Annotated in this window: 56 protein-coding genes, 2 tRNA genes and 1 pseudogene (1 of these 59 running past the window's edge); 25 read left to right on the forward strand and 34 right to left on the reverse strand. The window is 67.9% G+C overall.

Going from position 1 to position 55,135, the window contains the following annotated elements; translation table 11 throughout:
• Nucleotides 1-61: 61 nt before the first annotated feature.
• Nucleotides 62-466: pseudogene (locus M1L36_RS00140) on the forward strand (eIF2B alpha/beta/delta subunit family protein); the annotation flags it as partial.
• A 149-nt stretch (nt 467-615) separates the two neighbouring features.
• Here M1L36_RS00140 and M1L36_RS00145 read toward each other — a convergent pair.
• Both M1L36_RS00145 and M1L36_RS00150 read right to left on the reverse strand, forming a co-directional pair.
• A complete protein-coding gene (locus tag M1L36_RS00145; protein WP_250871674.1) occupies nt 616-1,032 on the reverse strand; it encodes a Rieske (2Fe-2S) protein in 417 nt (138 codons plus the stop codon).
• Nucleotides 1,033-1,355: 323 nt separating this feature from the next.
• The gene (locus M1L36_RS00150) at nt 1,356-1,811 is read right to left on the reverse strand and encodes a DUF488 family protein, N3 subclade (RefSeq protein ID WP_250871675.1); all 456 of its coding nucleotides are present in this window, start codon (nt 1,809-1,811) and stop codon (nt 1,356-1,358) included.
• 80 nt (nt 1,812-1,891) lie between these two features.
• On the opposite strand from M1L36_RS00150, the gene ddh reads away from it, so the two are divergent.
• Nucleotides 1,892-2,797 (forward strand): D-2-hydroxyacid dehydrogenase, encoded by a 906-nt coding sequence (gene ddh, locus M1L36_RS00155; RefSeq protein WP_250871676.1) that lies wholly within the window; start codon nt 1,892-1,894, stop codon nt 2,795-2,797.
• Between the two features lie 70 nt (nt 2,798-2,867).
• Here the strand turns inward: ddh and M1L36_RS00160 are convergent, their stop codons facing one another.
• Both M1L36_RS00160 and M1L36_RS00165 read right to left on the reverse strand, forming a co-directional pair.
• Complete coding sequence (locus M1L36_RS00160) at nt 2,868-3,056, reverse strand: hypothetical protein (RefSeq protein WP_250871677.1); 189 nt, start codon at nt 3,054-3,056, stop codon at nt 2,868-2,870.
• A gap of 119 nt (nt 3,057-3,175) precedes the next feature.
• Complete coding sequence (locus tag M1L36_RS00165) at nt 3,176-4,357, reverse strand: threonine synthase (RefSeq protein WP_250871876.1); 1,182 nt, start codon at nt 4,355-4,357, stop codon at nt 3,176-3,178.
• 96 nt (nt 4,358-4,453) lie between these two features.
• Between M1L36_RS00165 and M1L36_RS00170 the strand changes: the two genes are divergently transcribed.
• Nucleotides 4,454-4,849 carry a RidA family protein gene (locus tag M1L36_RS00170; protein WP_250871678.1) on the forward strand — a complete coding sequence of 132 codons (396 nt, stop codon included), beginning with the start codon at nt 4,454-4,456 and terminating at the stop codon, nt 4,847-4,849.
• Nucleotides 4,850-4,867: 18 nt separating this feature from the next.
• Here M1L36_RS00170 and M1L36_RS00175 read toward each other — a convergent pair whose 3' ends face one another.
• Nucleotides 4,868-5,731 carry a winged helix-turn-helix domain-containing protein gene (locus tag M1L36_RS00175; RefSeq protein ID WP_250871679.1) on the reverse strand — a complete coding sequence of 288 codons (864 nt, stop codon included), beginning with the start codon at nt 5,729-5,731 and terminating at the stop codon, nt 4,868-4,870.
• Nucleotides 5,732-5,845: 114 nt separating this feature from the next.
• Here M1L36_RS00175 and M1L36_RS00180 point away from each other — a divergent pair, with 114 nt between their 5' ends.
• From M1L36_RS00180 to katG, 3 genes are all read left to right on the forward strand, one after another.
• Nucleotides 5,846-6,493: an HAD family hydrolase gene (locus M1L36_RS00180; RefSeq protein WP_250871680.1), complete on the forward strand. Its 648-nt coding sequence runs from the start codon at nt 5,846-5,848 to the stop codon at nt 6,491-6,493.
• Nucleotides 6,490-7,095, forward strand: coding sequence for a GNAT family N-acetyltransferase (locus tag M1L36_RS00185; RefSeq protein ID WP_250871681.1), 606 nt, complete (start codon nt 6,490-6,492; stop codon nt 7,093-7,095). Before M1L36_RS00180 ends, M1L36_RS00185 begins: the two co-directional genes overlap by 4 nt.
• A gap of 255 nt (nt 7,096-7,350) precedes the next feature.
• A complete protein-coding gene (gene katG, locus M1L36_RS00190; RefSeq protein ID WP_250871682.1) occupies nt 7,351-9,498 on the forward strand; it encodes a catalase/peroxidase HPI in 2,148 nt (715 codons plus the stop codon).
• Nucleotides 9,499-9,563: 65 nt separating this feature from the next.
• On the opposite strand, the gene M1L36_RS00195 is transcribed toward katG, so the two are convergent.
• Nucleotides 9,564-9,812: a hypothetical protein gene (locus M1L36_RS00195; RefSeq protein ID WP_250871683.1), complete on the reverse strand. Its 249-nt coding sequence runs from the start codon at nt 9,810-9,812 to the stop codon at nt 9,564-9,566.
• A 216-nt stretch (nt 9,813-10,028) separates the two neighbouring features.
• Here M1L36_RS00195 and M1L36_RS00200 point away from each other — a divergent pair, with 216 nt between their 5' ends.
• The gene (locus tag M1L36_RS00200) at nt 10,029-10,181 is read left to right on the forward strand and encodes a hypothetical protein (RefSeq protein ID WP_250871684.1); all 153 of its coding nucleotides are present in this window, start codon (nt 10,029-10,031) and stop codon (nt 10,179-10,181) included.
• Nucleotides 10,182-10,521: 340 nt separating this feature from the next.
• Here the strand turns inward: M1L36_RS00200 and M1L36_RS00205 are convergent, their stop codons facing one another.
• From M1L36_RS00205 to M1L36_RS00215, 3 genes are all read right to left on the reverse strand, one after another.
• Nucleotides 10,522-12,030, reverse strand: a complete 1,509-nt coding sequence (locus tag M1L36_RS00205) for a carboxypeptidase M32 (protein ID WP_250871685.1) — start codon at nt 12,028-12,030, stop codon at nt 10,522-10,524.
• 160 nt (nt 12,031-12,190) lie between these two features.
• Nucleotides 12,191-13,162, reverse strand: a complete 972-nt coding sequence (locus M1L36_RS00210; protein ID WP_250871686.1) for a hypothetical protein — start codon at nt 13,160-13,162, stop codon at nt 12,191-12,193.
• A gap of 338 nt (nt 13,163-13,500) precedes the next feature.
• Entirely contained in the window at nt 13,501-14,994 is a 1,494-nt protein-coding gene (locus M1L36_RS00215; RefSeq protein ID WP_250871687.1) for a carboxypeptidase M32, read from the reverse strand.
• 143 nt (nt 14,995-15,137) lie between these two features.
• Here M1L36_RS00215 and M1L36_RS00220 point away from each other — a divergent pair, with 143 nt between their 5' ends.
• The 5 genes from M1L36_RS00220 to M1L36_RS00240 all read left to right on the forward strand — a co-directional run bounded on the left by M1L36_RS00220 (nt 15,138) and on the right by M1L36_RS00240 (nt 21,095).
• Nucleotides 15,138-16,199, forward strand: a complete 1,062-nt coding sequence (locus M1L36_RS00220) for a succinylglutamate desuccinylase/aspartoacylase family protein (RefSeq protein WP_250871688.1) — start codon at nt 15,138-15,140, stop codon at nt 16,197-16,199.
• Between the two features lie 123 nt (nt 16,200-16,322).
• On the forward strand, nt 16,323-18,959 hold the full coding sequence (locus tag M1L36_RS00225) for a valine--tRNA ligase (RefSeq protein ID WP_250871689.1): 2,637 nt from the start codon (nt 16,323-16,325) through the stop codon (nt 18,957-18,959).
• A gap of 96 nt (nt 18,960-19,055) precedes the next feature.
• Nucleotides 19,056-19,469, forward strand: a complete 414-nt coding sequence (locus M1L36_RS00230; RefSeq protein ID WP_250871690.1) for a CBS domain-containing protein — start codon at nt 19,056-19,058, stop codon at nt 19,467-19,469.
• Nucleotides 19,470-19,512: 43 nt separating this feature from the next.
• Nucleotides 19,513-20,607 carry an aminopeptidase gene (locus tag M1L36_RS00235; RefSeq protein WP_250871691.1) on the forward strand — a complete coding sequence of 365 codons (1,095 nt, stop codon included), beginning with the start codon at nt 19,513-19,515 and terminating at the stop codon, nt 20,605-20,607.
• 59 nt (nt 20,608-20,666) lie between these two features.
• Entirely contained in the window at nt 20,667-21,095 is a 429-nt protein-coding gene (locus M1L36_RS00240) for a dCTP deaminase/dUTPase family protein (RefSeq protein WP_250871692.1), read from the forward strand.
• A 285-nt stretch (nt 21,096-21,380) separates the two neighbouring features.
• Here M1L36_RS00240 and M1L36_RS00245 read toward each other — a convergent pair whose 3' ends face one another.
• Nucleotides 21,381-23,567 carry an elongation factor EF-2 gene (locus tag M1L36_RS00245; protein ID WP_250871693.1) on the reverse strand — a complete coding sequence of 729 codons (2,187 nt, stop codon included), beginning with the start codon at nt 23,565-23,567 and terminating at the stop codon, nt 21,381-21,383.
• 190 nt (nt 23,568-23,757) lie between these two features.
• Complete coding sequence (locus M1L36_RS21520; protein WP_250871694.1) at nt 23,758-24,603, reverse strand: J domain-containing protein; 846 nt, start codon at nt 24,601-24,603, stop codon at nt 23,758-23,760.
• A gap of 132 nt (nt 24,604-24,735) precedes the next feature.
• On the opposite strand from M1L36_RS21520, the gene M1L36_RS00255 reads away from it, so the two are divergent.
• Nucleotides 24,736-25,488 carry a DUF5781 family protein gene (locus M1L36_RS00255; RefSeq protein ID WP_250871695.1) on the forward strand — a complete coding sequence of 251 codons (753 nt, stop codon included), beginning with the start codon at nt 24,736-24,738 and terminating at the stop codon, nt 25,486-25,488.
• A gap of 30 nt (nt 25,489-25,518) precedes the next feature.
• Here M1L36_RS00255 and M1L36_RS00260 read toward each other — a convergent pair whose 3' ends face one another.
• From M1L36_RS00260 to M1L36_RS00275, 4 genes are all read right to left on the reverse strand, one after another.
• On the reverse strand, nt 25,519-26,805 hold the full coding sequence (locus tag M1L36_RS00260) for an MFS transporter (RefSeq protein WP_250871696.1): 1,287 nt from the start codon (nt 26,803-26,805) through the stop codon (nt 25,519-25,521).
• An 86-nt stretch (nt 26,806-26,891) separates the two neighbouring features.
• On the reverse strand, nt 26,892-27,452 hold the full coding sequence (locus M1L36_RS00265; RefSeq protein ID WP_250871697.1) for a hypothetical protein: 561 nt from the start codon (nt 27,450-27,452) through the stop codon (nt 26,892-26,894).
• 201 nt (nt 27,453-27,653) lie between these two features.
• Nucleotides 27,654-28,274: a 30S ribosomal protein S7 gene (locus tag M1L36_RS00270; RefSeq protein ID WP_250871698.1), complete on the reverse strand. Its 621-nt coding sequence runs from the start codon at nt 28,272-28,274 to the stop codon at nt 27,654-27,656.
• Nucleotides 28,274-28,702, reverse strand: a complete 429-nt coding sequence (locus M1L36_RS00275; protein WP_158205265.1) for a 30S ribosomal protein S12 — start codon at nt 28,700-28,702, stop codon at nt 28,274-28,276. The genes M1L36_RS00270 and M1L36_RS00275 overlap by 1 nt, the downstream gene beginning before the upstream one ends.
• A 178-nt stretch (nt 28,703-28,880) precedes the next feature.
• Here M1L36_RS00275 and M1L36_RS00280 point away from each other — a divergent pair, with 178 nt between their 5' ends.
• Nucleotides 28,881-29,168 carry a hypothetical protein gene (locus M1L36_RS00280; RefSeq protein ID WP_250871699.1) on the forward strand — a complete coding sequence of 96 codons (288 nt, stop codon included), beginning with the start codon at nt 28,881-28,883 and terminating at the stop codon, nt 29,166-29,168.
• Nucleotides 29,169-29,238: 70 nt separating this feature from the next.
• Here the strand turns inward: M1L36_RS00280 and M1L36_RS00285 are convergent, their stop codons facing one another.
• Genes M1L36_RS00285 through M1L36_RS00310 form a run of 6 tightly spaced genes read right to left on the reverse strand, consistent with a single transcriptional unit; the run spans nt 29,239 to nt 37,448 of the window.
• Nucleotides 29,239-29,658, reverse strand: a complete 420-nt coding sequence (locus tag M1L36_RS00285; RefSeq protein ID WP_250871700.1) for a NusA-like transcription termination signal-binding factor — start codon at nt 29,656-29,658, stop codon at nt 29,239-29,241.
• 1 nt (nt 29,659) lies between these two features.
• A complete protein-coding gene (rpoA2, locus tag M1L36_RS00290; protein WP_250871701.1) occupies nt 29,660-30,910 on the reverse strand; it encodes a DNA-directed RNA polymerase subunit A'' in 1,251 nt (416 codons plus the stop codon).
• Nucleotides 30,910-33,831: a DNA-directed RNA polymerase subunit A' gene (locus M1L36_RS00295; protein ID WP_250871702.1), complete on the reverse strand. Its 2,922-nt coding sequence runs from the start codon at nt 33,829-33,831 to the stop codon at nt 30,910-30,912. The genes rpoA2 and M1L36_RS00295 overlap by 1 nt, the downstream gene beginning before the upstream one ends.
• Nucleotides 33,828-35,654: a DNA-directed RNA polymerase subunit B gene (gene rpoB / locus M1L36_RS00300; protein WP_250871703.1), complete on the reverse strand. Its 1,827-nt coding sequence runs from the start codon at nt 35,652-35,654 to the stop codon at nt 33,828-33,830. Before rpoB ends, M1L36_RS00295 begins: the two co-directional genes overlap by 4 nt.
• Before the next feature lies 1 nt (nt 35,655).
• Nucleotides 35,656-37,221, reverse strand: coding sequence for a DNA-directed RNA polymerase subunit B'' (locus M1L36_RS00305; RefSeq protein WP_250871704.1), 1,566 nt, complete (start codon nt 37,219-37,221; stop codon nt 35,656-35,658).
• A complete protein-coding gene (locus tag M1L36_RS00310; protein ID WP_250871705.1) occupies nt 37,218-37,448 on the reverse strand; it encodes a DNA-directed RNA polymerase subunit H in 231 nt (76 codons plus the stop codon). The genes M1L36_RS00305 and M1L36_RS00310 overlap by 4 nt, the downstream gene beginning before the upstream one ends.
• Before the next feature lie 235 nt (nt 37,449-37,683).
• On the opposite strand from M1L36_RS00310, the gene M1L36_RS00315 reads away from it, so the two are divergent.
• Nucleotides 37,684-37,756: transfer RNA gene (locus M1L36_RS00315), tRNA-Asp, on the forward strand.
• Between the two features lie 200 nt (nt 37,757-37,956).
• Here the strand turns inward: M1L36_RS00315 and M1L36_RS00320 are convergent.
• The 5 genes from M1L36_RS00320 to M1L36_RS00340 all read right to left on the reverse strand — a co-directional run bounded on the left by M1L36_RS00320 (nt 37,957) and on the right by M1L36_RS00340 (nt 41,462).
• Nucleotides 37,957-38,418: a nucleoside deaminase gene (locus M1L36_RS00320; protein ID WP_250871706.1), complete on the reverse strand. Its 462-nt coding sequence runs from the start codon at nt 38,416-38,418 to the stop codon at nt 37,957-37,959.
• Between the two features lie 90 nt (nt 38,419-38,508).
• Nucleotides 38,509-39,522 (reverse strand): Gfo/Idh/MocA family protein, encoded by a 1,014-nt coding sequence (locus M1L36_RS21525; protein WP_250871707.1) that lies wholly within the window; start codon nt 39,520-39,522, stop codon nt 38,509-38,511.
• Between the two features lie 63 nt (nt 39,523-39,585).
• Nucleotides 39,586-39,930 carry a fluoride efflux transporter FluC gene (locus M1L36_RS00330; protein ID WP_250871708.1) on the reverse strand — a complete coding sequence of 115 codons (345 nt, stop codon included), beginning with the start codon at nt 39,928-39,930 and terminating at the stop codon, nt 39,586-39,588.
• Nucleotides 39,927-40,310 carry a fluoride efflux transporter FluC gene (locus M1L36_RS00335; RefSeq protein WP_250871709.1) on the reverse strand — a complete coding sequence of 128 codons (384 nt, stop codon included), beginning with the start codon at nt 40,308-40,310 and terminating at the stop codon, nt 39,927-39,929. Before M1L36_RS00335 ends, M1L36_RS00330 begins: the two co-directional genes overlap by 4 nt.
• Nucleotides 40,311-40,337: 27 nt before the next feature.
• Nucleotides 40,338-41,462: an ATP-binding protein gene (locus tag M1L36_RS00340; RefSeq protein WP_250871710.1), complete on the reverse strand. Its 1,125-nt coding sequence runs from the start codon at nt 41,460-41,462 to the stop codon at nt 40,338-40,340.
• Nucleotides 41,463-41,537: 75 nt separating this feature from the next.
• Here M1L36_RS00340 and M1L36_RS00345 point away from each other — a divergent pair, with 75 nt between their 5' ends.
• Complete coding sequence (locus tag M1L36_RS00345; RefSeq protein ID WP_250871711.1) at nt 41,538-42,026, forward strand: DUF7382 domain-containing protein; 489 nt, start codon at nt 41,538-41,540, stop codon at nt 42,024-42,026.
• 36 nt (nt 42,027-42,062) lie between these two features.
• Here the strand turns inward: M1L36_RS00345 and M1L36_RS00350 are convergent, their stop codons facing one another.
• The 5 genes from M1L36_RS00350 to M1L36_RS00370 form a co-directional block, all read right to left on the reverse strand.
• Nucleotides 42,063-42,818, reverse strand: a complete 756-nt coding sequence (locus M1L36_RS00350; RefSeq protein WP_250871712.1) for a protein-L-isoaspartate O-methyltransferase family protein — start codon at nt 42,816-42,818, stop codon at nt 42,063-42,065.
• Between the two features lie 25 nt (nt 42,819-42,843).
• Complete coding sequence (locus M1L36_RS00355; protein WP_250871713.1) at nt 42,844-43,779, reverse strand: methyltransferase; 936 nt, start codon at nt 43,777-43,779, stop codon at nt 42,844-42,846.
• 62 nt (nt 43,780-43,841) lie between these two features.
• Nucleotides 43,842-44,498 carry a protein-L-isoaspartate(D-aspartate) O-methyltransferase gene (locus M1L36_RS00360; RefSeq protein ID WP_250871714.1) on the reverse strand — a complete coding sequence of 219 codons (657 nt, stop codon included), beginning with the start codon at nt 44,496-44,498 and terminating at the stop codon, nt 43,842-43,844.
• Nucleotides 44,499-44,504: 6 nt separating this feature from the next.
• Nucleotides 44,505-45,161 carry an HVO_0476 family zinc finger protein gene (locus M1L36_RS00365; RefSeq protein WP_250871715.1) on the reverse strand — a complete coding sequence of 219 codons (657 nt, stop codon included), beginning with the start codon at nt 45,159-45,161 and terminating at the stop codon, nt 44,505-44,507.
• Between the two features lie 88 nt (nt 45,162-45,249).
• Nucleotides 45,250-46,197, reverse strand: coding sequence for an aminopeptidase (locus M1L36_RS00370; RefSeq protein WP_250871716.1), 948 nt, complete (start codon nt 46,195-46,197; stop codon nt 45,250-45,252).
• A gap of 199 nt (nt 46,198-46,396) precedes the next feature.
• Between M1L36_RS00370 and M1L36_RS00375 the strand changes: the two genes are divergently transcribed.
• The 9 genes from M1L36_RS00375 (at nt 46,397) to M1L36_RS00415 (ending at nt 52,388) form a co-directional block, all read left to right on the forward strand.
• A complete protein-coding gene (locus M1L36_RS00375; RefSeq protein WP_250871717.1) occupies nt 46,397-47,410 on the forward strand; it encodes a type II glyceraldehyde-3-phosphate dehydrogenase in 1,014 nt (337 codons plus the stop codon).
• Between the two features lie 114 nt (nt 47,411-47,524).
• Nucleotides 47,525-47,923: an Hsp20/alpha crystallin family protein gene (locus M1L36_RS00380; RefSeq protein WP_250871718.1), complete on the forward strand. Its 399-nt coding sequence runs from the start codon at nt 47,525-47,527 to the stop codon at nt 47,921-47,923.
• Between the two features lie 97 nt (nt 47,924-48,020).
• A complete protein-coding gene (locus M1L36_RS00385; RefSeq protein WP_250871719.1) occupies nt 48,021-48,242 on the forward strand; it encodes a hypothetical protein in 222 nt (73 codons plus the stop codon).
• A gap of 155 nt (nt 48,243-48,397) precedes the next feature.
• Entirely contained in the window at nt 48,398-48,949 is a 552-nt protein-coding gene (locus tag M1L36_RS00390) for an amino acid-binding protein (RefSeq protein WP_250871720.1), read from the forward strand.
• On the forward strand, nt 48,946-49,911 hold the full coding sequence (locus tag M1L36_RS00395; protein ID WP_250871721.1) for a homoserine dehydrogenase: 966 nt from the start codon (nt 48,946-48,948) through the stop codon (nt 49,909-49,911). The genes M1L36_RS00390 and M1L36_RS00395 overlap by 4 nt, the downstream gene beginning before the upstream one ends.
• A 235-nt stretch (nt 49,912-50,146) precedes the next feature.
• Nucleotides 50,147-51,412, forward strand: a complete 1,266-nt coding sequence (gene tuf, locus M1L36_RS00400) for a translation elongation factor EF-1 subunit alpha (RefSeq protein WP_250871722.1) — start codon at nt 50,147-50,149, stop codon at nt 51,410-51,412.
• A gap of 1 nt (nt 51,413) precedes the next feature.
• A complete protein-coding gene (rpsJ, locus tag M1L36_RS00405; protein WP_250871723.1) occupies nt 51,414-51,722 on the forward strand; it encodes a 30S ribosomal protein S10 in 309 nt (102 codons plus the stop codon).
• A gap of 101 nt (nt 51,723-51,823) precedes the next feature.
• Complete coding sequence (locus M1L36_RS00410; protein WP_250871724.1) at nt 51,824-52,261, forward strand: hypothetical protein; 438 nt, start codon at nt 51,824-51,826, stop codon at nt 52,259-52,261.
• 55 nt (nt 52,262-52,316) lie between these two features.
• Nucleotides 52,317-52,388, forward strand: a tRNA-Ala gene (locus M1L36_RS00415).
• 198 nt (nt 52,389-52,586) lie between these two features.
• On the opposite strand, the gene M1L36_RS00420 is transcribed toward M1L36_RS00415, so the two are convergent.
• The 3 genes from M1L36_RS00420 to M1L36_RS00430 all read right to left on the reverse strand — a co-directional run.
• Entirely contained in the window at nt 52,587-53,387 is an 801-nt protein-coding gene (locus tag M1L36_RS00420; RefSeq protein WP_250871725.1) for a hypothetical protein, read from the reverse strand.
• 288 nt (nt 53,388-53,675) lie between these two features.
• A complete protein-coding gene (locus tag M1L36_RS00425; protein ID WP_250871726.1) occupies nt 53,676-54,386 on the reverse strand; it encodes an ABC transporter ATP-binding protein in 711 nt (236 codons plus the stop codon).
• Nucleotides 54,383-55,135: the 3' portion of an ABC transporter ATP-binding protein gene (locus M1L36_RS00430; RefSeq protein ID WP_250871727.1), read on the reverse strand. It continues 45 nt past the right edge of the window; only the last 753 of its 798 coding nucleotides appear in the window; its start codon lies beyond the right edge, outside the window — the gene reads right to left on this strand; it ends in the stop codon at nt 54,383-54,385. Before M1L36_RS00430 ends, M1L36_RS00425 begins: the two co-directional genes overlap by 4 nt.

Consider the following 55,135-nt stretch of genomic DNA (forward strand, 5'->3'; position numbering starts at 1 on the left):
GCCGCCCAACGCCACCGCCGCCACGAACGCCGCCCGCGAACTCGACGGGGCGAGCCACGTCCTGACGCTCTCGCGGTCGGGCACCGTCCGGAAGGCGCTGGCCGACCTCTCTCCCGAGCGAGTCACCGTCGCCGAGTCGCGCCCCGGTGGCGAGGGCGTCGGCGTCGCGGAAGCGCTCGCCGGCGACCACGACGTGACGCTCGTCCCCGACAGCGCCGTCGCGCACGCGCTGGCCACCACGGCGGTCGACGCCGTCCTCGTCGGAGCCGACACGGTGCTCCCCGACGGGCGCGTCGTGAACAAGGTCGGGACCCGCGCCGTGCTGGTGGCGGCCGCCCACGAGGGCGTCCCGGCGGTCGTCGTCGCCGCACGCGACAAAGTGAGCCCCCGTGAGACGACCGCCCTCGAACCACGTCCGTCGGAAGCGGTGTACGACGGTGACGCCCCGCTCGACGTGTTCGCGCCGACGTTCGACGTGAGTCCCGCCGGACTGGCGACCGTCGTCACCGAGGCGGGCGTGCTCGACGCCGCGGCCGTCGCGGCGACCGCTCGCGAGGCCGCGAGCGTGCTCGGTGGGACGAGTGAGACGGGTCGGTACCGGCGAGCGACGGCCGCTCAGAGCCCGATGTGTGAGGTCGAACTCGGCGTGTCATCGTCGTCGATGCCCCCCTCGTGGAGGTACGTGTATCCGTCGTCGCTGAGGAACACCGCGCCGTCCTCGACCGTGACCGCGACCGACGGCAGGGTCGTCCCGGCGGCCTCGCCGTTGTCGCAGTGGCCAGAACAGGCGTCGAACAGCGAGCCGTGGCGTGGGCAGATGAGTTGCCCATCGCGCATCGGCGCGCCGTCGCCCCGGTCGAAGCGCTGGTCCTCGTGCGTGCAGTTGTTGACCCACGCCTCGACGCCCGGCTCTGCCGCACAGCGGACCAGGATGACCTCTCGCTCGTTCGTGAACGGGTCCTCGGCGGTGAACAGGACCGACCCGTTCTCCGGGACGTCCTCGACGCTCGCGACTCGGGTTCCGTCTGCCATCGTGCGTCTCTCGGAGGCACGGCCGCTTGGCTGTTGCCGTCGGCGCACCTCCGGCACCCCGTCGACACCTCGTCGACCGTCGTCCTCGACGGCCGTCACAGCGCCACCGAACCGAAGCGCGGGATTCTTGGGTAGCAGCACCGAACCACCCGTAGGCGGCGATGATGACTGTTACCCCCACCGAGCCCCTTGTGACGACGGTTTTCACCTGAGCCGCCATCTCTCACGTTCACGACGCTACCGACGAAGGTCACGCCAGTCGTCTGTCTCCCCTCGTAGCCCCGCGTGACGCGGTTCTCTCGGTCCCGCTTAACCTCCGCCGGTCACTCGTCCGCCCGCAGGTGCTCGGCGAGTCGCTCCCGGAGTAGCGTGCGGTGACAGCGTTTCTTCTCGGTGTTCTCGAAACAGACGAGCGCGAGTCGCTCCCCGGAGCGGAGGCGTTCGAGGAGGTCGGCCACCGCCGCCCGTGCCTCGGCCGACTCGTCGATGTGGTCGCGGTAGCGGCGGTCGAACGACGCCTCCGTCCACGCGGCGTTGTGGGCCTCTTCGTCGCACACGCCACGCTGTGCGAGGTCCTCCCGCCGTCGTTGGACCTCGTCGAGCAGGTCCGGTGGCGGGCCGAGAGCGGGGTGGTTCTCGTCGACGGTCGACTGGAACCACCCGGTCGGGCGGCGGACGACGCCCACGAGCGTCGTGTCCGCCGGGAGGTCGACGAGGTCGTGTTGCAGCGCCGCGACGTACGTGTCGAACAGCGTGTCTGCGGGGTCGACGGCGGTCACGGTGGGTGTTCGTCCGCGAGCGCACTGAAGGTTCGGGGTCCGCACGGAGCAGTTTTGCCGGTCGCCACACCAGGTCCGGTATGCACGTTCTCGTCCACGAGTCGGTCGCGCCCGTCTTCGACCCCGCCCTGCTGGTCGAGTTCCTCACCAGCGAGGGCGTCACCGCGACGACCGGCGCGCTCGACGACTGCGACGGCGTCGTCGCGTTCGACCACGACGAGGCGCTGTTCGACGTCCCGTGGGTCCACGCCATCACCGCCGGCTACGACGACTACCCGGTCGAGCGCTACCGCGAGGCCGGCGTGACGTTCACCAACTCGACGGGCATCCACGGCGCGAGCGTCGGCGAGAGCGTCGCCGGCCACTGTCTCACGTTCGCCCGACGGCTCCACCGCTACCGCGACCGCCAGCACGACCGCGTCTGGGAACACGAACCGTACGACCGAGCGTTCACGCTCCGCGACGAACGGGCCTGCGTCGTCGGCCTGGGCACGCTCGGGCAGGGCGTCGCCGTCCGACTGGACGCGCTGGGAATGGACGTCGTCGGCGTCCGGCGGACGCCCGCACTGGTCCCCGGCGTCTCGGAGGTGTTCACGCCCGACGCCCTCGCCGAGGCGGTCGCCGACGCACGGTTCGTCGTCCTCACGGTCCCGCTCACCGAGGCGACGACCGGTCTGGTCGACGCCGCCGTCCTCGACGCGATGCGAGAGGACGCCTACCTCGTCAACGTCGCGCGCGGCGAGGTGGTCGAGCAGGACGCGCTGGTCGCGGCGCTCGACGAGGGGGCCATCGCCGGCGCGGCGCTGGACGCGCTGGACCCCGAACCGCTCCCGGAGGAGTCGCCGCTGTGGGGGTTCGAGGAGGTGCTCGTCACGCCCCACTGCGCGGCGCTGACGAACGACTACCACGAGGCGGTCGGGGCGCTCGTCGCGACGAACGCCCGGCGCATCGAGCAGGGCGACGCGCCGGTCAACCGGGTGGTGTGAGCCGTCGGTCGGGAGGCCACCGTCTGCCGAAACCGGTGCCCGCTCGCCGTCGGTCTGGACCGTCGGCCGGTCACCGCTGGTCGGACGCGGCGACGGCGAGCGCGGAGATGCCGAACACGCCGAGGACGCCGAGACCGAACAGGAGCGGTGAGAACGACCCGGTCACGTCGAGACCGAACGCGAGGACGCCGCAGGCGACGACGCCGGCGAGCGCGACGAGTGTTCGCGGGTCGGCCCACGACGCACGAGAGGCTGCCATGTCCCCGTCGAGCGCGGGTGGCGACGTAGTTATCCGGCGCGTATCGTCGGCTCGTCTGAACACCCGCGCTGTGAGAACGTCTCGGTAGTGGGACGGTCGGCGTCGACGCCGACTCACCTTCAGACCGTCCCGAGGTGGCCGCGCAACACGTCGTCGTCCTTGTTGCCAGCGCCGGTGTTGAGCAGGACGACGGTGTCGTCGGCGTCGAACTCGCCGCGCTCGGCCAGTTCGAACGCGCCCGCTGCGGCCGCCGCACACGTCGCGCCCATCTCGATTCCCGTCTCGCGGGCGACGGCGACGGCGGCGTCGAGGATGGCGTCGTCGCTCGCGGCGACCGCGCCGCCGCCGCTCTCCTCCAGCGCATCGAGAATCAACGGACTCGCGCCGGGGTCGGGGATGGCGATGCCGCCGAACACGGTGTCTATCTCCCCCCACGCCTCGTGGCGGTCGGCCCCCGACTCCCACGCGTCGACGATGGGCGCACACCCGCTGGCCTGCGCGGCGTACATCGGCGGCAGGTCGTCGACGAGACCGAGGTCGCGGAACTCGCGGGCGGCCTTGTGCATCCCGACGAGGCCGACGCCGCCCCCGGTGGGGTAGACGACGGCGTCCGGCACCTGCCAGTCGAGTTGCTCGACGGTCTCGTACAGCATCGTCTTCTTGCCCTCGTGGCGGTACGGCGTGACGAACGTCTTCGTGGAGTACCAGTCGTGGTCGGCCATCGCGTCGGTGTAGGCCGCGCCCGCGTCGCCGATCTCGCCGGGGACGACGGTGAGGTCCGCGCCGTGGACGAGCGTCATCGACTTCTGGGTGAACCCCGCGCGCTCGGGGAGGAACACGTGGGCGTCGAGGCCGGCCTCGGCGGCGTACGCCGCGGCCGACTGGCCCGCGTTGCCCGCGGAGTTGAGCGCGACGTCGGTCGCGCCGTGCATCCGTGCGGCGGTCATCGCGACCGTCTGGCCGCGGTCCTTGAACGTCCCCGTCGGGTTCCGGCCCTCGTCCTTGACGAACACGCGCTCGACGCCCATCCGTTCTGCCAGTGCGGGAGCCTCGACGAGCGCCGTCGCGCCCTCGTCCATCGTCACCGCGTGCTCGCGGGCGAACGGTAACAGCTCCTCGTAGCGCCACATCGTGTCGAACCGTCGCGCCTCGAGGTCGGCACGCGTGAGGTCGACCCGGTCGTAGTCGTACGTCGGGTCGAGGATGCCGCCACAGTCGGGGCAGCGATGCGGCGTCTCGGCGTCGAACGTCTCCCCGCAGTCGACACAGCGCAGGCCAGCGAACGCGTCGGTCGTCTCCAGCGTCGTCTCCATGCGAGACGCTCACGCGCGGCGGGCAAAGGCGTGGTGACTCCGGCGAGCGCGCGGGTTCTTGTCGACGCACGACGAGGTCGGGACATGCGACGACAGCGCGTCCAGAGCGGCACCGAGTGGGAAGAGAAGGTCGGCTACTCGCGGGCGGTCCGGGTCGGGAACCGGGTGTTCGTCGCGGGGACGACCGCGACCGACGAGGACGAGGTGGTCGACGGCGACGCCTACGACCAGACGAAGCGAGCCATCGAGAACGTCGAACGCGGACTGACCGAAGCGGGAGCGAGCCTCGACGACGTGGTCCGGACCCGACTGTACGTCACGGACGCCGACGACTGGGAACTCGTCGGGCGCGCCCACGAGGAGGCGTTCGGCGACGTGCGGCCCGCCGCGACGCTGGTGGAGGTGTCACGACTGGTCGACCCGGCGATGTGCGTCGAGGTGGAGGTCGACGCGGTGGTCGACGAGCACGGCGGCGAGTGACCGGTACCGTACGGTCGCTCACTCGCTGACAGCGGGCGTCCCGTCGGCGTCGAACGCGAAGACGAGTTCGTCGTCCTCACAGGGCACTCGAACGTGCGCACGCAGTGGGTCCGTCTCGGTCTCGACGTAGTCCTCGTCGAAGCAGAAGGGGAGTTCCCAGCACGGCGTCGCCGCCAGGTCGATGCCGTGGTCGTAGAACAGGGCGACCGTCGCGGGGTGTCGAAGGACCCGTTCACCGAGCGTCTCTCGGGGGTGGAAGGTGCAGTGGCGACACTCGTAGCGGACGTGCGTCACGTAGTCTCGGTAGTGGCCGGCGGGAATCAGGGCGGCCGTCATCCGTCCGCCACAGGCGGGGCAGATGCCGTCGGCCGCGAGACGAAGCCGTGCGCGCTCCCAGCGGTCGTGCGCCAGCGCTAGCTCCTCGTCGGTCCGGCTCTCGACGCCAGCGGGTGGGAAGGCGTGTTCGTTCCAGAGTCGGTCGCAGTCGACACAGAACACGTTCGCCATGTCGTCGACGTAGCGGAAGGCGAGGGTGCCACCGCAGTCGCCACACGCCCCGTCGAGGGTGGTCCGCTCGCGCTCTGGGTGGTCGGTGAACCGTCCGGCGTGAATCGCCTGGATGACGTGGAGTCCGGCCTGTCTGAGCGTGTACCCCTCGTCGCCGACCCGTCGGATGAAGTGGTCGGTCAGTCGCCCCCGATGGTAGTTGAGTCGCCCGTTGTCCGCGACGTCGACCCGGTCGCGTATCTCCGAGAACGTCGCCGTGCCGTCGGGGGCCGTCCAGATGGCCCAGAGGATTTCGAGTCGGAGCTCGTGACCGAGCAGCGAGAACGCCGCCTCCGGTGCGAGTCGACCGTCCGTCTCGTCGGGCAGTGGACCCATTGGCTGACGAACCGCACCGACCGGCAAAAACGGTTCGACGCCCGAACGTGTCGAAGTTCGGATAGAAACACAGTTCTCAGAACGCCTTTGTCGGCGCTCGGTGACGTCCAGACCATGCACGACGCGGTCTGTTTCGACATGGACGGGGTCATCGTGAACTCCGAACACCACTGGGTTCCCATCGAGAACGAACGCATCCTCCCCCGAGCGGCTCCCGAGAGCGACGTGACGGCGAGCGACATCACGGGGATGAACGTCTCGGACCTCTACGACCACCTCGTCGCCGACCACGGGACGACGATGGACCGCGACGTCTTCCTCGCGCTGTACGACGACGCCGCGGAGGAGCTGTACACCGAACGTGCCACGCTGCTGGAAGGGTTCGACGCGCTCTGTGCGGACCTCCGCGAGCGCGGGGCGGCGCTGGCACTCGTCTCCTCCTCGCCACGCCGCTGGATTCGGTTCGTCACCGACCGCTTCGAACTCGACTCGTTCGACGCCGTCGTCAGCGCCGACGACGTCGAGGGACCGAGCAAACCCGACCCGTTCGTCTACGAGCACGCCGCGGACGAACTCGGCGTCTCGGCGGACGCCTGCGTCGCCGTCGAGGACTCGACACACGGCGTCGCCGCTGCCAACACCGCAGGGATGACCAGCGTCGGCTTTCGCTGGGACGACGAGCACGCACAGGACCTCGGGGCGGCCGACACGGTGGCGACCGGCTCCGACGACCTCCGGGCTGCGTTGCTCGACCGGGTGTGACGGTGTTCCCCGAGGAACTGTCCACGGACCGGCTCGCTCTCCGTCGCCTCGACCGGGCCGTCGACGCCCGCACGCTGTACGACCACCGCCGAGCGAACGACGAGGCGGGAGTCTACGAGTTCGTCCCGTTCTCGGCGTTCGACTCGCTGAAGGCGGCCCGCGACGCGCTTCGGTCCCTCCGGACGCGGTGGGACGACGGCGAGGGCGCACGCTACGGGGTCTTCGAGCGCGACGGTGAGGAACGCGACACCGCCGTCGACGCGTCGCTCCTCGGCGTCGCCGACTGTCACTGCCTGTGGGACCGGCGGACCGGCCACCCCGGCGTGATTCTCGCGCGTGACCACTGGAGTGAGGGGTACGCGACGGAGTGTTTCGACGCGCTGTTGACGCTGGCGTTCGACCGTCTCGACCTCCGACTGGTCTCCCTGCACCACCGGGTCGGCAACGGACGCTCCCGGCGAGCCATCGAGCGCCTCGTCGACCGCCACGGCGGGCAGTTCGATGGCCGCCTCCGTAACTGGACGCCGACCGACGACGGCGTGGCCGACGAGCGCCGCTACACGATTCGACGCGACCAGTACCGGTCGACGACCGGCCACTGAGCGGGCCCAGTCGACCCTCCCCAGTGTTCGTTCCCCGCTGACGCTGCTCTCCCCTGCCGACGTTCCTCCCCCCGCTGCGCCGCTTTCCTATCGCTCGGCCCTCGTCCCACCGCGGCGTGACGGAGTCTCGACGTGGGACTCCGTCGCGGGGTTCGCCCCCAGAAGTTCGCGATTCAGACAGATTGCTTGCGCTGTCGCGAAACTTCCTTCGTGAAGTAGACAATCTTAACTGGCAAACGCGGCAACTGCCCTACTATGGACAGGTCCAACAAGGACTGGTGGCCCGAGCAGTTGAACGTCGACATCCTCAAGCAGAACGTCCGCGCGAACGACCCGATGGACGAGGAGTTCGACTACGGCGAAGCGTTCGAGTCGCTCGACCTCGACGAGGTCAAGGCGGACATCGAGGACGTGCTGACGACCTCTCAGGAGTGGTGGCCGGCCGATTACGGCCACTACGGGCCGCTGATGATTCGGATGGCGTGGCACAGCGCCGGGACGTACCGCACGAGCGACGGCCGCGGTGGCGCGTCGCGTGGCGGCCAGCGGTTCGCCCCCCTCAACAGTTGGCCGGACAACGCGAACCTCGACAAGGCGCGCCGCCTGCTCTGGCCGGTCAAACAGAAGTACGGTCGCAACCTCTCGTGGGCCGACCTGCTGGTGCTCGCCGGCAACGTCTCGCTGGAGTCGATGGGCTTCGAGACGTTCGGTTTCGGTGGTGGCCGCGAGGACACCTACGAACCCGACGAGGCGGTCTACTGGGGTCCCGAAGACGAGATGGAGACGATGTCCGCCGAGCGCTTCGGCGAGGACGGCGACCTCAAAGCGCCGCTCGGGAACTCCGTCATGGGACTCATCTACGTCAACCCGGAGGGGCCGAACGGCGAACCCGACCTCGAAGGCTCGGCGCACAACATCCGCCAGACGTTCAGCAACATGGCGATGAACGACGAGGAGACGGTCGCGCTCATCGCCGGCGGTCACACCTTCGGCAAGGTCCACGGCGCGGACGACCCGGACGCACACGTCGGCTTCGAACCCGAGGCCGCGCCCATGCAAGCCCAGGGCTTCGGCTGGGAGAACGACTTCGAGTCCGGTCGCGGGGCCGACACCATCACCAGCGGTATCGAGGGGCCGTGGACGGACGCCCCCATCAAGTGGGACATGGGCTACCTCGCCAACCTGCTCGACCACGAGTGGGAGGCCCACAAGGGCCCCGGCGGTGCGTGGCAGTGGCGGCCGGTCGAGGAGGGGGCCGTCGAGGACGCCCCCGACGCCCACGACGAGTCGCGGACGCAGACGCCGATGATGCTCACGACCGACGTCGCGCTGAAGGAGGACGAGGACTACCGTGAGGTCCTCGAGCGCTTCCAGGAGGACCCCAACGCGTTCCAGGAGGCGTTCGCGAAAGCGTGGTACAAGCTCATCCACCGTGACATGGGCCCGCCGTCGCGGATGCTCGGTCCCGAGGTGCCCGACGAGGAGATGCTCTGGCAGGACCCCCTCCCCGAGGCCGACTACGACCTCGTCGGCGAGGCCGAGATCGAGGAGCTCGAAGCCGAAATCCGCGACGCCGACCTCACCGTCCCCGAACTGATTCGAACGGCGTGGGCGTCGGCGTCGACGTACCGACAGAGCGACAAGCGCGGCGGCGCGAACGGCGCGCGGATTCGCCTGCGCCCACAGCGAGACTGGGAGGTCAACAACCCCGAGGAGCTGGGGGCCGTCCTCGACACCCTCGAGGGAATCAAGTCGGAGTTCAACGACGCCCGGACCGACGACGTGCGGGTCTCGCTCGCCGACCTCGTCGTCCTCGGCGGTGCCGTGGCCGTCGAGCAGGCGGCGGCGGACGCGGGCCACGACGTCGACGTCCCGTTCGAGCCGGGTCGCACCGACGCCACCCAGGAGCAGACCGACGTCGACTCCTTCGAGGTGCTGGAGCCAGAGGCCGACGGGTTCCGCAACTACCTCGGCGGCGAGCACGACCGTCCGCTCGAGGAGATCCTCGTCGACCGCTCGGAACTGCTGAGCCTGACGGCACCCGAGATGACGGTGCTGGTCGGTGGGATGCGCGCACTGGACGCGAACTACGACGGGTCGGACCGTGGCGTCTTCACCGACGACCCGGGGACGCTCACCAACGACTTCTTCGTCAACCTGCTCGACATGGACACGGAGTGGGAACCGGTCGACGAGACCGAACGTGTGTTCGAGGGGCGAGACCGCGCCACCGGCACGGTCGAGTACGAGGCGACGCGCTTCGACCTCGTCTTCGGCTCGAACTCCCAGCTTCGCGCTATCGCGGAGGTGTACGGTGGCGACGACGCCGAGGAGATGTTCGTCGAGGACTTCGTCGACGCCTGGCACAAGGTGATGACGAACGACCGCTTCGACCTGGAGTGAACTGACCGCCGGCGGGGGTCGGCCCCGTCACTGTTCTCGGGCCGCGACGACGCGCGACGCGCACCTCAGCGCGTCTCGACCGTCTCCGTTATTATCTCGGCGAGGTGGTCTCGGTGCTGTCGACAGAGCCAGTTCGCGACCACGCCCCCCGACTCCGGTGTCATGCGGTACTTTCCGACGGCCTCGGTGCCACAGCGGACGTACCGCTCGTCGTCCACGGCGGACCCGCGGCGTGGGTCGGGGCTGTCGGCCGGGACGAAGGTGACGGCTTCGCACGTGGGCACGCGGTCGTGAGCGTCGTCGTGGGGGGTCACGAGATGTCCTGACGAGTCGTACGCGTGGCCGGTAGAAGGGGTCGCCACCCAACTGTGTGGGTAGTCGGTCGGCGAGCACCCCCCAAGAGTTTGGCATCCGTTATACACGACGGGAGGACTCAGTGAACAACAGATGATGACTCGAACCACGGCGGGAGACGGTGCGGTCGCGGCCGGCCGGCCGGCGGAGGGTCGTCGGTGAAGGGACGGAGGATAGTGAACTGTCGCGAGTGTGGCCTGGCGTACACGGCCCGAGAACGCGACGACGGGACGTTCATCCTCCCGACGGCGGACGGCGTCTGCGCCTGCGGAACGGACGCCGTCGAGGCGTACGACGTGGACGAATCACCGTCGACCGCCTCGGACTGACGGTCCGACGACCGGTGGTGTAGCCGCGTCGCTCGCGAGTGCCCGATTCTGCCGAGTCGAACGTCTTCGTCGAGAGCGACCGCGGTCGGCGGCGTCGCTCGTCGGTGGTAAACGGAACAGGAGAGCGGCCGGGTCGGGATGAAAAGGGCCCGACCGAGCCGCCGTCCTGAAATTGGTCCCCGCTGACGCTTCGGCCCTCCAGACGAAGCGTCGTTTACACTCAGTATCTCCACCCTGATAAGGTCTCACCTTGTCGTCCGAAAGCTGTCGGGGTGAAACCACGAACGCGCCTCGCTTCGACTCGGTGACCGCCCGCCAGACGGCCCTGGCTGCCCGTGGCTCAGAGCCCGTAGAGGTCGCCGAACTTCTCTTTCGCGTACTCGACGAAGTAGTCGGCAGTCAGCGGTTCGCCGGTGGCGTGTTCGACGAGTTCGGGCGTCTCGTAGCGACAGCCGGGTTCGTGGACGCGCTCGCCCATCCACTCGCGGATGGGGTCGAACTCGCCCTCGCGGACCAGTGCGTCGACGTCGAGGTCCTCGCGGATGGCGGCGTTCAGTTGTGCCGCGAGGACGCTCCCGACGGTGTAGTTCTGGAAGGAGGCGAACCCGGACGACCAGTGGATGTCCTGGAGACAGCCCGTGGCGTCGTTCGGCGGCGTGACGCCGAGGTACTCCTCCATCTTCTCGTTCCACAGGTCCGGAATCTCCTCGACGTCGACGTCGCCCTCCACGAACGCGCGGTCGATCTCGCTGCGCAGGATGATGTGGAAGTGGTAGGTGAGTTCGTCGGCCTCGACCCGGATGAGGTTGTCCGGGTAGATGCGGTTGACCGACTGGTACATCGTCTCGGCGTCGAGGTCGGTCCCGAGGTGCTCGTTGACCGTCGGGGCGAACGACTCCCAGAACGGACGGGTGCGCCCGACGTGGTTCTCCCAGAACCGGCTCTGGGACTCGTGGACGCCCGACGACCGGGACATCCCGAGCGGCGTGCCGTAGGCGTCCTGTCTGAGACCGAGCTGGTAGGAGGCGTGGCCGTACTCGTGGGTCGTCGACATCACCGCGCCCAGCGGGTCGGACTCGTCGAATCGGGTCGTCACGCGGGCGTCGAACTGCGTCCCGACCATGAACGGGTGGGGGGCGGTGTCGAGGCGACCGCGCGAGCGGTCGTAGCCGAGCGTGTCGAGGGTCGCCTCACACAGCGCCATCTGGTCGTCGTCGGGGTAGGTGCCGTCGAACGGGTCGGGCAGGTCGTCGCCGTGCTCGCGGATGTCCGCGATGAGCGGGACGAGCTCCTCACGGAGCGTGTCGAAGATGTCCTCGACGGTCTCCAGAGGTAAGTACGGCGCGCCGTCCTCGTACATCGTGACGTACGGGGACTGCGTGCCGTCGATGTGCTCGGCGCGGTCACGGTGGAGGTCACGCAGGGATTCGAGCGTCGGCGCGAACGCCTCGAAGTCGCTGTCGGCCTTCGCACCCTGCCACGTCTGCTGGGCGTTGGCCTGGGTCTCCGACAGCTCCTCGACGAGGTGGCCGGGGACGTCGACGGCCCGCTCGTAGCTCCGGCGCAGTTCGCGGACCACGGCGGCCCGTTCGTCGGTCAGGTCCGCGGCGTCGAGCGCGTCGAGGTGCTCGCCGACGACGGGGTCGGTCTGGAGGTCGTGGGTGACCGACGAGAGCGCCGAGAGCTGTTTCGAGCGGGCGGGCATCCCGCCCTCGGGCATCATCACCTGGAGGTCCCAGTAGACCACGCCGTTGGCGTCGTTGAGGTGGGCGAGCTTCTTCGTGTGGTCGAGGAGGTCGACGTAGGGGTCGGGGGCGTCGGACTCGGTGTCCGTGTCTGTCGATGCCATGCACGTGAGGGGGTTTCGGGGTGTGTTAACTGTAGGGGAACCCGTCGTGTCCTCCGGGTCGGGTCGGTGAACGGGTACGGTCGGTGTCCGTGCCGACGTGGTCGCGGCTGTGCCCGTCCGAGACGACCGTGAGGAGAGCCAGCGGAGAGCGCGTCGGCGCTCAGTCGTCGGCGCGTGCGGCCGGTGGGTCCGCGGCGACGCGGTCGGCGACGGGTCGCTCCAGTTCCTCGGCGACGCCGGCGAGCCCCTCGCGGACGTCGATCATGTCCGGGTGGTCGAGGTGGTCTCGCGCCCGGTCGCTCAGTTCGTCGACGTGGTCGGCGGCGGCGACCTCGTCGCGCAGGTCCTGCCACTGCTCGTGGCGGACGATGACGCAGACGGGCACCTCGCGGACGTCGAGGTGTTTGGAGAACCAGAGGCGGTGACGGCCGTTGTGTCGGAGGAGTTCGCCGTCGCGACCGACGTCGACCCGGATGTCATCCAGCCAGTCGAGGATCTGGACGTCGTCGGTCTCGCCGAAGAACAGCGACCCGTTGGTCGTGGGGCGGAACCGGTCGGCCAGCGAGTCGTTCTCCTCGTAGGCCGCCTCGGCGAACGAGGCGTCGAGCAGCGAGCGGACGGGGACGGCGCGTTTCTCGGCGATGCTGTCGTGGAGCGCGTCGAGTTTCTCGACCCACTCCCAGACCTCCTCGCCGCGGTAGAAGTGCCAGCGTTCGCCGTCGAGCGTGTCCTGGACCTTCTGGATGTCCGCCCAGTCCTCGCCGTCGACGTAGCGCGCTTCGAGCGCCCGGATGACGTCGTCGAACCGGTCGTCGAAGCGCTGACAGTCGAGGTCCCAGTCGCCGTCGCGGACCTGCCCGAGCTTTCGCCAGCAGAACCGCGGGTTGAACGGGCTCACCCGCTGGATGTCCTCGGGGTCGACCCACCGGAGTTCGCGGGGGTCGGCGGCGGCGTCGACGCCCCGCTGGTTGCGCCACGTCGTGAACCGGTACCACTGGAGGTCGCTGAACACCGCGCGTTCGAGACCGTACGACCCGTAGCGGTAGCTGTAGTCCAGTTGGTCTCGTAGTTTCGAGAGCAGGTGGTCCACCCCGCCGTCTCGGTAGTGCCGGAGGGCACGGTCGATGACCATGACTCTCTCGACTCGGGAACGGTCCATAGTTATGGGCGGCCATGTCTCCCGAGTGCTCCCCCGCACTCGTGAGTCGAGTCTCCGACGGGAGCTGCGGCCGTCGAACGCTGCGACGAGGTCACGGTAGCCGGGTTGTAATGACTTCACACGGGAGAACTTCGGTTTCCGAGCGCCGCTACCACGGCACGCTGTATCGCGTGACCGACCGAGTAATCCTCGGCTTTCGTGTCGTAGCGTGTTCGTGAACCATCACGAACTGGTGAGTGACCTGGACGTGTGGGTGTCTGTGAAGGCCGGCGCGTCGAGTGGTTTCCGGTCCCCCCCGAGCGGCGGTCGCCTCAGAGGTCGTACAGCCGTTCGTACTTCTCGGTGACGTAGTCGAGGAAGTAGTCGGCGGTGTAGTCCTCGCCGGTCGCCTCACGGACGAGTTCGGGGGTCGTGTAGCGCGCGCCGTGCTGGTGGACGTTCTCGTAGAGCCACTCGCGGAGCGGGTCGAACTGGCCGGCGCGGACCTGCGTGTCGAGGTCGAGGTCCCGTCGGACGGCGTCGTCGAGTTGGGCCGCCAGCACGCTGCCCAGCGAGTACGTCGGGAAGTACCCGAAGTTGGCGTGGCTCCAGTGGATGTCCTGGAGACAGCCCTCCGCGTCGGTCTCGGGGCGGATGCCGAGGTACTGCTCGTACTTGTCGTTCCACACCTGGGGCACCTCGCTGACGTCGAGATCGCCCGCGATGAGGTCGCGTTCGATCTCGAAGCGAATCACGATGTGCATGTGGTAGGTGAGTTCGTCCGCCTCGACCCGGATGAGGTTGTCCTCGTACACCTGGTTGGCGGCCTCGTACGCCTCGCGGGGGGTCGCCTCCACGTCGGGGAACTGCTCGGTGAACGTCGGGAGGAACAGGTCCCACCACGCCTCGGTCCGCCCGACGTGGTTCTCCCAGAGTCGGGACTGGGACTCGTGGACGGTCAGGTCGCGGTCGGCTCCGAGAGGGGTGCCGTAGTGGTCGTCGGGCAGGCCGAGCAGGTACTGGGCGTGGCCGAACTCGTGGATGGTCGCGGTGAGCGCGCCCAGCGGGTCGGACTCGTCGAAGCGGGTCGTCACGCGGGCGTCGAACTGGTTGCCCGAGGTGAACGGGTGTGAAGAGACGTCGAGACGGCCGCGGTCCCAGTCGTACCCCAGCGTGTCCAGCGCGTCACGGGAGGCGGCCTCCTGTTTCTCGGCGTCGAACTGGCCCGAGAAGGCGTCGACCGCGAGTTCGACGTCGCTCTCGCGGATGCGGTCGACGAGCGGGACGAGTTCCTCGCGCAGACGCGTCAGCACGCGCTCTGCGGTGTCGAGGTCGAGGTACGGTTCGTAGTCGGCGAACAGGACCGCGTACGGGTCGGCGTCGGGGTCGATGTGCTCGGCGTAGTCGCGTTTGAGCTGGACGAGTTCGTCGAGTTTCGGGGCGAACGCGTCGAAGTCGTCCTCGGCTTTCGCCTGCTCCCAGACGCCCAACGCCTCGCTCGTCGCTCGGGAGGTGCGCTCGACGAGGTCGGCGGGGACGCGGGTCGCTCGCTCGTGTTTCCGGCGGACCTCCCGGACGACGGCCTGCTGGGGGGCGACGAGCGTCTCGTCTTCGAGCGCGTCGAGGTCGGCGGCCATCTCCTCGCTCGTCAGCAGTTCGTGGCCCATCGTCGACAGCGTCGACACCTGTCGGGAGCGCGCGGGCGTGCCGCCGCTCGGCATCGTCACCTGCTGGTCCCACGAGAGGACGCCGCTGGCCCCCTGGAGATACGTGAGTCGTTCGACGCGCTCGACGAACTCGTCGTAGCGCGACTGGTCGATTGCCATGCGCGAGACGGACACGCGCGGAGGGCTTCAATGAGGTGGGTCCGCGTGGCAGGCCTCCCGACACCCTCCCATCGACGTGACCCCGTGACTGTCCGCAGTACCCGCGAGAACGGGTATGCCCGCGGACTGCCTCCCCTGACGACATGAGCGCTGGCCCACGCCCGTTCGAACTCGGCGAGACCGTCGCCCCCGGCGAGACGAGACACCTCTACCTCGACGTCGGTGAGACGTACCTCGGCGCGCCCATCGAGATTCCCGTCACCGTCGTCAACGGTGCCCGAGCGGGCCCACGACTGCTCTGTTCGGCGGCGATGCACGGTGACGAACTGAACGGTGTGAGCGTCGTCCACGAACTCGCCCGGCGGTACGACCCCGAGGACCTCGCGGGGACGCTCGTACTCGTCCACGTGATGAACGTGCCGGGGTACATCGCCCAGCAGCGCTACCTCCCCATCTACGACCAGGACCTCAACCGACTGTTCCCCGGCAGTGAACACGGGTCTACGGGTTCCCGGATGGCCCGACGGGTCTACGACCGTCTCGTCTCGCGCTGCGACATGGTGCTCGACTTCCACACCTCGACGCGCAACCGAATGACGCTGTTCCACGTCCGTGCGGACACGAGCGACCCCGCGGTCGCGGACCTCGTCGACGCGTTCGGTGCCCGTCTCGTCCTCGACGGTGCGGGGTCGACGAAGATGCTTCGACGTGTCGCCAGTGACGCCGGCGTCCCGACGCTCACCGTCGAGATGGGCGAGGCCCAGCGATTCCAGCCGAGACTCGTCGAGATGGGCCTGCGCGGCGTCGAGAACGTGCTCGCGACCTACGGGATGCTCCCGGCCGTCGACCCGCGTCCGGTGTCGTACCGCATGGTCGTCGGGCACGGCGAGTCGACGTGGGTTCGCGCCCCGACCGGTGGACTCGTCGAGATGCACTGGGGGCCGTACCCGGTCGTCGACGAGGGCGACCCCATCTGTACCGTCTCGAACCACTTCCAGACCGAGACGGACACCGTCGTCGCGCCGTTCGACGGGTTGCTCATCGGCATCGTCGCCAACCCGCACGTCCAGCCGGGCCACCCGCTGGTCCACCTCGCACGCATCGACGACGTCGACCGCGACGAGATCGAGCGAATCTTCGACGAGGTGGGGTTCAGCCAGCACGGGACGTTCCACTGGATGGGCCGGGACGTGAGTCCGGCCTGACGACCACACACGCGAAGATTTATCCTGCTCTCCCCGTTCTGCTCTGGTATGTATCGGTCGCCCGTAGTACGTGTGTAAGCTCCTTCTCACAGCGCACCGCCCGGCGACCGACCGCGACGAACCATGACAGACCTACCGGACGACTACGACCCGGACCGTATCGAGCAGCACTGGCGCGACCAGTGGCGAGACACCGACCTCTACGCCTACGAGGACCACGAGGACCGTCCCGACTACATCATCGACACCCCGCCCCCCTACCCGACGGGGAACCTCCACATCGGCCACGGTCTCCAGTGGTCGTACATCGACTTCGCCGCGCGCTACCACCGGCTGAAGGGCGACGACGTGCTGTTCCCGCAGGGCTGGGACTGCCACGGCCTGCCGACCGAGGTGAAGGTCGAGGAGAACCACGGCATCCACCGCACGGACGTCTCCCGCGAGGAGTTCCGCGACCTCTGCATCGAGCACACCGAAGAGCAGATCGACTCGATGAAGGAGACGATGGACGAACTCGGCTTCTCCATCGACTGGTCGGCGGAGTTCCGCACGATGGACGAGTCGTACTGGGGGAAGACCCAGCGCTCGTTCGTCGAGATGGAAGACGACGTCCACCGCGACGAACACCCCGTCAACTGGTGTCCGCGCTGTGAGACCGCCATCGCCGACGCCGAGGTCGAGAAGGAAGACCGGACGGGCACGCTGTATCAGGTCGCCTTCGACGGCGTGGAGACCGACCCAATCGAGATAGCGACCACCCGCCCCGAACTCCTCCCGGCGTGTGTCGCCATCGCGGTCGACCCCGAAGACGAGCGCTACGAGGGCCGCGTGGGCGACACGTTCGAGGTGCCGCTGTTCGGCCAGGAGGTCGAACTCATCGCCGACGAGGACGTCGACGGCGAGTTCGGCACCGGCGCGGTGATGATCTGTACGTTCGGGGACAAACAGGACGTCGACTGGTGGGCACGCCACGACCTCGACCTGCGACCCGTCCTGACCGAGGACGGCCACCTGAACGACCTCGCCGGCGAGTTCGAGGGCCAGACCATCCCGGAGGCCAAGGAGAACGTCGCCGAGGCGCTCGACGACGCGGGCCACCTCGTCGACGAGAACTCGACCGAGCAGGCCGTCGGGGTCTGCTGGCGCTGTGACACGCCCATCGAGATCCTCTCGAAGGAGCAGTGGTTCGTCCGCATCGACCAGGACGCCATCGTCGAGAAGGCCAAGGAGGTCGAGTGGATTCCCGACCACATGTACGCCCGCCTGGAAGAGTGGGCCGAGGGGATGGACTGGGACTGGGTCATCTCCCGCCAGCGCGTGTTCGCGACGCCCATCCCCGCTTGGGAGTGCCAGGAGTGTGGACACTGGCACGTCGCGGAGGTCGAGGAGCTACCGGTCGACCCGACCGAGACCGACCCCGCCGTCGGGGCGTGTCCCGAGTGCGAGGCCGAGGAGTGGGTCGGCGAGACCGACGTCATGGACACGTGGATGGACTCCTCTATCACGCCGCTGCACATCTCGGGGTGGCCCGAGGAGATCACTCGCGAGGAGTTCGAACCGGTCGCGCTCCGCCCGCAGGGTCACGACATCATCCGGACGTGGGCGTTCTACACGCTCCTGCGCACGGGCAAACTGACCGACGAACGCCCGTGGGACACCGTCCTCGTCAACGGGATGGTGTTCGGCCCCGACGGCAACAAGATGTCCAAGTCCCGTGGCAACGTCGTCACGCCCCGCGAGGCCATCGACGACTACGGCGCGGACGCCGTCCGCCAGGCGCTCGCGCTAGGCGGCCAACCCGGCGCTGACGTGCAGTTCCAGCCCAAGGAGGCGACCTCCGCCTCGCGGTTCAACACGAAGGTGTGGAACATCACGAAGTTCGCTGCCGGTCACCTCGACGAGCGGACCGTCGACATCGAGGACCCCGCCTACCGCGACGCCGACCGCTGGATCCTCGGCCGGGCCGCACAGGTCGCCGAGCGCGTCGACGAGGCCATGCAGGAGTACCGCTACGACTCCGCGCTCCGTGAGGTCCGGGAGTTCGTCTGGCACGACCTCGCCGACGACTACCTCGAACTCGTCAAGGGTCGCCTCTACGAGGGCCGCCCCGGCGAGCGCAACGCCGCCCGCCACGCGCTGTTGACGGCGCTGTCGTCGTCGCTCCGGATGCTCTCGCCGTTCGCACCGTTCCTCGCCGAGGAGGCGTACGACGCCCTCCCCGGTCTGGACGGCAGCGTTCACGCCGCAGAGTGGCCTACCCTCCCCGACTTCGACGAGGAGACCGTCGACCGCGGCCAGCTCGTCGCCGACGTCGCCAGCGAGATTCGCTCCTGGAAGTCCGAGCAGGGGATGGCGCTCAACGCCGAACTCGACCGCATCGAGGTGTTCACCGACCTGGAGGGCGACGGCGCACTCGACACCTACGACCTCTCCAGTGCGGTCAACGCGCCGGTGTACCTCGAATCCGGCCGTCCGAACGTCGAACTCGTCCCGGTCGGGGTCGACCCCGACCACGCCAGCATCGGGCCGAAGTTCCGCGACGAGGCCGGTGCGGTCATCGGCGCGCTCGAAGCCGCCGACCCCGCCGCGCTGAAGGCCCAACAGGAGACCAACGGCGAGGTCGAACTCGACGTGAACGGCGAGGCCGTCACCCTCGACGCCGACGCGTTCGAAGTCGTCGAGGAGCAACAGGCCGCCAGCGGCGAGGAGGTCGAGGTCGTCGAACTCGACGACGCGACGGTGCTCGTCTACGAGGGCTGAGCGCCCGGCGCGGCCTCGCGACGCGACCGTCTCGACTGTCTTGCTATATCAACCCCTGGTTTTCACAAGGGTGGCTCGTGTAGGCCGACGAAACAGATGCCCGTGAGCGACATAGCGAGCGACGCGGTCGTCTCCGCGACCCCCTCGACGCCGGTGCCGACGCTCGCCGACCGGATGCTCGACGAGAACGTCCGTAGCGTCGTCGTCACGAAGCAGTCGCGACCGGTCGGTATCGTCACCGACCGCGAACTGGCGCTGTCACTCACCGACGCGTTCGACGTCACCGCTCTCGACGCCGCGGACGTCATGGACGGGGACATCGCGGCCGTCCACGACGACGACTGCGTGCTCGACGCCCTCCGAGCGATGCACCGGCGGACGGCACGGCAGGCCGCGGTCGTCAACGACGCACGTCGACTCGTCGGCGTGCTCACGCTCGACCGACTCGTCGCCACCGTCGCCGAAGAGCTGTTCGAGACCATCGACGCGGTCGGTCAGTCCCCGCGGTAACACGAATCGGGGGTGTTTACCCCGCCTCGTGCGTGGTTCGGTCATGGACGAACGGATCAGGGAACACGCACGCATCCTCGTCGAGTGGAGCGCCCGCATCGAGGCGGGCGACGACGTCGTGGTCGTCGTCGGGATGGACGCTCACGACCTCGCGGTCGCCGTCGCCGAACAGCTCGGTGAGAAGGGCGCGACCCCCGTCTTCACATACAGTTCGGGCGAACTCACCCGCGCCTACCAGCTCGCCCACGACGGCGAGTTCGAGGAGGCCGACCACGAACTCGCGCTCTACGAGAACGCCGACGCGGTGCTCGCGCTGCGCGGCGGGCGCAACACCAGCGCCACCGCCGACGTTCCGAGCGAGACCCGCCAGCAGGCCGCCCGCGCGGACCAGGCGGTCCGCGAGGCACGGATGGACACCGACTGGGTGTCGACGGTCCACCCGAACCGTTCGCTCGCCCAGCAAGCGGGGATGGCCTTCGAGGAGTACCAGCAGTTCGCCTACGACGCCATCGTCCGGGACTGGGAGGACCTCGCCGAGCGCATGGCGCTCGTCAAGGACGTCCTCGACGACGGCAGTGAGGTCCGCATCGTCAAGGAGGACACCGACCTCACCATGGCCATCGACGGTCGGGTCGCCGTCAACTCCGCGGCGAGCGTCGCCTACGACTCGCACAACCTCCCCTCGGGTGAGGTGTTCACCGCCCCCTACGCCACCGAGGGAGAGGTGCTGTTCGACGTCCCGATGACGCTCAACGGCAAGCGCGTCCGCGACGTCCACCTCACCTTCGAGGACGGCGACGTCGTCGACTACGCGGCCGCACAGAACGAGTCGGTGCTGACCGAGATTCTGGAGACCGACGACGGTGCTCGTCGCCTCGGGGAACTCGGCATCGGCATGAACCGCGGTATCGACCGGTTCACCGACAACATCCTGTTCGACGAGAAGATGGGCGACACCGTCCACCTCGCGCTCGGGCGAGCCTACGACTCGAACTTCACGACGGAGAACGCCGACGAGGCCAACGACTCGGCGGTCCACGTCGACATGATCACCGACCTGAGCGAGGACTCCCGGATGGAAGTCGACGGCGAGGTCGTCCAGCGCGACGGGCAGTTCTGGTTCGAAGACGACTTCTAGAGGACGTCGCGGGACCTTGCCGGCCCCACGCTTTTCGCACCGCCGCGTGAAGTCGACCTATGGCAGACGACGCAGCGACGTTTCTGGAAGGGTTCGTCCACGAGGAGACGCAGGTCCACGATGGGGGGGTCGACCTGACGCTCGCGACGGTCGAGCGACTCGACGAGGGTGGCGCGGTCGACTTCGGCGGCGACGAACTCGCCGCCGTCGAGACGAGTCGAGTCGAACCGGAGGCTCGCGACGGGGACGACGAGTACGGCTGGTGGGACCTCGACGCCGGCACCTACCTCGTCGGGTACAACGAGCGCCTCGACGCCGAACAGTCGGTGTTCGCCCTCCAGCCACGCACCGAACTCGTCGAACGCGGCGTCACCCACCCGACGCTGTTCGTCAGCAAACTCCCGACGGTCCCGTTGACGGTCCCCGAGTCGGGCGTCTCGCTGAAACGGAACGCGCGCATCTCCACGCTCCGCTCGCCGATTCGATAGCGAACAGGCGTCACCGATTCCCGGCCCACGAGACGCGGTTTCGCACTCCCACGCGACGCCTCGTGGTGGCACTCAGCGCATGGCTGAGACTGGCCGCGTGCTCGTACTTGAACGGTCGTAGAGGGTAGCGGCCGCTCCGCGGTGCGGTGGCGAGATAGAGAGAAGACGTCCGCGCCGGAGGCGCGGTTCACCGGGAGGAGCGCGACGCGCTCCGAGCGGCCTTTTTCATCGTCGGTTTTGCGCCGAGCGGTTCGCCGAAGGCAAACCCGAGGCGGAAAACGGTCGCTAGAAGTAGTCGACGCCCTCGGGCAGTTCGAGCTTCATGCCCTTGCGCTCGCGGATCTCCTTCATCGTCTCCTCCTGGAGACTGTTGGACATGACCTGGAACCCGGCGTTCTCGGTGTTCCACGACGCGCGACCCTCGGTGGCCGAGCGGATGTCCGAGGAGAACCCGATCATCTCGTCGACGGGCGCGATGCCCTCCACGACCATGAGGTCACCCTCCTGGTACATGTCGTCGACGCGGCCACGGCGACCCTGGATCTCGCCAGAGGCGGCACCCATGTGCTCGTTGGGCACGTCGATACGGACGTTCTGTATGGGTTCGAGGAGCTTCACGCGCGCCGCGATGAGACCGCGGTGGACCGCGTTGCGGACCGCAGGGATGACCTGGGCCGGACCGCGGTGGATGGCGTCCTCGTGCAGGCGAGCGTCGTGCAGGCGGATGAGCGACCCCTGGACGGGCTCGGCGGCGAGTGGACCGTCGTCGAGCGCCTCTTCGAGACCCTCGATGACGAGCTCCATCGTCTCGTTGAGGTGCTGAATCCCCTTCGTGTCGTCGATGAGGATGTTCGTCCCGTAGATGTGTTCGACGTTCTGGGACGTGTCCTTGTCCATGCCGGCCTCCTGGAGTGCCTCACGGCGCTCCAGTTCGGGCATGTCCATCGACGCTTCGCCGAGCTGGATGGTCTCGACGAGCTCGTCGCTGAGCGGCTCGATGGTGATGTAGAACCGGTTGTGGCGGTTCGGCGAGATGCCTTCGACGGTCTCACACGCACCCGTCGGCTGCTCGCGGAAGACGACGATGGGCTCACCGGTGATGACCGGGATGCCCTGCTCGCTCTCGATACGCTGGGTCTGGACCTCCAGGTGTAGCTCACCCTGCCCGGAGATGAGGTGCTCCCCGGTGTCCTCGTTGATGGTGATCTGGATGGTCGGGTCTTCCTTCGAGACACGTCGGAGGGTCTCGATCAGCTTCGGAAGGTCGTCCATGTTTTTCGCCTCCACGGACTTCGTGATGACCGGCTCCGAGATGTGCTCGATGGACTCGAACGGCGTCATCTCGACGGAGGAGACGGTCGAGCCGGCGATGGCGTCGCGCAGACCGGTGACGGCCGCGATGTTCCCCGCCGGGACACGCTCCACTTCCTCACGCTCGCCACCCATGTAGATACCGACGGACTGGACGCGGTTCTTGCCTGCCGTCCCCGAGACGTAGAGCTCCTGGCCCTTCTCGAGACCGCCGGCGAACACACGACCGGAGGCGACCTCGCCCGCGTGCGGGTCGATACCGATGTCGGTAACCATCAGGACGACCTCGCCGTCGTCGTCGACGAGACGCATCTGCTCTGCGAGCTCGGACTCGGCGTCGCCACGCCAGATGCGCGGGATACGACGGGGCTGGGCGTCCAGCGGGTCCGGGAAGTGCTCACAGACCATGTCGAGCACGACGTCCGAGAGCGGCGTCCGCTCGTGGAGCTCCTGACGTTTGTCGTTCTGCTCGAGGTCGATGATGTCGCCGAAGTCGAGACCGGTGGCCTGCATCGACGGCATCGAGACCCCCCACTTGTAGAGGGCGGACCCGAAGCCGACGGTGCCGTCTTCGACGCTGACCGTCCAGTCGTCGACGTCGTCCATGTCCTCGGTCATCCCGCGGATGAGCTCGTTGACGTTGCGGATGACCTTGAGGAGGCGCTGCTGCATCTCCTGGGGCCCCTCCTGGAGCTCGGAGATGAGACGGTCGACCTTGTTGATGAACAGAGCGGGCTTGACACCCTCGCGGAGTGCCTGTCGGAGCACCGTCTCGGTCTGGGGCATCGCGCCCTCGACGGCGTCGACCACCACGAGCGCACCGTCGACGGCACGCATCGCGCGGGTGACGTCCCCACCGAAGTCGACGTGGCCCGGCGTGTCGATGAGGTTGATGAGGTGGTTGCGGTCCTCGTACTCGTGGGTCATCGAGACGTTCGCCGCGTCGATGGTGATACCACGTTCCTGCTCGTCCTCCTTCGTGTCCATCGCGAGCTGCTGGCCGGCGGTCTCGTCCGAAATCATCCCGGCACCCGCGAGGAGGTTGTCCGAAAGCGTCGTTTTCCCGTGGTCGACGTGAGCGGCGATGGCGATGTTCCGGATCTGCTCCGGCTTGTCCATCAGCTTCTCACACTCCTGTACGATTTTCTTACGTCGGCCCATTAGGGTGTCCTACCGATAGCGTAGTGAAAAGGGTAGTGTTTCCATTTCCACGGAATCACTCGATTATCGTGAGAATACGCCACATACGGAGCCTCTCGGACCCTCGGTCTCGCTCCGACGCTGGCCGTCCGCGACCGTCGCTGCCGACGCTCACACCGGGTGCACGGCGGGGGTTCCGACCGACGTGCGGTCACGGACCGCGAAGCTGTTCGTACGCCCACCGGACGCGACGGAACGCCGACTCGTCGCCACCGCAGTCCGGGTGGGTCTCCTTGACTCGCTCGCGGTACGCCGCCCGAACCGTCTCGGGAGCGGCGTCGGGAGCGACCCCCAACACGGCGGCGGCCTCCTCACGCGCCCGTGAGAGCTGTCGTTGGCCGCTCCCGCGTGTCCGCCCTCGGTCGCCGCCGTGACCGGTCTCGCCGGTCTCGCCGTGGCCGGCGTCCTCCCGTCCGGTCCGCCCGTCGGCCGTCCCGCCGTCGCTCGGCCCGCGGTCGGTGCCTCGTCCGCCGGACCACGACTCGCCGGTCTCCTCGGCCCACCCGCCCCACCAGTTGGGGTCCTCGTCGGCCCAGGGGTCGTCCCAGCGACCGCCGTGGTCGCGACCACCGACGTCGGCCCCGTCGGGGTCGAACCCGGTTCGGGTCCGGCCGGCCGTCGGACCGTCGGTCCCGCTTCCCGACCGTCGGGCGGCGTCCTCCCGCCAGAACGCACCGGGCCAGCGCCAGTCGTCCCAGTCGTCGTCGCTCGGGGAGGCGTCGCCGGTCCGGTACTCGAAGCCGCCGCGGTGCCAGTCTTCGGTCGCGACGCGACGCTGTCGCCGTTCGTCGGTGTCGTCGGCCGCCCGTGGGTCGGCGTCGCCGTAGGCTTCGGCGAGGATGCGGTCGCGCCCGTAGCGCCAGCAGAGGTAACTCGACGCACCGCTGCCCGCGGCGGCGACCCAGAACAGGGGCCGGAGGAGGCCGAGGCACGCGAACAGCAGCGCGCCCACCGCGAGTACCCCCGCCAGCGCGATGGCGACCGACGACCTGTTCACGCCCGTACATGGTCGCTCGGTGATTGTAAGTGTCCCGTCGGTCCGGACACGTCCGTTCGGCCGCGTCGGTCGACCCACCACGCGACGACGCGCACAAGAGTCATACGCGCAGAGGCCGTGGTAACGAACAGCATGGACGTTCGAGTGTTGGGCCGTGGGCCGACCGATCCGTTTCTCTCCGCCCGCGACCTCTTCGAGACCGAGTACGACCTCTCGTTGCCGGTGGAGGTGCGCGTTCGAACGGACCCCGACGAGCGGACCTACACGGGTCACTACGCCGACCACCACGTGTTGAACATCTCGGTCTCCGCCGCCACCAGCGCGATGGCCCGGGAGCTCTCGCTCCACGAGTTCGCCCACATGCACCGCTACGAACAGGCCCACCCCTCACACATGCAGTCGACCGAGGAGGCCATCTACCTCGCGTTGGCGGGTCGCAGCGTCGAACGACGCAAGCTGACCCACTGCTATCAGATCGCCAACCACATGAAGGACATCTACGCCGACGACATCACGCTCGACGTCGGTCCGGCGGACAAACTCGTCGCGTTCCTCGAGTCGAGTCTCGCGACGGCGCTCGCCGAACGGCCCGTCTCGGCTCCTCGGGCCTGGCGACGGCTCACCCCGGCGTCCGACCCCGACATCACCGCGGTCAACGCGGCGTTCGCGCTGGCGCTGGTCGAACGCCACGACCTCGTCGACGACGACCACCGCCTGTACGACCTCGCGGCGGCCGCCGGCAGCGACGCACCCGCCGTCAGCGTCGAGCAGTTCAAAGCCCGGTTCGAGTCGCTCGCCGACGACCCCGACGAGAGCGAGTACCGCAAGTCGCTGGTCGACGTGACCCGCGCGTACGCCGGCGGGACCGAACAGGCCGCGGACTGACGACGGCACGACGCTCCTCGCGCCTCGCCCTCAGCTATCGGCCGGTGTGTCGCTCCCGGGCGTCACCGCCGTGCTCCCGTCGGGAGCGACCGTGCTGACCAGCCAGACGACGCCACCACCCACGGCGACGACCCCACCCATGGCGGCGACGGTCGTCGTCGCGGTCGTCGCGTCGGCGAGCACCCCCGCCGCCAGCGCCAACGGCGTCCGGACGGCCATGTAACACATCTGGGCCGCCGACAGGGTCGTCGCCCGACCCGCGCGCGCGACGTGGTCGTTGAGATAGCCCCCGACCACCGGCCGGACCAGTGGGATACCGACGCCCATCGTGACGAACGCCGGCAGCGCCAGCAGACCGACCCACGCCGGGACGACGAGTGCGACCCCCACGAGCAACGGGACGACGAGCAGCGTCCCGCGGACCCCGAGACGGTCGGCCAGCGGGCCGGCGTAGTAGCCGCCGACCGACGACACGACCGAGAGCACGGCGTACAGCACACCGAGTCCCAGCGCGAGGGTCGCCCCCGCCTCCCCCGACCGGGCGGCGGCCACCGCCCCACCCGGTGGGAGGTCGACGCCGAGGCCGGCCGCCGTCGGCCCGAGCGTCTCGACGGCCATCGGCTGGACGTACCCCCGCGCGACGCCGGTCGCCGCGAACAACAGCGCGGCGTAGACCACCAGCGACCGGAGCGGCGGGCGGGTGAGTCGTTCGCGGACCAGGCCCAACGTCTCGCGCATCGGCGGGCGGTCGTCACGTTCCCCGGCGTACTGGGCGTTCTTCGGTAGTCGCACCAGTGCGAGGACGCCCAGGCTGTTGAACGCGACGGCCGCGACGAACGGGAACGTCGGGTCCAGACCGTACAGCAGACCGCCGCCGACCATCGTCACCGCGCCGGTCCACTGCTGGACGGCGTCGCCGCGTCCCCGGACCCGGGTGAAGGCGTCGGCGTCGAGACGCTCGTCGAGCAGGTCGTAGAGCCACGCGTCGAGACTCCCCGACCGGAACGTCAGCGCCAGCGCCCACAGCACGTACAGGAGGGCGTACCACAGGAACGACTGGACGAGGACGAACCCCGCCAGCGAGGCGACGCCGAACACCACCGACAGCAGTAGGCTCGCTCGGCGGCCGAGTCGGTCGCCGACGTAGCCCGTCGGTATCTCGCCGAACAGTGCGACCACGGAGTACAGCGCCGACAGCGCGCCGACCTCGGTGAACGACAGCGTCCGCAACAGGAACAGCGTGAAGACGGGCGTGACGAACCCGACCGACAGGGTCGCCCGGTAGACGTAGTAGTTCGCGACGAGGCGGTCGGCCATGGTCCGTGGGTCGGACCCGTCCCGGAAAACGGTTCGCTGAACGCGGTTTTTGTATGGAGGCTGTCAGCTCTCGTCCCGCGGTCGTCTCAGTGGACGTCCTTGCCGTCCTTGAGGTCCTCGCGCTCCTCGGCGAGGTAGACGTTGGCGTCGGGGTGCTGGTCGGCGTCCTCGACCACCTCGCCGTCCTCGCGCAGCGCTTCGAGGTTCCCCTTCGCCGTCTCGCGCTCGACACCACCGATGGTCACCATCGCGTCGAGCAGCGTCGACTCGGGGACTCCCGACTCGAACGCGCCGTCCTCGGAGAACGCCCGGAGGTAGGCGCGTGGGTCGGACTCGCCGGCGAGTCGGTCGTGCCACGTCTTCGGGTAGAGGCTCAGTCGGTCGTCCCCGACCCGGTAGACGCGCTCGTCGCCGGCCCAGTCGTCCCCGTCGACGGTCTGCCCGTCGAGGTTCGTCAGGAGGCTGTCGCCGTCGACGGTCGGCGTCTCCTCGCTCAACTGCTCGACGTACGCGGTGTACGTCTCGCGGGCGACTCCCGGCTCTCCGGACGGGTGCCCGCGCTCGACCAGCGCGAGGAACTCCGTCGCGGTGAGGTACTTGCTCCGACTGCCCGCCTCGTCGAGGACGGCACGGCGTAACTCGGGCATGGCTCGACGTACGGGGCGACGACTGAAAGACGTGCGGGCGGCGGCCAGTCACGCAGGGACTCGCCGGGGGCGCGGCGGCCGCCGGAGCCGCCGGGACCGACGACTTCGTGTCGTGCGGGTCGGGGCGACCACGGGGAGGCCCCGGAGCGGCCGCTGGTGGTCGAGAGTCGAAGAAGACAGAGAGTAGTCGTCGAACCGGAGTTAGCGGGCGGCGGCGGCGACGCGCTCTTTCTCCTCTTTCTGGTTGATGGGGTACGCCTGCACGTCGTAGTCGGCCGCGCCGATGAGCGTGCGAGCGAGCGCCTCGGCGGCCGAGGTCTTCGTCTTGTACGACCCGCTCTGGGTCCCCTGCGCGATGAACTTCAGCGCCTGGTCGACACGGCGCTGGGGAGCGACGTCGACGGCCTTCGGGACGGAGATACCCCCGTACTTCAGGCGGACGGTCTCCTCACGCGGTCCGGAGTTCTCGACGGCCTCGACGAGCACCTGCACCGGGTTCTCGTCGGTGCGCTCGTTGACGATTTCGAGGGCGTCGCGGACGATACCGGTCGTCTTCTGCTTGCTCCCGGTGTTGTCCTCCGTCTGCATCAGGCGGTTGATGAGTCGCTCGACGACGCTGATCTCGCTCTTCTTGAACTGCTTGTTCGCGTGGCGACCCATCGTGTGGGCGATGGGGGTGACGGTGATGTAGCGCTCCGTCGAGGGGTCGGAGTAGACGATGTCCGAGACCTCCCACTTCGTGAACAGCAGCGCGTCGACCGACTCCTCCTCGTCGTCGGTGCCGGCGGGCGCGTCGGGTTCGGGTGCTTCTTCCTCGCTCATTATCGCACCGGCTTCTCCGCGTTCCCGCGGACGAGTTCGATCATCGAGACGCCGTTGACCTTCTCGACCTTGTAGTTGACACCGGAGAGGTCGCCCATCGCACGACCCTTCGCCCCACCGATACCGGCGATGGTGACTTCGTCGTGCTCGTCGATGAACGAGATCGCGCCGTCACCGGGACAGAACGCGGTGACCTGCTTCCCGTTCTTGATGAGCTGGACTCGGACACACTTCCGGATGGCCGAGTTGGGCTGTTTCGCCTCGATGCCCACCTTCTCCAGTACGATACCGCGGCCCTGTGGGGCCCCTTCGAGCGGGTCGGACTTCTTCCCGAGCCCGCGAGCGCGACGCGCGTACTTCGAGTCGGACCACCGTCGGTTCTGACGGTCCTTCTGAAGCTTCCGCGCGGCGTACTTGCCGTTCGCCATAGTGGAGCGAAGTACCTACCCGAGCTACTTAAGGCTCCCTTTTCGCCGCCGCGTGCGGGTGTTTCACGCACTCGGTCGGATTCGTCCCCCGTGTCGCGACCCTGACGGGTGCGCTGGCCCGTCTCACCACCGGCACATCTCCGAACGCTCTTGTACTTCGATACAGTAAGCGTCCGACATGGCAAACGCATCGTCCGAGGGGACCACCGAGAGACGGGAGCGACCGGCACAGCGCGACGACTCCTCCTCGGTGGGTTCGGCGCTGGCCTTCCGGGCCGTCGGCTTCATCGTCCTCATGTTCGTCATCGGCTTCGCCATCGACTTCCTCGCCTCCCAGGGCGTCATCGACGACAACGAGATGATCAACGTCCTCATCGGCATCTTCCTGAGCCTCGGAATCATCGCCATCCTCCTGAGCGTCGTCGTCGGCGTGCTGGGTGTCGTCCGCCGCTTCCGAAACCGGTAGGCGCGTCGCTGTCGTTCGGTACTTCTGTCGCGGAAAATCCGTTTTCGACCGTCGAGGCTCGCCGCGAGCCTCAGGTCAGTTCCACGTCGTCGACGTCGTAGTGGCGCTCGGCGAGCGTCCGTGCTCGGTCGATGGTGCGCCCGTCGGTGCCGATGGCGACCCCGCGGTCCTCGTCGGCGACCTCGACGTACGCGACGCGGTCGTCGTTCTCGCTGATGGTGACGTGGTACACCGCCGCCGGCGCGAACGCGTTGGCGACGAACGCCTCCGGGGTGTCGGCGTCCTCGACGAGTTCGACCCGCCGTCCGACCTGCCGTTCGACGCGCTTGACGTGGCGACCGTCCGGTCCGATGGCCTTCCCCATCTCGCCGGGCGGGACGACGAACACCAGTCGCTCGTCCTCGACGACGCAGTCGGTCGCCGCCACCTCGGTCTCGTCTTCGAACAGCTGGATGTACCGCAGCGCCTCGTCCGACAGCGTGACGGGCATCTCAGTCGGCGCTCTCGGACTCGGTGTCCGGGCGCGAGCCCATCCGCAGCGTCACGTCGCCGGTACCCAGCTTGATGGGTTTGCCGACGATGACGTTCTCGGTCACGCCGTCCAGGTCGTCGACCTCGCCGTGGATGGCGGCGTCGAGCAGGTGGTTGACCGTCACCTCGAACGCCGCACGCGCGAGCACGGAGTCCTTGTTGCCGGAGATGCCGTGGCGACCGATGGACTCGATGGTACCGGGGTTGGTCATCATGTCCGCGACCAGCATCAGGTGGCGGATGTTGACGTCGCCCAGCCCCTGCTCTTCGAGCGTGTTCATCGTCTCGTTGATGATCGTCTCGCGAGCGGCCTCGACGCCGAGTTGGCGGTAGATCTCGTGGATGTTGTTACACGTCGTCCGCGAGGCGTCCACGCCGTCGATGTCGAGGACCTTCCCGAACGCGCTGCCCTCGGTGTAGAGGACGAACTCCTCGTCGTCGGTGTCGGGGTCCTCGGTCTGCTCCTTGCGGATGACGACCCGCGAGACGTCGTCGATACCCTTGAACACGATCTCGCGGAGCTCTTCGACGAGCTGGAGCAGACCGCGGTAGGACGGCTCCTCGGGACCGAACTCGATGGTCGCGTCGTCTGGTTCGACGGTGCTCACGTCGAGTTTCGACTCGATGGTCTCGGCGATCTCGGCCGTCACTTCCGCGGTCGTCCCGACCGTCGGCCAGCGCTCGTCGAGCGTCTCCTCGTTGAGGTCGATGCGGACGAGCATGTCCGCGACGTTCGTCGAGACGTCACCGAGCGCGAGGATTCGCGTCGCCTCGATCTGCCAGACGATCTCGTGGGCGACGTCGCGTTCGGTGTAGCCGTCGTCGTTCTCGGCGTCCAGTCGCTCCTGGACGAACTCGGGGTCGACGTGGACCGTCATCATCGGCGTGTCCGGCGTCTTCCGGGCGTCCACCAGTTCGATGAGCCGTGGCAGCCCCTGCGTGACGTCGATCTCCGCGACGCCCGCGTAGTGGAACGTGTTCATCGTCATCTGCGTCCCCGGCTCCCCGATGGACTGCGCGGAGACGGTGCCGACGGGGTCGAGCGGGTCGACGCGCGTGTCGAGGTAGCGCTCTTCGACGGCCTCTTTCACGTCGGTCGCCGTCTCGACGTCGTCGATACCTTTCGCGTCGAGGGTCTCGTACAGCTTGTCTTTCAGCCGTCGGGGCAGGTCCGAGCCCTCGACGACCACCTGGATGTCGTTCGCTGCCATCAGTCGTCACCTGCGATGAAGTTGTCCATCTGTTCGGAGAGGTTCGTCTGGGTGTCGGTGAGGAACTCCTCGCCGTCGTCGCCGAACTCGGCTTCGAGCACCGCGTCCGCGATGCCGTCGACGTCGATGTCGTTCTCCTCGTCGGAGGACACCTTCACCGGCGAGGTGCCGTCCTCGCCGAACTCGAACTGGACGATGGTGTCCGAGGTGTCCCGGACGGTCCCGTCGTACTGCGTCTCCAGTTCGGAGAGCGCGTTGATGAGGCGGCGCTGGAGGTAGCCGGACTTGGAGGTCCGGACTGCCGTGTCCACCAGCCCTTCGCGGCCACCCATCGCGTGGAAGAAGAACTCCCGCGGGGTCAGCCCCGAGCGGTACGACGACTCGACGAAGCCGTGGGCGTCCGCCGAGAGGTCGTCTCGTGGGTAGTGGCTCAGCGTGCGGTCCTCGTAGCCGCGGTTGATGCGCTCGCCGCGCACTGCCTGCTGACCGACACAGCCAGCCATCTGCGTGAGGTTCAGCATCGACCCACGCGCACCCGAGCGGGCCATCACGACGGCCGGGTTGTCGTCCTCGAGGAACTCGTCGGCGATGTCACCCGCGGAGTCACGGGCCTTCCCGAGCGTCTGCATGATCTTCATCTCGAGGGTCTCGTCGACCGTCCGGCCGGGGAGCGACTCCAGGTCGCCCGCCTCGTACGTCTCGATGAGTTCGGCGACGCGTTCGTAGGCGTTGTCGATGGCCTCGCCGATCTGCTCTTCGGCCTCGTTCGGGACGGACTCGTCATCGATGCCGACCGAGAACCCGAAGTGCATGATGGCACGCATCGCGAGCGTCGCCACCTCGTTGATGAACATCCGGGCGCGCGTCGTCGAGTACTGCTTGCAGATGGTGTCGACGACCTCGCCACCGAACGCACCGACGGCGTCCTCGTCGACGGTCCCCTCGACGAGCGTCCCGTCCTCGATGAGCACGGTGTCGCCGGTCGACGAGGAGAACTCCAGGTCGAGGCCCGGCGGCAGTAGCTCCGAGAAGATGGACCGGCCGGTCCAGTACGGGACGCCCTCGTCGTTCTCGCCGTCCGGCTCGGGCAGTTCGTCGACCCGCGTCGCACGCAGCAGGTCGAGCGCCTGCGTCTCGTTGAAGTGGGGGTTCTCGTGGGTCAGCAGGTACGTCCCGCTGATGTGGTCCTGAATCGCACCGATGATGTTCAGCCCCATCCGCGGGGAGAGGATCTGCTCCTGGACGCGCATCAGCACGCGCGCCTCGGCACGAGCCTCCTCGTTCTGGAGGGCGTGCATGTTCATCTCGTCGCCGTCGAAGTCGGCGTTGTACGGCGGACAGACGACGGTGTTGAGCCGGAACGTCTTGTACGGCATCACCACGACCTCGTGGGCCATGATGGACATCCGGTGGAGCGACGGCTGTCGGTTGAAGATGACGATGTCGCCGTCGATGAGGTGGCGGTTGACCTCCCAGCCGGGTTCGACCTTCTCCGACAGTTCCTCGCAGTTCTTCTCGGTCACCTTCAGACGGCGACCGTCCGGGCGCTTGACGTAGTTCGCACCGGGGTGGCCCTCGGGGCCGTTCTGGACGTATCGTCGCGCCTCGGTGATGTTGCGCTCGGTGACGTTCATCGTCTGGGTCATCTCGGTCGCCACGCGGTCGGGGACACCGACCTCGTTGAGCGACAGCGTGGGGTCAGGCGAGATGACCGTACGAGCCGAGAAGTTGACGCGCTTCCCCGACAGCGAGCCACGGAACCGACCCTCCTTGCCCTTCAGTCGTTGACTGAGGGTCTTGAGGGGACGTCCGGAGCGGTGGCGAGCGGGCGGCGTGCCCGAAATCTCGTTGTCCATGAACGTCGTCACGTGGTACTGCAGCAGCTCCCACAGGTCCTCGATGATCAGCTGTGGTGCACCCGCCTCGCGGTTCTCCATGAACCGCTGGTTGATGCGGATGATGTCCACCAGCTTGTGGGTGAGGTCGTCCTCGGAACGCTGGCCGTTGTCCAGCGTGATGGACGGACGGGCCGTCACCGGCGGCACCGGCAGGACGGTCAGGATCATCCACTCGGGACGGGACTTCTCGGCGCTGATGCCCAGCACGCGGATGTCCTCGTCCGGGATGTTCTCGAACCAGTCGCGGATGTCCGAGGGCATCAGCTTGTTCATGTCCTCCTCGGTCAGGTCGACGTTCAGCGCCTTCTCCAGCGCCTTGCGGTCGTCCGGTCGCGGTCGGAACTCACCGGAGAGGATCTCGCTGATGCGCGAGGCGTCGATGCCCGTCTTGTCGGCGACCTGCGTCGGCGACTGGGCTTCGCGGTCGACGTCGCCCTCCTCCTCGTCACCGACGGGGCGGCCCTCCATCGCCGCGGCGATGCGGTCGGTGTAGTCCGCCGACAGCACGTCCTGAACCTCGTAGTACGTGGTCGGCTTCTCGTGGTTGATGTCGTACTGCTTCTCGCCACAGAACGGACAGCGGTTCTTCTTTCTGGCCTGGCGGATGGCCGCCTTCGTCACGTCGTTGAGGTCGTCGCCCAACTGACGCGTGCGTTCGAGGTTGTCGCGGAACTCGTCGCGCTCGTCCTCGGTGAGACAGAGTCGCGAGCACTCGCGACAGGTCCCGCGCAGGAGGCGGCGAATGAGCTTCGAGAACCCGACGTGGATGACGGGCGCGGCCAACTCGATGTGACCGAAGTGCCCGTTGCACGACCCGCTGTGTTTGCCGCAGGTCTTGCACTCCAGACCGGGGTCGATGACGCCCAGTCGCGGGTCCATCAGCCCCATGTCGATGGGGAACCCGTCGTCGTCGTAGGTGTCGGCCGTGATGACCTTCGTCGCCGACATCTCGCGGTACTCCTCGGGGTTCATCAGCCCGAAGCTGAGTGACCCGATCTCCTTGGGTGATGAATTGACACTCATACTGCGTCCTCCAGTTCGATTCGCGGGGCGATGCCCAGCGCCTTCATCTCGTCGAGCAGTAGTTTGAACGCGTAGCTCATCTCGACGCGGTGGATGTCCGTCTCCTCCTCGCAGTTCGGACAGTAGATGCGCCGTTGCTCGACGTTCTCGACGGCGGTCATCCCACAGTTCCCACAGATGTCGATGTACTCGCGGTCGGACTCGTCGAGGAGGCGCTCTTTGAGCGCCATCGCCGCGCCGTGACCGATGAGCACGTCGCGCTCCATCTCTCCGACACGGAGCCCACCTTCACGCGCACGCCCTTCGGTGGGCTGGCGGGTCAGCACCTGGACCGGCCCACGCGAACGCGCGTGAATCTTGTTCGAGACCATGTGGTACAGCTTCTGGTAGAAGATGACCCCGACGAAGATCTCGGCCTCGATCTTCTCGCCGGTGACACCGGAGTACATCGTCTCCTTGCCCGCGGAGTTGTACCCCTTCTCCTCCAGCGCCGCACGCAGTTCCTCCTCGTCCTCGCCCTGGAAGGCGGTCCCGTCGACACGGCGGCCTTCGAGCGCGCCGACCTTCCCGCCGAGCATCTCCAGCACGTGACCCACCGTCATCCGCGACGGCAGCGCGTGCGGGTTGACGATGAGGTCGGGCACGACGCCCTCCTGGGTGAACGGCATGTCCTCCTGGGGCGCGAGGTGGCCCACGACCCCCTTCTGGCCGTGTCGCGACGCGAACTTGTCCCCGAGTTCGGGGATTCGCTGGTCGCGCACCGAGACCTTCGAGAGCTTCGACCCGTCCTCGCCCTCCATCAGCGTCACCGTGTCGACGACGCCGTCTTCGCCCGAACGCATCGTGACGCTCGTCTCGCGGCGCTTCTGGGGGCTCAGCCCACCCATGTCGTCCGGCTCTTCGAGGAACCGGGGCGGGGAGGTCTTCCCGAGCAGCACGTCGTTCTCGTCGACGGTCGTCTCCGGGTTGACGAGACCGTCGTCGTCGAGGTGCGTGTACGCCTCCTCGCCGCGTGCGCCACGGACCTCGTCGGAGGGAATCTCGAAGCGGTCCTCCTGGCCGCCGGGGTAGCGTCGCTCCTCACCCTCGTAGGTGCGGAAGAAGTGCGACCGGGCGAGCGCGCGCTCGACCGACGCCTTGTTCATGACGAGCGCGTCCTCGATGTTGAACCCCTCGTAGCTCATCACCGCGACGGTGAAGTTCTGTGCGGCGGGCCGGTCGTCGTACCCGATCTGCTCGGTGGTCTGCGTTTTGACCATCGAGAGCTGTGGGTAGTGCAGCAGGTGCTGGCGCGTGTCCGGCCGGATGCGGTAGTTCGCGCTCGGCAGCCCGAGCGACTGCTTGACCATCCCCGACCCCATCGTAATTCGTGGGGAAGCGTTGTGCTCGGGGTAGGGAATCATCCCGGCACCGATACCGAAGATGAGCTGTGGGTCGATCTCGAGGTGGGTGTGGTCCTCGCTGACCTCCTCCTCGTCGACCGCGACGTAGATGTCCTCTTCCTCCTCGGCGTCGATGAACTCGATGGCACCGGTCTCGACGAAGTCCTCGAAGTCGAGCTGGCCGGCCTCGAGCGCCTCGATGTCCTCGTCACCGATGCGCGGCTCGCCGTCCTCGACGACGATGAGCGGTCGGCGGGCGCGGCCGGCGTCGGCGTTGACGATGACCTCGCCGGTGCGCTCGCGCACCGAGACGTTGACCATCTGACTGACGTCGCCACGGCGGCGGGCCTGTCGGATGTCGCTCGCGAGTCTGTTCGGGTCGGGGTGCGTCCCGACCAGGCTTCCGTTGACGTAGACTTTGGCTTCTCGTCCCTGACTCATGTTAGTCGTCTGCTGGCTGCTGGTCGAACGTCTCGATACCCGGGATGCCCTCGACGCCCATCGACGACAGCTCCCGTTTCAGACCGCGCTCGTCGGCGACGTCCTGGCTGAGCTCCATCGCCTGTGCGAAGTTCTTGACGAGCCCACAGTTCGGCCCCTCCGGCGTCTCGGAGGGACAGATGCGACCCCACTGGGTCGCGTGCAGGTCGCGTGCCTCGAAGTGCGGTTGGGAGCGCGAGAGCGGCGACCGAAGCCGACGCAGGTGGGAGAGGACTCCCATGAAGTCGGTCCGGTCGACGAGCTGACTCACGCCGGAGCGCCCACCGACCCAGTTGCCCGTCGCGATGGGGTGTTCGAGGCGTTCGGTGAGCACGTCGGACCGAACGACGGTGCTGACCGAGAGGTTCCGGTTACGCATGTTCGCGCGTTCGAGCTGGTACTTCACGTCGCGTGCCAGCTTGTTGAGCGCCGTGCGGAACAGGTCGCGCATCAGGTCGCCGCTGACCTTCAGGCGCTTGTTGGCGTAGTGGTCCTTGTCGTCGGCGTCGCGTCGACCGAGCGCGAGTTCGAAACACGCCTCGGCCATCCGGCAGAGGTAGAACGCCTTGTTGAGTCGCCCCTCCTCGTCCTCGATACCCTCCTCGTGGAGGTGCGGGAGCAGGTAGCGGTCGATGACGTAGTTCGCGCGTTTCAGCTGGTAGTTCTTGCCCTGGCCGCTCGCGACGCGCTTCCCGAGTGTCTCGATAGCCTCCGTGGTCGACTGGACCTCGGCGGCCTCCAGATTCTCCAGCATGAACTTGACGATCTCGGGGTCGTCGCTGACGCGGTGGACGATCTCTTCGTCGGATTCGAGGCCGAGTGCGCGGACGAGCGTGACGAAGTTGATGCTCCCCGACACCGAGGGGAACGACACTTCGAGCAGGCCCTCGCGGTTGCGCTCACACAGGACGAGCGCGCGGTAGCCACGGCGCTGGCTGAACGTCTTGGCGACCTGGATGTCGTCGCCGTACTTCGTGTCGTGCTCGGCGAGGATCTTGTTCGGCGCGAGGTCCTCGCTGGTCATCAGCACGCGCTCGGAGCCGTTGACGATGAAGTAGCCACCGGGGTCGGCGGGGTCCTCGCCGATTTCGACGAGCTCCTCGTCGGAGAACCCGGCGATGTTGCACTTCGAAGAGCCGACCATGATGGGCATCCGGCCCACCTTCGTCTCGGCGGTGTCGACGACGTGCTCCTCCTCTTCTTTCCCCCCGCGGATGATGGTCATCTCCATGAACACCGGCGCGGCGTACGTGATGTTCCGGAGACGCGCCTCCTGGGGGTACAGCAGTTCTTCGGACCCGTCCGCTTCACGCACGCGCGGGGTGGTGATGCGGACGTCACCGAGTTCGACGTAGACGGGCTCTTGGCCCTCCTTGTCGCCGATGTCGGTGTCGATGGTCTCTTTCTCGTGGACGACCTCCTGCATGCCGCGTTCGAGGAACGCGTTGAACGACCGGAAGTGGTGTTCTGCGAGGCGGTCGCGCGAGAAGTACTGGCGAGAGATGGTGCGGCGGTCTGCCCTGTTCATTCTATCACTAGTCGATAGACGACGGCTCGGTCTGCGGTTCGGGAGTCCCGTTCGATGCGGATGACGTCCCCGACCTCCACGTCTAGCTCGCGGAGCGGCGGGTCACGGCGTTTGATCTTCGGTAGGTCTGTGCGGTCGATGTTGTACTCGTCCAGCACCTCTTCGAGTTCCTCCTCCTCGACGATGGTGTGCTCTGGAACGAGGTTGTGTTGGCTTGCGTCTACCATGTGTTCCTGACGGTGGAGAAAGCTATCACGAGATACTACAGCGGGTTATTCGGCCAGGGGACAAAACGCTTACTATCGGCGCGCAGCGCGGCTGCTGGACCCGCCGTCAGGCGTTACCCCTTGATACGTCATCGGGCAACGTCAATCTGTCCCTCTGTCGGACGCTACCACGGATACAAGAGCGGACGTTTGGAAAGTCTTAAATGTATCTCCGGGTTACGAGTGAATGCAGGGTGCCCGGGTGGTGTAGTGGCCCATCATACAACCCTGTCACGGTTGTGACGCGGGTTCAAATCCCGCCTCGGGCGCTTCTCTGATTTCCAACCGCGCAGAGGCTCGTCTCTGCGCGATACTTCCGGAAACCAGTGTGCGACTAACTGGGTTTGAACACAAGGAGTCGCAGCGCCGAGCAGAGCGAGGCGACCGTCTCCCCATGGGTTCGAATCCCGCCTCGGGCGCACTTCTTCCGAACTCACATTCTCCAGCGAGGCGTCTCCCCGCCGCTCGCTCACCGATAGCGCTCGTGGACGGCCAGACCGTCCGCCTCCAGCACGCCACCTTCGACCGGAATCTCTCGACCCAGTCGCTCGAACACCTCCTCGCAGGGGATGCCCGGTGGGCCGTCGAACGTCTCGGCGGTGACCGCCCCGGAGACGCTGTAGACGACGCCGCCGAGGCCGGCGTAGGCGATGCCGGCCGCGCACATCGGGCAGGGTTCGGTGCTGGTGTACATCACCGTCCGCTCGCGCTCGTCGGCGGTCAGTTCTCGGCCGGCACGACGCGCGAGCGTCAGTTCGGGGTGGAGCGCGAGGTCGTCGTCGCTCTCCTCGCGGTTGGTCTCCTCCACGACGACCTCGTCGTCGCGGACGAGGAGCGATCCGTAGGGGCCGTCGCCGCGGTCGCCGGCCTCGCGGGCGAGTTCGATGGCGCGTTCGACGTACCGCTCGTGGTCGGCGTCTGGAATCGACATGCCCGACCCACGGACGGCGGCGGGTGGTACGTTGTGGTCGCGTCAATCGCCGAGCGTCTCGGACGGCGACGCCGTCGGTCGGCGACCGCTTCAGTCGTCGAGGTGGATCGGGACTCGGACGCCGTCGTTGCGGGCGGACTCGTAGGCCGCCTCGACGACGGCGGTGACGTAGAAGCCGTGGCGGACCGTCGCCGCCGGCGACTCGCCGTTCCCGATGGCGTCGAGGAACGCCTCGACCTTCCCGCGCGTGTCGGTCTCGTCGAGCAGCGGGGTCGACGTCGTGTTCTCGGGGTCGACGTCGTGGAGCGTCCGTTCGTCCCAGCCCCGGCCGTCGATGTAGGTCGCGCCCTCGTCGGTCCAGACGTGGACGTGCTCGCGCACGCAGGCCGTGTCGCCCGAGACGGTGAGGTTCGCGACCGCGCCGTTGTCGAAGCGGACGGCGAGCAAGGCGTGGACGTCGACGCGCTCGTCGTCGTCGGCGAACACCATCTCCGCGCTGACGGAGGTGGGGGTCGCGTCGGCCAGCCAGAGCACGACGTCGACGAGGTGGCTCCCGGTGTCGTACAGCTGGCCGCCGCCGCTGAGGTCGGGGTTCCCCCGCCACGTGTTCCGGAAGTTCTCGTACCAGTCCTGGGTTATCTCGGCGGTGATGAGCATCGGCGTCGCCGTCTGGACCCGTTCGCGCGCGGCGATGTACGGCTGTTCGTGGTGGCGCTGGAAGCCGACCATCGTCACCTCCGGGCGTGCCTCGGCACGCTGGACGAGGTCGCGCGCGTCGTCGACGTCCGTGGTGAACGGCTTCTCGCAGTAGACGTGCAGGTCGCGGTCCATCGCGGCGCTGACGTGCTCGTGGTGGAACACGTGGGGCGTGGTGACGATGACGGCGTCGAGGTCGACCGATTCGAGTATCGTCTCGGCGTCCTCGAAGCGCATCTCCGGCGGGACCGCGAGCGCCCCGCCGGCGCGTTCGCGGCTCTCGGCGCTGACGTCCGCGAGCGCGACGAGGGTGGCCCGCTCGTCGCCGAGCACCTGGGAGGCGACGTGGACGCCCCAGTGGCCGGCACCGATCGATGCGATTCGGAGTGGCTGGTCTGGTGTGGTCACGACTGTCCTCGCTTCACCTCGCCGACGTAAAGCTATCTCGGGTGACACTGTCTCACAGTCGGTTCAGACCAGTGACCCGACCGCACTCCCGGCGAGGACGGCGGCCAGCGCCCCCCCGAGCATGAGCGCGACGGCGGCCAGCGCCCGACGACGGCCCTCGGCGGCGAGTTCGACCGTCTCGACGGCGGCGGTCGAGAACGTCGTGAACGCGCCACAGAACCCCGTCCCGGCGACGAGCAGCGCCGTCCCGTCGACGGGGGCCGCGACGAGCACGCCGAGCAGGAAGCTCCCGAGGAGGTTGACGACGAACGTGTCGAGCAGGTCGCGTTCGAGGAACTCGCCGACGAGGTGGCGGGCGACGGCCCCGAGGACGCCCCCCAGACCGACGGCGACGGCGGGCGAGATCATCGGGCACCTCCCGTCGGTCTCTCGCCGGCGACGCGCCGGCCGGCGACGACCGCGAGCAGGCCGAGTGCGTACGTTCCGACGACGTACAGCGCAGCGCCGGTCGTCCCGAGCGCGACTGTCTCGACGGCGAACGTGCTGTAGGTGGTGAACGACGAGCAGAACCCGGTGCCGAGCGCCAGCGAGACCGCCCGCGAACGTTCGCGGGCGGTGAGCGCCCCGAGCGCGAACGCGCCGAGCGCGTTCGCCGCGAGCGTCCCCCACGGCAGCGTCCCAGGGACCCACGCCGTCGACAGGGGGGCCGCGACCGCGAGCAGGTGCCGACAGACCGCGCCGACGAACGCCCCCGCCGCGACCAGTGTCAGCGCCCGACGCCGTTGCATCGAGCGAGCGTAGTCGACAGGGCGGCACTACCCTTTCGACTCGTCGCTCCCCTCGGTCGGGCCACCGCGGACACCACCACTGCTCACCTCGCCGTCCCCCTCGTCGCCACAGTCGTCGTCCCCGTCCGGCGTGTCGTCCGGTGTGGCGACGCGTGGACTGTCCCCACCGTGCGGTGTCAGTCGTTCACGGATGCGAATCGCGTGGACGCCCTCGGTCGCGTCGTCGACGACGAGTGCGTCGCCGGGACGCTCGGGCATCCGGGTCTCGACGTCGTCGCCGACGTACGTCGGCCGAGTCTCGCGGAACGCCCGCAGGTCGGCCCGACCCGTCAGGCGGTGCATCACGACGAGGTCCGACTGCGAGACGGCGACCGGTGGGAGCGCACCCGGTCGCTGGGTCGCACAGACGAGGCTGACGCCCGGCGCTCGGCCGCGAGTGAGGACACGCGCGAGCGCACTCGCGGCGACGCCCTCGAAGAACACGTGGGCCTCGTCGACCAGCAGCCACGGCTGTCGTGCCGTCGACCCGTCGAGTCGCCCGCGGTAACACGCCTCCGCGACGCCGAGACAGACGGCGTTCATCGCCGCGTCGTCGAGCCCCGAACAGTCGAGAATTGTCGCCTCGCTCCCCGAGAGGTCCGGCGAACCCGCGTCGAACACGCCCCACGACTCGGCGAGTCGGAGGTGGTTCTCGGCGGCCATCCGGACCGCGTCGGGTGCGTCGCCGTCGCCGACGAACGAGACCATCTCGTCGAGCGTCGTCGTCTCGCAGGCCGCACGCCAGACGAGCGCACCGACCGCACTCGTCGCGTCGAGGCCGAGCAGCGAACACCACGCCTGCGGGTCGAGCGCGTCCGCGCGGACCCGTGGCTCGACGACCCGTGCGGGAACCGACTCGGGCGAATCGGCGAGCGTCACGAACGTGCCCATCGGGTCGACGACGACCGGAGCCACGCCGTCGGTCCGAGCGAGTTCCTCGGCGAGGACGCCGAGCGTGTAGGACTTCCCGAACCCGCGCTTGCCGACGACGAGTGCGGCGTGGGGGCCGCCGAGGTCGAGACCGACCTCCTCGCCGGGGCTGCCGTCGCGGGCGCGGTACGCGCCGAGGTGTCCGACCGGACCGAGGTCGTCCGTGCTGCCGAGGACGTGCATGGCGACGCTGGTGGTGGGTCCCGATTTCAACCCTCGGACGAGGGTTCAAGTACCGACGCGGGACCACGACGACCCATGTCCGACGGGTTCGACTTCGACACGACCGCCGTTCGCGAACAGGTCCGCCGACTCCGCGACGACGAGCGCGCAATCGAGGGACTGCCCATCCGTCTCGTCATCGCGCTCGTCGTCGGGGTCGCCAGTCTCAGCGTGATGATGAACATGCTCTCGGGGGTGTCGGGACTCGCCGTCACGGAACTCGACACGCAACCGACGCCGGAGGTGGTGACGCCCGGCGAGCAGGCCGTCGACGTGCGCGTCGTCACGTCGGAGGGCCGGCCGGTCGCCGGCGCGACGGTCGTCGCGAAGGGAGAGACCGCCCGCCTCGACGGTATCGTCACCGCCGAGACGGACGGGAACGGAACGGCCACGCTGGACCTCGCGCCGACGCTCGGTCCCAACCAGGTCGACGGCACGCTCCGCTTCGAGGTGAAACCGCCGGCGGGAAGCGAGTTCGTCGACCGCCGCGGGAACACGAAACTGCTGGTGGTCGCCGAAGACTGACGCTGTCGGTGCGGCGGCGGCGTCGGAAGCGGCGGTTCAGCGCCGGCCCTGCAACCGCTCGTCCCAGTCGAGCCACTCGTGCTCCCAGCCGTGACGACGCGAGGAGCCACGTTCGGCGTGTTCGCGGTCCTCGCGGACGGTCCGGTTGCGCTCGACGGTGTCGGCCTGTTCGCCCTCGACGAGCATCGGTTTGAACGCGATGGGGCCGTGGCGCTCCTCGACGCGGCCGGTCGGACCGACGGTGACGAGCGACTGCCCGCCCGCACCGAGTGGCATCACGAGGCGGCCGTCGTCGGCCAACTGGCGGACGAGCGCGCGTGGCGGTTCGATGGCGGCCGCTTCGAGTAGGATGCAGTCGTAGGGGGCGTACTCGGGGAGGCCCTCCATCCCATCGCGGCGGTCGACCAGCACCTCGCCGTAGCCCGCCGAGGCGAGGTTGCGCCGCGCCTCGTAGACGAGTCGTCGGGTGATGTCGACGGCGTGGACACGTTCGGGCCCGGCTATCTCGGCGACGACGGCAGCGGTGTAGCCGACGCCCGCCCCGACGACGAGCACGTCGTCGCCCTCGCTCGGCGAGAGCGCTTCGAGCAGTCGCGCGGCGGTGCTGGGTGCGAGGACGGTCGTGCCGTAGCGTTCGAACGCCCGGTCGGCGTACGCCGCGTCCTCGTCCTCGACGAACTCGTGACGGGGGACGTCGCGCATCGCCAGGCCGACCGCCTCGCTGCGCACGACGCCCTTCGCGTCGTACTCCAGGCTGTCGACCATGTCCTCGCGGAGGACGGCCCGGTCCATGTCCGGACTCGGGGACCGAGCGGTATTAATCGCGCGGCCGGCGTCCGACGACGGCCCGGTCGGCCAGCCCCGGAACCTCGACGACGGCAGCCGAGTCGAACCCCGCCTCTTCGACCAGCGACCGGAACTCCTCGCGGTCGTGGACGCTCGCGGTTCCGTCCAGTGCGTAGGCGTCGAGCGCCACCAGTCGCGCCCGGCCGTCGTCACCCTCGACGCCGGCGACCGGTTCGACGAAGACGCAGGTCGGGGCCGCCTCGCGAGCGCTCCGGAGCAGTGTGTCGACGTGGTCGTCGTCGAGACGGTGCAGGACGCCGACGCCTGCGACGAGGTCGGCGGTCGGCAACGCCTCTCCGTCGGCGTAGTCACACTCGCGGAGCGTCACCGCCTCGTGTTCGAGGCCCGCGCGGGAGGCCGCGACGCGTTCGGCGGTGTCGACGAGCGTCACGTCCCGGTCGCGGGCGGCGAACTCGACGGCGTGGGGGCCGGGGGCGTCGCCGACGACGGTGACCGTCTCGGCGTCGGGGGACTCCCGGAGCGCGGCGGTCACGGCGGCACGGACCCACGCCTCGGGACGGGCCGCGCGTGCGCCGAGGTCGTTGCGGAGCCAGTGGTCCGAGCGCGGTGGATCCTCGCCGCGTGCGGTGTCGGGGAACGCGAGCCACGCGTCCAGTCGGTCGAGTTCGTGCGACAGGCGGCCGATGGAGCGAACGTCGGTCTTCGTGAGGAAGCCGAGCATCCGGTTGGTGGGCTGGTACTCGCCGCCGACGAGTTCGAGGAAGCCGCGTGCGGCGAGCGCTTCGACCAGCAGTTCGGCGGCCTGCGGGTCGATACCCGTCTCGGCGGCGACGCCGTCGACGGTGCCGGTCGTCGTCGCCAGCGCGTCGAGGACGCCCGTCCGACGGGCGGCGTGACAGAGGAGGCGTTCACGGGCGTCGTCGTCACCGGAGTCGAGCGTCGGCATACCTCCGCGTTTCGAGTCCAGCGGCAAAACAGTGCGCGAGCGCGAACGGTCGTCGCCCCCCGTCAGTCCCGCATCGGGACGAAGCGGACGCGCCCCTCGGTGCGTCGCGACACGGTGCCGTCCTCGCGCTTGTCGAGGACGACGAGTTCTTGGACGTCCGTGCCGACCGGGGCGACGAGTCGGCCACCAGCTGCGAGCTGCTCGACCAGCGCGTCGGGGAGGTCGGCGGGTGCACAGGTCGCGTAGACGGCGTCGTAGGGCGCGTGTTCGGCCCACCCTTCGCGGCCGTCGCCGGTCCGGACGTGGACGTCGTAGCCCAGCAGCGAGAGCGTGTCGCGGGCGTCGTTGGCGAGGTCCTCGTGGTACTCGACACTGTAGACGTTCGCCGCGCCGACCAGTTCGGCGGTGACGGCTGCGTGGTAGCCACAGCCGGTGCCGACTTCCAGCACGCGATCGCCCGGCGACAGCGAGAGGTGGTCGGCCATGATGGCGACCATGTGCGGGGCGCTGACGGTCTGGTCCTCGCCGATGGGGAGCGGACGGTCGGCGTAGGCGTCGGCCTGCTGCTCGTCGGGGACGAACCGGTGGCGCGGGACGCGTCGGAGGGCTTCGAGGACGGACTCGCGGCGCACCCGGTCGCTGTCGCGTAACGCGTCGACGAGTCGGTTCCGTACGTCGCGTCGGTCGCCGTCCATGTCGCTCGGGTCGGTGTCGCTCATGCGCGATTACCAGGCCGACCAGGCGTCGCTGCTCTCGTCGTCGGCGTAGACGCGCTTGATGTCCTTCGCGATGGCGTCGTCGCCGTCGTAGCGCAACTGGTCCATATCGGTGCCCGGGCCGACGGCGTCCGAGCGCAGGCGGATGGACTTGACCGTGAACTCCTCGTCGCCGAGTTCGACCGTCTCGCCGACGACGAACTCGTGGTCGCCCGGCAGCAGGAAGTCGACGCTGCGGGTGCCGTCGTGGCTCCCGTCTCTCGGGTTCATCGTGACCGGGACGCTCACGTTGTCGACCGCGCGGGTCCAGAACGTCTCGACGTCCGCGACGGGCGCGGACTCGACGCGCTGTTCGTCGCCCAGGTCGAGGCTGGTGATACGGACGGTCATCAGCGCCTCGGGGGTGTCGACGATGAACTCCTCGCCGACGGCGACCTGCTCGCCCGGCGGCGCGTTCACGTGGGTCTTGAACGACTCGCCGTCCTGCGAGACGATGACGGTGCGTTCGACCTCTTCGTCCTCTTCGATGCGGGTCTTGTGCGTGTGGTCGCACTCCGTACAGCGGACGGTCAGCGTGTCGCCCGGCGCGAGCACCTCGTGGACGGTCTCGAGGTCCGGCGAACAGGCCGGACAGGGCACGGCGACCTGCTGTGTGGGTTCGCTCATACTCCCGTGTTCCCGGTCGGGACGTAAAAGGACGCGGACACGGCAGCGCCCGCGTGCGGTGCGTGTGCCCCCGTCCCGTCGGTCGACCTCAGTTCGGCGTCGGCAGACCGACCTCGTCACCGTCCGCGTACACCGTCGGCTCCTTCACGATGCCGTCGAGGTGGAGCGGCGCGTCGGTGTCGCCGCCGATGCCAGCGTCGTCGCCGATGGCGATGTGGACCGTGCCGGCGGCCTTCTCGTCGAGCAGAACCGAGCCGACGAGCTCCGTCACGGCGACGTTCGTCCCGATGCCGAGCTCCGCGAGGTTGTACGCGTCGCGACCGACCTGCTCCGCGCCGGCCTCGACCTGCGCGCGGACCTCGTCGTCGGAGATGTCGGTGACGAAGCCGTCTTCGACCTCGAAACGGAGCTCCTGGCCGTCGAGGAGACCGTAGGGCATCATCGTCCCGTCGACGACGTACGTCCCCTCGACGGTCTCGGGGCTGACGAACGTCTCTCCTGCCGGTAAGTTCGAGAACCCGCCCGCCTCGCGGACGACGCCGGTGTCCTGGAGCCACTCGCGTTCGCCGGGGTAGAAGCTGATGTCCGTGCCGTTGGGCGCGGTGACGCGCACCTCCTCGGCGTCGGCGACCTGCTCGCAGGTCTCGCGCGTGTGGCGCTCGATGGCCTCGTAGTCTGTGTCTAACCCGGTCGTGAACACCTCCTCGGTGATGCCGGGGAGGGTCGCGCCGCGGGCACCGGCCGCACAGGCCTCCGAGCGCGCGCGAGTGTGGCTCAGGCTCTTCGTGGTCGGTGCGAGGAAGACGTCGGCGTCGGCCATCGCGGCGGCGACGGGCGCGGGCGGCTCCTCGCCGTGTTGCTCGCCGGGCGGGTAGCGGACGATACTCACGTCGTCGCTGACGGCGCGGGCGGCGTCGTACAGCGCCTCGCCGATCGGCTGGCGTTCGTCGTCGGTGACGACGAGACACGATTCGTCGGTGTCGAGTGCCATGCACTGTTCGACGGCGGTCCGCGCGGGTGACGAGAGGTCGCTCATGGCTCGGGGTCCGGAACCCCGAGAGTTAGGCCTTCCCACATCGCGCGTGGCGAACGCTCGCGGGGGTCTCCGAACGGTCGCCGACCGGAGACGAACGGACCGCCTTCCGCACAGTATTGACTCGGATTCGAGTGAACTCGGCGGCCCTGCGGACGGTAACCACGGAATAATTATGGCCCGTGACGGGGGAGGTTCGGACATGATACGCGTGGGCATCAACGGCTACGGCACCATCGGGAAACGCGTCGCGGACGCCGTCGCCGCCCAAGACGACATGGAACTGGTCGGCGTCGCCAAGACGCGCCCGAACTTCGAAGCCGAGACCGCCGTCTCGAAGGGCTACCCGCTGTACGCCGCCATCGAAGAGCGTCTGCCGCTGTTCGAGGACGCGGGCATCGACGTCGCCGGCGGCGTCGAGGACCTCGTCGAAGCGAGCGACGTGGTCGTCGACGCCTGTCCCTCCGGCATCGGCGCGGAGAACAAGTCGATGTACGACGAGTACGACACGCCCGCGCTCTACCAGGGTGGGGAGGACGCCGACCTCGTCGACGTCTCGTTCAACGCGCGGAGCAACTTCGCGGAGGCCGAGGGCGCGGACCACGTCCGCGTCGTCTCGTGTAACACGACCGGTCTCTCGCGCCTGCTCGCGCCGCTCCAGGAGGAGTACGGTGTGAAGAAGGCCCGCGTCACACTCGTCCGACGCGGCGGCGACCCCGGCCAGACCGGTCGCGGTCCCATCAACGACATCCTGCCGAACCCGGTGACGCTCCCCTCCCACCACGGGCCGGACGTCAACACCATCTTCCCGGACCTCAACATCGACACGCTCGGGATGAAGGTGCCGGCGACGCTGATGCACACCCACTCCGTCAACGTCCAGTTGGAGGCGGTGCCGACCGCCGAGGAGGTCCGCGAACTGCTCGGTGCGGAGTCGCGCCTGTTCCTCGTCCCCGAGAAGTACGCCATCGACGGCGCGGGCAAACTCAAGGAGTTCGCGATGGACCACGGCCGCCCGCGTGCGGACATCTGGGAGAACTGCATCTGGGACCAGTCCATCTCGATGGAGGACGACGACCTCTACCTGTTCCAGGCCATCCACCAGGAGTCCGACGTCGTCCCCGAGAACGTCGACGCTATCCGCGCCGTCCTCGGTGCGGCCGACCGCGAGGAGTCGATGACCCGCACCGACGACGCGATGGGCGTCGGGTTCTGAGGCGGCACGCGAGGAGTCACCTCTCCCGCAGACCGTTCACATCCGGTGACAGGACCGTCGCAGGGAACGAGCGCACACAGAAAGTTCATGTGTCGGAGAGTCTTGGTAGTATCCATGGGACCTCGTGACAGGGACGACCGCGACCCCTTCGACGACATTTTCCGCGAACTAAGCAGGATGATGGACGACATGATCGGCGCGGACGTGGGGGTGGACGTTCACAGCGCCGCCGACGCCGGGTTCGGCGACGACGTCCACATCACGACCGAGGAGGACGACGACAACGTCTACGTCGTCGCGGACCTCCCCGGCGTCGAGAAGGACGGTATCGACATCAAGTGCGACGGACGGACGCTCACCATCGCGGCCGCGACCGACCGTCGACAGTACGAAGAGCGCCTCCGCCTCCCCACGCGGGTCGACGAGCACGGCGCGAAGGCGACGTTCAACAACGGCATCCTCGAAGTGACGTTCCCGCGGGCGGACTCCTCGGCGGACATCAACCTCGACTGACGGGCCGACCAGCGGTTCGCTCCTCGCCGCGGCCACCGACTGCGTCGCACGACCGCACGTCGAACGGCCCTTGACCACCTCGCCCGTAGCCACGGCCATGTCGCTGGCGTACCAACTGCTCGACCTCCTCGTCGCCGGCCTGCTCGCGGGTCTCGGGACGTTCCTGCTCGTCCCCGTCGCGGGCCAGACCGGCCTGACCATCGGCGTCGTCTTCGCGTGTCTGTACTACTTCTCGCGAAACCCTTACGGCGTGTCCCGCGAGCGCGCCGCGGAGTACGACACGTACATCGACGACCTCTACGACCGCGTGTTGCCCTGAGCGGCGCGTGGCGGCCACCGTCGGCCGGTCACCGTCGGTCACTGTCGGCCACTGCCCGGTCGACGCGGGTGGCGGTAATTCGTGGCACCGACTGAACGCTTTTGTCCGGGCGCACGCTCCCCACGTAGTATGACTGCACGCCGGAGGGTAGACCGATGAGCGACGAACCGGGCGGCACCGACGCCGCCGACGAGGTGCGTGCGTACACGGTCCGCCTCGAACTGGTGGACGAGCCCGGCGAACTGCTGAACGCGCTCGGCCCCATCGCCGACACCGGCGGGAACCTGCTGTCGGTGTTCCACGAACGCGGGAACCTGACGCCGCGAGGTCACATCCCCGTGGAGGTCGACCTCGAAGCGACGCCCGAACGCTTCGAGCGCATCGTCTCGGCGCTGCGTGACAACGGCGTCAACGTCGTCCGCGCGGGCGCGGACCGCTACGGCGAACAGTTGACGGTCGTGCTGGTGGGCCACCTCGTCGACACCGACCTCTCCGATACGCTGTCGCAACTCGAACGCTCGACGAGCGCGACCATCGCGGACTTCTCGTTGCGTCTCGCACGCGGCGAGGACGACCAGGTCACGAGTGCCCGCGTCCGCCTCGACGCCGAGGCGGGGACGGGCCGCGAGGTCATGCGCGCGCTCCGGGAGGTCGCCGCCGAGAAGGACCTCACCGTCGTCGAACCGCTCGTGGGGGTGTCGCCGTGAGGCTCGCCGTCGTGGGTGCGGGCGCCGTCGGACGCGCCGTCGTCGACCTCGCGGCGTCGTACGACCACGAGGTCGTCGCCGTCGCGGACTCCTCGTCGGCCGTCGTCGCGCCGGCGGGCGAGACGCTCGACCCCGACACGGTCCTCCGTCGGAAGGCGGACACGGGGGCGGTCGGCGACGACGTGCCCGAGGCGGCGCTGGACGCGGAGTACGACGTGCTGGTCGAGGCGACGCCGACGACGCTCGACGACGCCGAACCGGGCTACGGGCACGCCGTCGCCGCCCTGGAGCGCGACCGCCACGTCGTGCTCGCGAACAAGGGGCCGGTCGCCGAGCGCTACGACGCCCTGCGCGCCGCCGAAGACGACAGCGCGGGGCGCGTGCTGTTCGAGGCGACCGTCGGCGGGGCGATTCCCGCGGTGACGACCATCGACGACCTGGGGCCGGCGCACGTCACCGCCGTCCGCGGCGTGCTCAACGGGACGGCCAACTTCGTCCTCACGCGCATGGCCGCGGAGGGTCTGGGCTACGAACACGTCCTCGCGGAGGCCCAGGACCTCGGCGTCGCGGAGGCCGACCCCTCCTTCGACGTGGAGGGGACCGACGCCGCGCTGAAGTGCGTCATCCTCGCGAACGTGCTGTACGGCGGCGGGTACACGCTCGCCGACGCGGAGGTCGAGGGTATCTCCGGCCTGCCCGGCGAGGCACTGTCGCTCGCCGCCGAGGACGGGATGACCGTCCGTCTCGTCGGGAGTGTCGAAGACGGCGACATCCGCGTCGGCCCGCGCCTCGTCCCCGAACACGGTACGCTGGCGGTCTCGGGCACCCGGAACATCGTCCAGATAGAGACCGACCACGCCGGTCGGCTGAACATCTCGGGACGGGGTGCCGGCGGCCCGGAGACGGCGACCGCAGTGCTCGCGGACGTGGGGCGACTGTCGCGACCGACCGGGTCGCGCTGACCCGGTGCGTCGGGGGTGACTCGACGCCCGTCCGAGGCGCGTCCGAACGACTCCTCGAACCGACACGTCGACGGGACACTCTCCGATTCCAAGTAAAAACCCGCACCCCTCGCGGCGTGGTAGTAAGTGCCAAACCGACAGACGGCGGCGGGGTGGCCTGCAACGGGTATCGAAATGGTTTTATCCGATTCAGGCAAAAGATTTCGCCACAGCGCATCTGCGCGTGGACTAATACATGGCAGACAAACCGCACCAGAACCTGGCCGTCATCGGCCACGTCGACCACGGGAAGAGTACGATGGTCGGGCGACTCCTGTTCGAGACAGGGTCCGTCCCCGAGCACGTCATCGAGCAGCACCGCGAAGAAGCAGAAGAGAAGGGCAAGGGTGGCTTCGAGTTCGCCTACGTCATGGACAACCTCGCCGAGGAGCGTGAGCGTGGGGTCACCATCGACATCGCCCACCAGGAGTTCGACACCGACTCCTACTACTTCACCATCGTGGACTGCCCGGGCCACCGTGACTTCGTGAAGAACATGATCACGGGTGCCTCGCAGGCAGACAACGCGGTCCTCGTCGTCGCCGCCGACGACGGTGTCGCGCCCCAGACCCGAGAGCACGTCTTCCTCGCCCGCACGCTGGGCATCGACGAGCTCATCATCGCGGTCAACAAGATGGACCTCGTCGACTACAAGGAGGACTCCTACAACGACGTCAAAGAGCAGGTCCAGAAGCTGCTCAAGCAGGTCCGCTTCCGCGCGGACGACGCGACGTTCGTGCCGACCTCGGCGTTCGAGGGCGACAACGTCTCCGAAGCCTCGGACAACACGCCGTGGTACTCGGGTCCGACGCTCCTCGAAGCGCTCAACGACCTGCCGGAGCCCCAGACGCCGACGGACGCACCGCTGCGTCTCCCCATCCAGGACGTCTACACCATCTCCGGTATCGGGACGGTCCCGGTCGGCCGTGTCGAGACCGGTATCCTCGAGATCGGCGCGAACGTCTCGTTCCAGCCGTCCGACGTCGGTGGCGAGGTCAAGACCGTCGAGATGCACCACGAAGAGGTGCCCAAGGCAGAACCCGGTGACAACGTCGGGTTCAACGTCCGCGGCATCGGCAAGGACGACATCCGCCGCGGTGACGTCTGTGGTCCCGCCGACGACCCGCCGACGGTCGCCGAGACGTTCCAGGCCCAGATCGTCGTGATGCAGCACCCCAGCGTCATCACCGCCGGCTACACGCCGGTGTTCCACGCGCACACCTCGCAGGTCGCGTGTACCATCGAGTCCATCGACGCCAAGCTCGACCCGGCCTCGGGTGAGGTCGCCGAGGAGAACCCCGACTTCATCCAGTCCGGTGACGCCGCGAAGGTCACCATCCGCCCACAGAAGCCACTCAGCATCGAGCCGGCCAGCGAAATCCCCGAACTCGGGAGCTTCGCCATCCGCGACATGGGTCAGACCATCGCCGCCGGGCAGGTCCTGAGCGTCGACGAGCGATAAGATGCAGCAGGCACGCGTCCGACTCGCCGGTACCAGCCCCGACGACCTCGACGACATCTGTGACGACGTCCGCGACATCGCGGACAAGACGGGTGTCGCACTCTCGGGTCCGGTGCCGCTCCCGACGAAGCGGCTCGAAGTCCCATCGCGCAAGTCCCCCGACGGTGAGGGGACGGCGACGTGGGAACACTGGGAGATGCGCGTCCACAAGCGCCTCATCGACATCGATGCAGACGAGCGGGCGCTGCGCCAACTCATGCGCGTTCAGGTGCCCAACGACGTCAGCATCGAGATCGTCCTCGAGGACTGACGCACTCTTCCCGATTTCTCTCTCTTTCGACGGCCCCGAGCGACGGCTACGCGACCCGACCTATCGCCAGCCTTTTCCGTCGATTCTCACGTGTGTTCGACGTGAACCGTTCTGCCCTCCTCACCGCGCTGCTCGTCGTCGCCGGTGTCGTGCTCGTCGCCGTGCCACTGGCCGCCCCCGCCGAGGAACCCCCCGACCGCTACGAGTACTACGTCGAACGGACCGACGGCGAAATCGCCGCCTGGGAGACGCGCTACTCGGCGAACTTCACCGAGCGCGAGCGGGCGGTGTTCGACGCCGCCCTGCGAAACGAGAGCGGCCGTTACACGGTCAGCGAAGCCGAACTCGGGTCGGTGCCACCGTTCGTGAACGGGACGGTCGCCGTCTCCGACGTCCGCCACGACGGCCAGTGGTACCTCGTCGAAGCGAAGCGGTTCGACCGGGGGACACCGCTGAGTGCCCACCTCCCCCGGCTCGGCGCGCTGCTCGGCGGCCTCGGACTGGCGCTCGCCGGCGGCTACCGGGCCGTCATGGGCTGACAGGGACCGAACGAAACAGAAGCTACAAGTACGCGACGGCGATATCGAAAGACGCGGGCTCGTAGATCAGTGGCAGATCGCTTCCTTCGCAAGGAAGAGGCCCCGGGTTCAAATCCCGGCGAGTCCATCTCCTTCCGTCGCTACGCTCCGTCAGTCGATGGACCCGCCGTACTCCCCCTCGGTCGCGGTGCTCCCGCGAGGGAGTCCCGGCGAGTTTGTTTGATGTTCCAAGAAGGAACTGAATTAGCGAAGCTTGCCCGTACTACTGTCACTGCGTGTTCAATTCCACTCTGAGATTAAATTCGCTATTCGTCATGGCGCTTTTTCAGCGTCCAATCGTAGCTCCACATCTCTCCATACCTTGTTTCATACTCTCTTGGTCGGTAACCAGGAATGCGCCATATCTTCGATTCTCGACCATATCCATGAACATGCCTTTTCCTTGCTGATGTTGAGTGAATTCGGTGAATTTCGACCAAAGTTCAGTATCGCGGTTGTATTCTACTTCCTTATATACAGAGTTGGAAACAGACCATCGATAGGTTGTAATGATGTCTGGATTGTCAGGAATTCCGTTCAGCAAATCGCATTTCTCAAATTTGTCCGTGACTATAAACTCGACAGTAATCGACTCGCCTGGGTCCAGGAAATTAGCTTGTATTACCTTACTGCATTGATGGGGCTCGATTGGGCTATCTTTGAGACCAGAACCAGACATTCGTGCTGTAATTGTGTCCTCGATGTCATAATCTCCTTGTACTGCAGGACCTTCGGTATTCACATGCTCTACGCAACCTGGCAACGGGACAGTTACTTTGAGGTCTCGGACCAATTGGTCACCATTATTATCTATCTTAACCCTATATAGTTGATATTCGGACTTCCAAGTCAGGTTTTCAAAGTAAATCACCTCACTTCCTGGTTCGAATGACTCCTTGCCTTGACTGAATTCTGTTTCTATAGAGGGAGCCTTGTACCCCGGAGCACCGACGCCAACATAAATGTCTGTAACAAATGCGACAAGAAATGGCTGGAAGACTGCAGCGATTATCAGGCCAACAACTCCACCAACAATTGCATCGTGCCTGCTGAGAGAGAGTATTCGCTTTTTTATTCGCTCAAACATCGCTTTGAGAGGCGTTTGTATATTCAGGACATTATTATTTTTGTGTATTAAGTTGGATGACGCACCGCTCGGCCAGGGCTACGTGAAGGGGTCGAAATTCGGGGCCGATGAGTCAAGCTGTGGCGAGCTCGCATTCCTGGTGAACGTGGACGCTAACGAACTGCTCTGGTGTTCAACTTTCCCAGCCCCACCGACCCGTCGAAGGCGCTGTGGAACCCTCGATAATCGGTCGGCAGAGACCGACGGTCAAGTCGGCTGATGAGGTTCACGCGGTCGACCGCGTCGTTCTCACTCCGCGGCCGACACCGAGAGGTACTCTTCGAGCAGGTCGTCACGGTCGCGCAGTTCGTCGACGGTGCCGTCCCAGACCGGCGAGCCCTTCTCGATGATGTAGGCGCGTTCGGCCAGTTCGAGCGAGAAGTTGACGTTCTGTTCGGTCAGGATGACGGTGACGTCCTCCTCGACGACGTCTGACAGCACCTCCATCAGGTCCTTGACGATGACGGGGGCCAACCCCTCGGTCGGTTCGTCGAGCAACAGGAGGTCGGGGTTCTGGACGAGCGCTCTGGCGACCGAGAGCATCTGCTGTTCGCCCCCGGAGAGGTTCTGGCCCTTGCTCTGCCGGAGGTCGTCGAGGACGGGGAAGATGTCGAACATCTCCTCGATGTCTCGGGGGTTCGAACAGGCGTTGTGGGCGACCTGCAGGTTCTCGGTGACGGTGAGCGTCGGGAAGATGCGCCGGCCCTCCGGGACGAGTTTGATGCCCGCGTTGGAGATGCGGTCGACGGAGTCCCGGGAGATGTCCCGGCCGCGGTAGACGATGCTACCGGTGCGCCGCGGGACGGTGCCGGTGATGCTCCGGAGCGTCGTGGTCTTGCCCGCGCCGTTGCGCCCGAGGAGGACGACGATGTCGTTCTCCTCGACGGCCATCTCCATGTCGAACAGCACGTGGCTGTTGCCGTAGTAGGCGTCGACGTCCGAGAGTTCGAGGACGCTCACTGCTCCTCACCCTCCCCGAGGTACGCCTCCTTGACGCGTTCGTCGGCCATCACGTCCTCGGGGGTCCCCTGTGCGATGAGCGACCCGTTGTCGAGGACGAGGATACGGTCGGAGATACCGACGACCACCTCCATGTCGTGTTCGGTGAGGACGAACGTCGTGTCGGTCTCGCGGTCGAGTCGGCGGACGAGGTCGACCATCTTGCGGGTCTCGGAGGCGTTCATCCCGGCGGTCGGTTCGTCAAGCAGGACCACCGAGGGGTCGGTCGCGAGCGCGATGGCGATCTCGACCTTCCGCACGTCGCCGTGCGAGAGGTTGGCGCACTTGGACTCGGCGACGTCTTCGAGGCGGGTGAGTTCGATGACGTCCCAGGCCTCGTCGGTGAGCGCCTGGTCCTTCGTCGCTCGGGAGAACAGGTCGAGCGTCCGCTTGTCGCGGCTGATGCGGGCGATTCTGACGTTGTCGATGACGCTGAGGCCCTCGAACACGTTGTTGATCTGGTAGCCACGCGAGAGGCCGAGTCGACTGATCTCGTGTGGTTCGCGACCGGTGATGGTGACGAGACCGTCCTCGTCGCCCTCGCCGTCCTCGCCGTCACGTGCTCGGAGACGAATCTCACCTTCGGTCGGTGTGTACTGCCCGCTGAGTAGGTTGTAGAACGTCGTCTTCCCGGCACCGTTGGGGCCGATGATGCTCGTGATCTCCGAGGAGTCGATGGCGACGTCGACGTCGTCGACGGCGACCAGTCG

The organism is Halomarina rubra, from assembly GCF_023699475.1.
GTDB classification, from domain to species: Archaea; Halobacteriota; Halobacteria; order Halobacteriales; family Haloarculaceae; genus Halomarina; species Halomarina rubra.

Coding starts and splice junctions, on each gene's coding strand:
- M1L36_RS00145 (WP_250871674.1), bottom strand. CDS start 1,032: ATGGCAGACGGAACCCGAGTCGCGAGCGTCGAGGACGTCCCGGAGAAC.
- ddh (WP_250871676.1), top strand. CDS start 1,892: ATGCACGTTCTCGTCCACGAGTCGGTCGCGCCCGTCTTCGACCCCGCC.
- M1L36_RS00160 (WP_250871677.1), bottom strand. CDS start 3,056: ATGGCAGCCTCTCGTGCGTCGTGGGCCGACCCGCGAACACTCGTCGCG.
- M1L36_RS00170 (WP_250871678.1), top strand. CDS start 4,454: ATGCGACGACAGCGCGTCCAGAGCGGCACCGAGTGGGAAGAGAAGGTC.
- M1L36_RS00175 (WP_250871679.1), bottom strand. CDS start 5,731: ATGGGTCCACTGCCCGACGAGACGGACGGTCGACTCGCACCGGAGGCG.
- M1L36_RS00180 (WP_250871680.1), top strand. CDS start 5,846: ATGCACGACGCGGTCTGTTTCGACATGGACGGGGTCATCGTGAACTCC.
- katG (WP_250871682.1), top strand. CDS start 7,351: ATGGACAGGTCCAACAAGGACTGGTGGCCCGAGCAGTTGAACGTCGAC.
- M1L36_RS00205 (WP_250871685.1), bottom strand. CDS start 12,030: ATGGCATCGACAGACACGGACACCGAGTCCGACGCCCCCGACCCCTAC.
- M1L36_RS00210 (WP_250871686.1), bottom strand. CDS start 13,162: ATGGTCATCGACCGTGCCCTCCGGCACTACCGAGACGGCGGGGTGGAC.
- M1L36_RS00215 (WP_250871687.1), bottom strand. CDS start 14,994: ATGGCAATCGACCAGTCGCGCTACGACGAGTTCGTCGAGCGCGTCGAA.
- M1L36_RS00220 (WP_250871688.1), top strand. CDS start 15,138: ATGAGCGCTGGCCCACGCCCGTTCGAACTCGGCGAGACCGTCGCCCCC.
- M1L36_RS00225 (WP_250871689.1), top strand. CDS start 16,323: ATGACAGACCTACCGGACGACTACGACCCGGACCGTATCGAGCAGCAC.
- M1L36_RS00230 (WP_250871690.1), top strand. CDS start 19,056: ATGCCCGTGAGCGACATAGCGAGCGACGCGGTCGTCTCCGCGACCCCC.
- M1L36_RS00235 (WP_250871691.1), top strand. CDS start 19,513: ATGGACGAACGGATCAGGGAACACGCACGCATCCTCGTCGAGTGGAGC.
- M1L36_RS00240 (WP_250871692.1), top strand. CDS start 20,667: ATGGCAGACGACGCAGCGACGTTTCTGGAAGGGTTCGTCCACGAGGAG.
- M1L36_RS00245 (WP_250871693.1), bottom strand. CDS start 23,567: ATGGGCCGACGTAAGAAAATCGTACAGGAGTGTGAGAAGCTGATGGAC.
- M1L36_RS00255 (WP_250871695.1), top strand. CDS start 24,736: ATGGACGTTCGAGTGTTGGGCCGTGGGCCGACCGATCCGTTTCTCTCC.
- M1L36_RS00260 (WP_250871696.1), bottom strand. CDS start 26,805: ATGGCCGACCGCCTCGTCGCGAACTACTACGTCTACCGGGCGACCCTG.
- M1L36_RS00265 (WP_250871697.1), bottom strand. CDS start 27,452: ATGCCCGAGTTACGCCGTGCCGTCCTCGACGAGGCGGGCAGTCGGAGC.
- M1L36_RS00270 (WP_250871698.1), bottom strand. CDS start 28,274: ATGAGCGAGGAAGAAGCACCCGAACCCGACGCGCCCGCCGGCACCGAC.
- M1L36_RS00275 (WP_158205265.1), bottom strand. CDS start 28,702: ATGGCGAACGGCAAGTACGCCGCGCGGAAGCTTCAGAAGGACCGTCAG.
- M1L36_RS00280 (WP_250871699.1), top strand. CDS start 28,881: ATGGCAAACGCATCGTCCGAGGGGACCACCGAGAGACGGGAGCGACCG.
- M1L36_RS00285 (WP_250871700.1), bottom strand. CDS start 29,658: ATGCCCGTCACGCTGTCGGACGAGGCGCTGCGGTACATCCAGCTGTTC.
- rpoA2 (WP_250871701.1), bottom strand. CDS start 30,910: ATGGCAGCGAACGACATCCAGGTGGTCGTCGAGGGCTCGGACCTGCCC.
- M1L36_RS00295 (WP_250871702.1), bottom strand. CDS start 33,831: ATGAGTGTCAATTCATCACCCAAGGAGATCGGGTCACTCAGCTTCGGG.
- rpoB (WP_250871703.1), bottom strand. CDS start 35,654: ATGAGTCAGGGACGAGAAGCCAAAGTCTACGTCAACGGAAGCCTGGTC.
- M1L36_RS00305 (WP_250871704.1), bottom strand. CDS start 37,221: ATGAACAGGGCAGACCGCCGCACCATCTCTCGCCAGTACTTCTCGCGC.
- M1L36_RS00310 (WP_250871705.1), bottom strand. CDS start 37,448: ATGGTAGACGCAAGCCAACACAACCTCGTTCCAGAGCACACCATCGTC.
- M1L36_RS00320 (WP_250871706.1), bottom strand. CDS start 38,418: ATGTCGATTCCAGACGCCGACCACGAGCGGTACGTCGAACGCGCCATC.
- M1L36_RS00330 (WP_250871708.1), bottom strand. CDS start 39,930: ATGATCTCGCCCGCCGTCGCCGTCGGTCTGGGGGGCGTCCTCGGGGCC.
- M1L36_RS00335 (WP_250871709.1), bottom strand. CDS start 40,310: ATGCAACGGCGTCGGGCGCTGACACTGGTCGCGGCGGGGGCGTTCGTC.
- M1L36_RS00340 (WP_250871710.1), bottom strand. CDS start 41,462: ATGCACGTCCTCGGCAGCACGGACGACCTCGGTCCGGTCGGACACCTC.
- M1L36_RS00345 (WP_250871711.1), top strand. CDS start 41,538: ATGTCCGACGGGTTCGACTTCGACACGACCGCCGTTCGCGAACAGGTC.
- M1L36_RS00350 (WP_250871712.1), bottom strand. CDS start 42,818: ATGGACCGGGCCGTCCTCCGCGAGGACATGGTCGACAGCCTGGAGTAC.
- M1L36_RS00355 (WP_250871713.1), bottom strand. CDS start 43,779: ATGCCGACGCTCGACTCCGGTGACGACGACGCCCGTGAACGCCTCCTC.
- M1L36_RS00360 (WP_250871714.1), bottom strand. CDS start 44,498: ATGAGCGACACCGACCCGAGCGACATGGACGGCGACCGACGCGACGTA.
- M1L36_RS00365 (WP_250871715.1), bottom strand. CDS start 45,161: ATGAGCGAACCCACACAGCAGGTCGCCGTGCCCTGTCCGGCCTGTTCG.
- M1L36_RS00370 (WP_250871716.1), bottom strand. CDS start 46,197: ATGAGCGACCTCTCGTCACCCGCGCGGACCGCCGTCGAACAGTGCATG.
- M1L36_RS00375 (WP_250871717.1), top strand. CDS start 46,397: ATGATACGCGTGGGCATCAACGGCTACGGCACCATCGGGAAACGCGTC.
- M1L36_RS00380 (WP_250871718.1), top strand. CDS start 47,525: ATGGGACCTCGTGACAGGGACGACCGCGACCCCTTCGACGACATTTTC.
- M1L36_RS00385 (WP_250871719.1), top strand. CDS start 48,021: ATGTCGCTGGCGTACCAACTGCTCGACCTCCTCGTCGCCGGCCTGCTC.
- M1L36_RS00390 (WP_250871720.1), top strand. CDS start 48,398: ATGAGCGACGAACCGGGCGGCACCGACGCCGCCGACGAGGTGCGTGCG.
- tuf (WP_250871722.1), top strand. CDS start 50,147: ATGGCAGACAAACCGCACCAGAACCTGGCCGTCATCGGCCACGTCGAC.
- rpsJ (WP_250871723.1), top strand. CDS start 51,414: ATGCAGCAGGCACGCGTCCGACTCGCCGGTACCAGCCCCGACGACCTC.
- M1L36_RS00420 (WP_250871725.1), bottom strand. CDS start 53,387: ATGTTTGAGCGAATAAAAAAGCGAATACTCTCTCTCAGCAGGCACGAT.